The sequence below is a fragment of the Ruegeria sp. YTSC002 genome (genome assembly GCF_059609845.1).
Map to the genome: position 1 here is coordinate 113,602 of NZ_JBXWML010000010.1, position 51,088 is coordinate 164,689.

The window sequence follows — 51,088 nt, forward strand, 5'->3', positions numbered from 1 at the left end:
ATCCTCGGCGCTCTGCACCATGGGCTGCGCTGTTCCGATGGCCATTGGCCTGAAACTGGCCGAACCGGACCGCCCGGTGATCAGCTTCTCGGGCGATGCCGGGTTCCTTATGGTTGCGGGCGAGTTGTCGACAGCGGCTGAAATGGGCGGCAACCCGATCTTTCTGGTCTTCGTGGATGCCAGCCTTGCCCTGATCGAATTGAAACAGCGCCAGCGGCAGATGGGCAACACGGGCGTCGATTTCGGCCATCATGACTTTGCCGCCATGGGCCGGGCCTTTGGCGGCAATGGCCATACGGTTCATAACAGGACAGAGTTGCGCACCGCACTGGAAGCTGCTGTAAAGGCTGAGACATTTACGGTGATTGCTGCAGAAGTTGAGCGTGGAGGCTATGATGGCCGCATCTGAAGGCCCGTTGAAGGGTGTCAAGGTTCTGGACCTTAGCCGGATTCTGGCAGGCCCCACCTGCACGCAACTGCTGGGCGATCTGGGTGCAAGCGTCATCAAGATCGAAAACCCGGCAACCGGGGGCGATGACACGCGGCAATGGGGGCCGCCCTACGTGAGCGATGCCGAGGGCAACCGCTCGGACCTGAGCGCCTATTTCATGTCGGCCAACCGCAACAAGAAATCCGTCGCGCTGAATATCTCCTCGACCGAGGGTCAGGCGGAAATCAGACGGTTGGCGTCACACGCGGACATTCTGATCGAGAACTTCAAACCGGGCGGCTTGGCCAAGTATGGGCTGGACTACGCCACCCTGTCGCAAGAGTTTCCAAGCCTCGTGTACTGTTCAATCTCGGGCTACGGTCAAACCGGGCCGAATGCCAGCAAGCCCGGCTATGACCTGATGGCGCAAGGCTATGGCGGGATCATGTCGCTGACCGGAGACCCCGAGGGCGCCCCCATGAAAGTGGGTGTTGGCATCGCCGACGTGATGTGCGGGATGTATGCGACTGTTGGAATCCTGGCCGCGCTGCGCCACCGCGACCTGACCGGCGAAGGCCAACAGATCGATCTGGCGCTGGTGGATTCTCAGATTGCCTGGCTGATCAATGAAGGCGTCAACTATCTGACGTCAGGCGATGTTCCGCAAAGACGCGGCAACGGGCACCCGAATATCGTCCCTTATGACGTCTACGAAACCGCTGATGGGCACGTGATTCTCGCGGTTGGAAATGACGGCCAGTTCAGAAAGCTCTGCGACTTCATCAATGCTCCTGAACTGGCAGTCGATCCGAGATTCGCGACCAACCCGGCCCGTCTGGAACATCGTGATGCACTGAATTCCATCCTTCGCCCCGCAGTGAAGGCGCTGGACACCCAGACCGTCATTTCCGGCCTCGAAGCTGTCAAAGTGCCCGTCGGCCCGGTTCAGACGCTGGATCAGGTGTTCAACACGGAACAGGTGGCCGCAAGACGAATGCAGATTGCCATGCAGGCCCAGCCGGGTCAGGTCAACCTGATAGGGAATCCTCTGAACCTGTCTCGCACACCTGTAACATATCGAAACGCTCCACCGGTCTGTGGAGCCGATACCGAGGCCGTTCTGAGCGCAAAAAACCCGTTCGAGGATTGAAATACTTGCACATTTAGGCGGCAAGTTGCTGAAACATGCCCTTGAATCGGCGGTTTTTTTCGTCTTTTTCGCACACGTCATTTCACCAATTCGAGAGCAGCGTCGATACTGTTACGCCGCTCTTGCACACTCTGTTACATCGAACAGTGTCAAATATCGCAATCAGATTGGACCCAAGCATGAAACAAGACGTTTTCGGACAGATGAACACCCTGACCCAGCCGGCGGCCGTCGAAGCGTGGAATGGTGTTCTGCTTGGGTTCATGGCTCATGCCGCTGTCACGCCTCAGCATTTGGGCAAAGTGCTTGAACTCGAGCCCGACTTCGCGCTGGGTCATGCGATCAAAGGTCTGTTCATGGCGCTGCTTGGGCGGCGCGAGATGATGGCCGTTGCCGTCGAAGCGCTGGCTGCTGCCCACGCGGCGATAGAACGCCAGCCCATCACCACGCGTGAGCGTCTTTATGTGGAGTCGCTTGCCCTCTATCTGGCGGGGCAACAGACGCAGGCGGTTCAGAAATTCGAAACGATTCTGCGCGATCACCCGCAGGACACGCTGGCGATGAAACTAAGCCACGCAACCCGCTTTGTCCTGGGCGACGCCAAAGGGATGCGCCGCTCGATCGAGCGGGTGTTGCCCGCTTATGAACCCGATCATCCGGGGCGCGGCTATCTGCTGGGCTGTCATTCCTTCGCACTGGAAGAAACAGGCGCTTACGAAAAGGCCGAAATCGCGGGCCGTCAGGCGCTGTGGATGGTGTCCGATGATGCCTGGGGCCTGCACGCGGTGGCCCATGTCCATGAGATGACGGGCAATGCGCAGCTGGGCCTTGACTGGCTGGCCGGGCGCGAGGCGGCCTGGTCCCACTGCAACAATTTCCGTTACCACGTGTGGTGGCACAAGGCGCTGATGCATCTGGATCTGGGTCAGGTCGATCAGGTGATGGAACTGTATGACGCCCATATTCGCAAGGACAAAACCGACGATTACCGGGACATCTCGAACGCAACTTCACTTCTGTCTCGGCTTGAGCTCGAAGGCATAGATGTTGGCAACCGCTGGGAAGAACTGGCTGATCTGAGTGCTGCGCGGACTGAAGACGGCTGCCTGATATTCGCGGATCTACACTATATGCTGGCGCTGACCGGCGATAACCGCGCCGCCGCCACGGCCAAGATGCTGAGCCGCATGAACAAGGATGCAGCGCGCGCCAATGACGACATGACCCGCCGAATGGCTGACCCCGGTGTTGCCGCTGCCATGGGCCTCGAGGCCTTTGGTGACGGTCATTACGCCACGGCCTTTGATCATCTTTTGACGGCACGCGATTCCATGCAACTGGCCGGTGGCAGCCACGCTCAACGCGATGTATTTGAACGCATTACCATCGATTCCGGTCTTCGGGCCGGGCGCCTCGATACAGTCGAGCGTATTCTAGATGATCGCCGCGCAAAGCGCGCCGGAGGTGAAGACAATTATGCCATCGCGCGCCGCGCCCTGATCGACGCGGCCCGTGACAGTGGTGACGCACAAAGCGTTCCCGCAGAATAACAAAAAGACCAAGAAGGACAGAAAACGTATGGCGACCATATCGCCCGCTTCTGATTTTGTACCCGCTGCGGCCCCGGCCGCTGCCTCTGCCAGCACGCGCGATCCGCGGCTGGATTTCTACCGCGGCATTGCGATGTTCATCATCCTGATCGCCCATATTCCAAACGATCCCTGGGCCAAATGGATTCCCGCGCGGTTTGGCTATTCCGATGCAACCGAGATCTTTGTGTTCTGTTCGGGCATGGCCTCGGCCATCGCCTTTGGAGGTGCATTTCTGCGCAAAGGCTGGTGGATGGGCACCGCCCGAGTGGCCTACCGCATCTGGCAGGTCTATTGGGCGCATATTGCCCTGTTCTTCTTTGTTGCCATGACGATGGCCGCGCTGGATCAGACTGGCGCGTTCGAGAAAACCTATGTCTCGTCGCTGAACCTACAGCATTTCTTCAATGATCCAGCGCCGCAAATGGTCGGGATTTTCACTCTGACCTATGTTCCGAACTACTTCGATATCCTGCCGATGTATCTGGTCGTACTGGCGCTGATGCCGCTTTACATGGCGCTCCATCGCGTCAGTTTCTGGCTGATGGCGGCAGTTTGCTTGGCCATCTGGTTCATCGCACAAACCGGCGCGCTGGCCCTTCCCGCTGAACCCTGGTCCGAGCGCCAGTGGTTCTTCAACCCTTTCGGCTGGCAATTGCTGTTCTTCACCGGCTTTGCCTTCATGCGCGGTTGGATTCCGGCCCCGCCCGTGTCGAAGTCTTTGATCTGGGTGGCAATTGCCTTTGTCGTCCTGTCAGCCCCGTTCGGGTCTTGGAAGGTCTTTACCTGGATCAATACGGCTGCGCCCGAGCTAGGCGCAGTGATCCGCAAGGGCTGGCCCCTGACCGAAGAGCTGCGCGGCAAAACCGAGTTCGGCCTTCTGCGATATGTCCACTTTCTGTCGCTGGCCTATCTGGGATGGGTCGCAGCGGGCGAGCACGGCCACCGTCTGATCGCGACAGGCCATGGTGTGGGCGCACGTATCTGGCAATTCCTGCTGGCCGTTGTCACCAAGGTCGGCCAGCAATCCCTTGCCGTCTTTGTGTTTTCCATGGCCGCGGCCCGGCTGATCGGCGTCGCGCTGGATCAGGCTGGGCGGGATGTCGCCACTGTCTTTGTCGCCAACATGATTGGGTTTGCGATGATCATCGGCGTTGCCTATCTGGCAGCTTGGTTCAAGTCACAACCCTGGAAGTCGAAGAAATGAAATTCACCCGCCGCGCATTCCTCGTCTCGACGACTGCTTTGGCCTTTGCCCCGACCGCGTATGCGACGGGCGGTGAGACGCCTTTTGACCGCGACTACGTAATTGAAATGGCCCGCGATCTGGCCAGCCGCCCCTATGTGGAACGCGAGATGGTACCGCAGGAATGGCAGGACCTGACCTATCAGCAATACCGCTCCATCCGGTTCCGGCTTGATCGGGCACTGTGGTATGAAACCGAGACGCCATTCAATGTCGATTTCTTCACCCCCGGCCTGTATTTCCCCCGCACCGTAAAGGTGGAGACGGTCGAGAACGGCATGACCAAGCCGGTCGCCTTCGATCTGGAAATGTTCGACAAGTCCGAAGACGTGCCGCAACTGCCGATCGATGACACGCTGGGCTTCTCGGGCCTGCGCCTGCGCACTGAAATGCACCGCCCCGGCAAGACAGATGAATTCTGCGTCTGGCAGGGGGCCAGCTATTTCCGCGCCATCGGTCTGCACGAGGTTTACGGACTGTCCGCGCGGGGTCTGGCGTTGAAAACCGGCGACCCGGATGGCGAGGAATTTCCCGAATTCATCCGGTTCTGGCTGGAGCGTCCCGAACCGGGCCAACGCAACATGGTCGTGCATGCATTGCTGGACAGCCCCAGCGTGACCGGCGCCTATCGTTTCAACGTCACGGCGGGCGCGGATTGCATCATGGATATCGAAGCAACGCTGTTCCCGCGCGAAGACCTGTCCCATGTGGGCATCGCTCCGGGAACTTCGATGTTCCTGTTCGACCAGACCAACCACAGCCGGTTCGACGATTTCCGCCCTGCTGTGCACGACAGCGACGGGTTGCTGATCCGCAATGGCGCAGGCGAAGTGCTGTGGCGTCCGTTGGCCAACCCGACCCGATTGCAGGTTTCATCCTTCGTCGACACAAACCCGCGCGGGTTTGGTCTGATGCAGCGCAAACGAGAGTTTTCGGACTATGCCGATCTTGAAGCCAATTATCACAAACGCCCGGGCCTGTGGGTCGAGCCCCGTGAAGACTGGGGCAAAGGCTCGGTCACGCTGGTCGAGATCCCGGCAGATCAGGAAATCTATGACAACATCGTTGCCTATTGGCGGCCCGCTGAACCCTATGCGGCAGGCAGTCAGGTCGACCTGTCCTATCGCCTGATCTGGGGGGAAGAACCCCAGCGCACACCGATGCCACGCGTGATCAACACCGCGATGGGCGAAAACACTTTTGGCGAAGGCCGGTTGGCCGTCATCGACTTTGAAGAAAGCGATTTGTTCGCGGATATAGACGCGATCACGATTTTCGTGGATTCCCCCCATGCGGAAACCTCGGAAGGCGTCTTGCAACGCAACCCGGATACCGGTGGCCTGCGTCTGGCGTTCTCATTCCAGCCCGGCGAGCGTAACCATGTGGAATTGCGGGCGCAGTTGCTGAAAGACAAACAGCCTGCCTCCGAGGTCTGGCTATACCGTTGGACCACATGAGCAGCGATCTGCATATCATGCCGCCCGAAGCGCCCCTGGCGATGCCTGCGCAGAACTTCAGCGCACGGTTCCGGGATGCGGACGCACCTTCCGGTCAGTACAAATCATCTGCCGGATTCTGGCGCGCACTGGCCTTTTCGCCTGCAATGGCCGCCACTCTGGCCTTGCTATGGGTCATGAGCGATTGGTTCGGTGCGGAAGGCATCAACGTGATTGAAGGCATCCTTTTGACATTGATTTCGTTCAACTTCTTCTGGATTTCCTTCACCGTCTGCACCGTTTTGCTGGGCATGGTGTCGCTGGCAAAACAGGAACGTCCCGAGCGCCTGACCGCAGCGCAACCCCTGCGGGTGGCCCTGCTGACCCCGGTCTACAACGAGGTCCCCTGGAACGTACTGGGCAATGCCCGCACCATGTTGGAGGATCTTCAGGCACGCGGCGGGAAACATCATTATGCCATGTTCATTCTGTCGGACACGCGCGACCCCGAGATTGCGGCGCAGGAACAGGCCAGCGTCGAGGCGCTGCGCACCACGCTGGCACCTGGGCTTGAGCTGTACTATCGCCGCCGCGAACAGAATACCGATCGCAAAGTGGGCAACATTGCCGACTGGGTCAGCCGCTGGGGCGCGGATTGGGATGCCATGCTGGTGCTGGATGCCGACAGCCTGATGACCGGGCGCGCGATCCATCGCCTGACTGATGCACTGGCATGCGATCCGGGTGCGGGCTTGATTCAAAGCTATCCGCAGCTGATTGGCGCGCAGTCGGTCTTTGCCCGGATGCAGCAATTCGCAAATGGCGTCTACGGCATCGCCTTTGCCGAAGGTCTGGCCCGCTGGTGCGGGCAGGAAGGCAACTATTGGGGCCACAACGCCATCATCCGCACCAGGGCTTTTGCCACCAGCGCCGGACTGCCCAAGCTGCGTTCGTTCAGCGGTCAGGACAAGCTGATCATGAGCCACGATTTCGTCGAGGCCGGCCTGCTGCGCCGCGCCGGATGGGCCGTGCGCTTCCTGCCTCGTATTCGCGGGTCATATGAAGAAACACCGCCCACCCTCATCGATCACGCCATGAGGGACCGCCGCTGGTGCCAGGGCAACCTGCAACACCTGAAACTGCTGGGTTCTTCCGGATTCCGTGCCGTATCGCGGTTCCACATGTTCCATGGCGCAGTCGGCTATCTGATGTCCCCATTGTGGTTTGCGCTATTGTTGATGTGGGCGCTGATCGGTCAGGGTCAGGATGCCTCTGTCCTGCATTATTTCAGCCCCGACAATCCTCTGTTCCCGCAATGGCCCGAGATGTCGGAAACCCGTCACGTGCTGATCATTCTGGTCATGTACGCGATGCTTTTGGCCCCCAAGGTTCTGGGCGTTCTGGCCCTGCCGCTGAGCGGTGTACGCTATGCGGATTTCGGTGGCGGGCGCAAATTCCTCGGCTCTTTCCTGGCCGAGGTTTTGTTGTCGATCCTTTACGCTCCGATCCTGATGGTGCAACAGATGATCGCTGTTTTCCGTACGGCTTTTGGCATTCAGCGCGGCTGGTCGCCACAGGCCCGCGACGGTGGCACCTATGGTCTGCGAACGCTGATCCTGTGCCACGCGCTTGAAACCGTAAGCGGAGTGGCGCTGAGCGTCGGTATCCTGTCCGGTCTGGTGTCGATCTGGCTGGCCCCGATCGCCATCAGCCTGGCACTGGCTATCCCGTTGTCTGCGCTCAGCGGTGTCTCGGCAGGTGCCGCCCGCAAGATGGTCGGAATGCGAGAGGATTTCAGCGAACCCGCCATTACCCGGTCAGCGCGCCGCTATCGCGATGAACTGAAGCGACTGGTCGAAGGCAAAGGCAACATGACCCCGGCCGAGTGATCAGCTGCCGGGAAGCCCTTCATACCAATCGACCATCATGTCGGCCCAGCCTGCGGGAACGGTATGCCCTCCGGGAAACAAAGCAAATTCCAGCGCGCTGCCTTCGGCACAATTGGTCCAGCGGCGGCGCATGAATTCACCCGTCGTGCTGAACCCGGCCGGTTTGTGATCGACACAACCGTTGGCATCACGCCAGATTTCCAGGCCCGCGTAGATATCCCCCTGCTGAAAGCGCCCTCCGCCCAGCAAGCGCCCTTCCAGCGGCACCACATTGTCGGTCCAGCCATGCGTATGGAACATGCGGATCGGACCTTTGCAGGTTTCGGGGTGCGGGCGCCAGAAACCACCGGACACCGGAACATAGGCCGAGAACGCATCGGGGGCCTCGCAAGCCAGATAGTTGACCATGAAAGCGCCAGCGGAAAACCCGCCCAGCAAGACACGGTCGGCGTCGATACCAAACCGCCTTGCCGCGTCTTGCACCACTTCGGTCAGAAAGGCGGTTTCGTCCCGATCCCCAAAGCCTGGATAGAAATTCCAGCTTTTGGTTCCGCCCCGGTTGGGCCGTTCCAGTCCCTCAGGGGCCATCACCGCATACCCGCGTTTCAACAGTGGTTCGACCATCCCGCGATTGCGCATCGTACCCGACCCGCTGCCGCCATACCCATGCAGGAACACCACCATGGGCGCATCGTCCGCATCGGGCAGTTCGATGTGGTAGGCTCCCATGGGAGTCTCACAGGTATCCTCTTGGCCGGCACACCCCGCGAAAGCGCTCTGCCCGGTCACTGACAAGGCCAAAGCCAGGCTGAACTGCCGGATCATCCTGCATCCTCATCATATTTACGCACCGGCAATCCGGCCCGAACCCATCCCGGCCCTGCGGCCGAACCCAGCATACCCTCTGGCACGTCGATCACATTGGTGAATCCAGCCTCGATCAGGCGGTTGCTCAGGCGTGCTGAACGCACACCGCGCGCGCAGATCAGCGCCACCGGCGCTGCCTGATTGCCGCCGGTCAATTCCGTCAGTGCATTGACGAAATCTTCTCGCCGCATGTCCAGCGGCACAGCACCCTCGCCAATTCCGGATGCCCGCCATTCGCGCGGCGTGCGGATATCGACCAGCAGAATGCGCCCGTCTGATGCCTGTTCATGAGCAACGGCTACGCTGATCCGGCCGCCGCCATGATCTTCGGGGATCAAACGGTATTCCCTGATCGCAAACCCGCCTGCGATCGCAGCACAAACGCCGATCAACATCCATCTTCGGGCTCGGTTCACTTTCTCGGCCAAGATTCAGCCTCCTGTTCGCTGAGATTTGTTCTATCACAGATGGTCTGAAACGGGGGCGTTGAAAAACCCCGGCCCGCATCAAGATCGCGTCATTTTTTCGCAACGTGGCAGAATTCCTGACCGGGCCATTAGGACTCTGTAAAAAAGTTACAATATCTGGACAGTCGGGAAAATATCCTTACAAAATTGGCTTCACACTGACCGCCCAGATCGGAGTATCGCACTTGTCCCTATTCCTTATCGCGGCCCTTCCCTTCCTTGGCGCTGTTTTTCCCGCCCTGTTGATCCGGGCAGGCCGGAACGCAGCCGCCTCCGCTGCCGGGTTGACCACATTCCTGGCCCTGATGGGCTTGTTGATTCATATCCCGTCAGTGATGCGCGGAGAGGTGGTGACCGCCCGGTTCGATTGGATACCGGGGCTGGGTCTGAACGCAAATTTCATGCTGGACGGATTGGGCTTTTTGTTTGCGTTGCTGATCCTGGGCATAGGGTTGCTGATCATCCTTTATGCAAGGTTCTATCTGTCGCGCGAAGACCCGATGGGGCAGTTCTTTACCTATCTTTTGCTGTTTCAGGGCGCGATGGTCGGGATTGTCCTGTCCGACAATATCCTGCTTCTGCTTATTTTCTGGGAACTTACATCGCTCAGCTCATTCCTGCTGATCGGCTATTGGAAGCACCTGCCCGAAGGTCGTCAGGGGGCGCGCATGGCCTTGGCTGTCACTGGCTCTGGCGGCTTGGCGATGATTGCAGGGATGCTGATCCTCGGCAATATCGTGGGGTCCTACGACCTCAGCGTCATTTTGCAGAACAAAGAACTGATCCAGGCTTCACCCTACTACATGCCTGCGCTGATCCTTATCCTGCTGGGCTGTTTCACCAAGTCGGCGCAGTTCCCGTTTCATTTCTGGCTGCCGCACGCCATGGCCGCGCCGACACCGGTTTCGGCCTATCTGCACTCTGCCACCATGGTGAAAGCCGGCTTGTTTTTGATGGCACGGATGTGGCCGGTTCTGGCCGGTACGGATGCGTGGTTCTATATCGTGGCCACCACGGGTCTGGTTACCATGCTGATCGGCGCGTCTATCGCGTTGTTCAAGGACGATCTGAAGGCATTGCTGGCGTTTTCGACCGTTTCGCATCTGGGCCTGATCACCATGCTGCTGGGCTTTGGCACAAAGATTGCAGCCGTCGCTGCCGTGTTCCACATCATCAACCACGCGACGTTCAAAGCCGCCTTGTTCATGACCGCCGGGATCGTGGATCACGAGACCGGCACGCGCGACATCAAAAGGCTGGGCGGCTTGCGCCACCTGATGCCGATCACCTTCACCATTGGCACGATTGCCGCCCTTTCGATGGCCGGGCTGCCACCCTTGAACGGCTTCCTGTCCAAAGAGATGATGCTTGAGGAGACCGTGCATACCACATGGCTTCACTCTCATTACCTGGTGCCGGGGCTGGCGCTGTTGGCTGCGTTGTTCTCGGCCGCCTATTCCTTCCGCTTTGTGAGTTACGTTTTCCTTGGTCCACAGAGGGAAGACTATCCGGCTCATCCGCATGACCCGCCCGTTGGGTTGTGGATCGCGCCTGCATTCCTGGTCGTACTTGTTATCCTGATCGGCCTCTATTCCGCTGCCATTGTCGGACCTCTGGTTGCAGTGGTGTCAAGCGCAGTGATTGGCGGCGAGAAGCTTCCGTATTACTCGCTGAAACTCTGGCATGGCTTCACACCGGCCCTTTACATGTCGGTCGTGGCGACTCTGGGCGGTCTGTTCCTACTGGCGCTGCACAAACGGGGTGAGCAGATCTGGAACGCCCTGCCCCGCCCCGAAGCCAAGCAGATCTTCGAAGCAATCATAGAAGCACTGACCAGGTTGAGCCGCTGGATCACGGATGAATTGCACAACGGGGTCCTCAGCCGCTATGCCATCATCTTTGTCGCCTTTACCGTTGGCCTGGGTTATTACGCGTATTCGACCGGGACAATTGGTATTGAAACCCGCGTTCCGCTGCCGGCTCAGATCATTCCGATCATTGGCTGGATCTGCCTTGTGGGTGCGACGCTGGGCATCATGTGGTTCCACCGGAATCGTCTTCTGTCGCTGGTATTGATCGGTGTCGTCGGCCTGATCGTTTCGATTGCCTTCAACTATCTCTCGGCCCCTGACCTTGCTTTGACGCAAATCTCGGTCGAGGTGGTGACAATGATCCTTTTGTTGCTGTCGCTGAACTTTCTGCCGACCGAAACGCCCTGGGACAGTTCGGCGGCGCGGCGCTGGCGGGACGCGGCGATTTCCGTGGTCGCGGGCCTTGGTACCGGTGCGCTGATCTACGCGATGATGATGCGCGATTTCGCTTTCCCGACGATTTCAGAGTTCCATCTGGCCAATTCCTACAAAGGCGGCGGCGGCACCAATGTGGTCAACGTGATCCTTGTCGACTTCCGGGGTTTTGACACCTTTGGCGAGATCATCGTTCTGGGCATTGCTGCACTGATCATCTTTGCGCTGACTGAATCCGTGCTCAGCACCAACGTCCGCAGCTATCTGCTGAACCGCAAACCGCACTGGCCTCAATCCGGCGACTCTCATCCCTTGATGATGGTTGTGGTTACCCGCGTGATGATGCCGATCGCACTTATGGTCGGGGCTTACATCTTCTTCCGCGGGCACAACCAGCCCGGCGGTGGCTTTATCGCCGGCCTGATCGTCGCCATCGCTTACCTGATGCAGTACATGGCCAGCGGTTATACCTGGGCCATCGAGCGGCAGAGGTTCTATTACCACGGCACCATCGGCTGGGGCGTTCTGATCGCCGCAGCAACCGGACTGGGCGCTTGGTTCAACGATCGTCCTTTCCTGACCAGCGATTTCGGCTACATCAACTGGCCTCCACTGGAGGAGTTCGAATGGGCCACCGCCATGCTGTTTGATACAGGCGTATTCCTGGCGGTTCTGGGTGCGGTCATGCTTGCATTGGACAGCCTGTCCCGCTTTGCGTGGCAGCCGGGAATGGCCCAGGAATTCCCGATGGATATCAACCCACTGCGGGATGATCTTCTGGAAGAAAAACAAGAGAAGGAGCAGTCCTGATGGAAGCGCTCGTAGCCTCCGCCGTTGGCATCATGACTGCCGCCGGGATCTTCCTGATCCTGCGCCGCCGGACGTTTCCGGTCATTCTGGGCCTGTCTCTGATCACATACGCGGTGAACGTCTTCCTGTTCGCGACTGGACGACTTGCGCTGAACGCGCCAGCGGTTCTGAACAAGTACAAGGACGTGCCCTATACCGACCCTCTGCCACAGGCGCTGGTCCTGACGGCTATCGTGATCTCGTTCGGGATGACCGCCGTGATCGTGATGATCTCACTCAGCGCATACCTGTCCGCCAAAGACGACCATATCGACATGACCGCCCAGGACAGTGTTGACGCGCCGGGAGATGACGCATGAACCACTGGATCGTTGCGCCGATCGTCCTGCCCGCGATTCTGGCCCCTTTCATCATCATGGTTTTGCGATACCATCTGGACCTGCAACGTATCTTCTCGGTCGCGGGTGTCGTGGCTTTGCTTGGGATTGCGCTGACGATCACGGCTCAGGCCTCGGGCGGGGACATTCAGGTTTACGAGCTGGGCGACTGGCCCGCCCCCTTTGGCATTGTCATGGTGCTGGACCGCATGTCCGCAATGATGGTTCTGCTGACCGCCCTGCTGGCCCTGCCGATCGTGCTGTATGCCATTGCGTCGGGCTGGGATGACCGGGGCAAGCATTTCCACGCGCTGTTCCATTTCCAACTCATGGGCGTCTGCGGGGCCTTCCTGACCGGCGACGCCTTCAACCTTTTCGTGTTCTTCGAGGTTCTGCTGATCGCCTCTTACGGCCTGATGACACATGGCGGTGGCGCGGTGCGGTTGAAAGCGGGTGTGCAGTATGTGGCGTATAACCTGTTGGGGTCGACCCTGTTTCTGTTTGCCCTCGGTACGATCTATGGCGTGACCGGAACGCTGAACATGGCGGACATCGCCGTGCGCGTTGCAGAAATTCCGGCCGAAGATACCGCATTGCTACGGGTTGGCGCGGTGCTGTTGCTGCTGGTCTTCTGCATCAAGGCTGCCGTTCTGCCGCTGCATTTCTGGCTGCCCGCCAGCTATGCCAACGCTCCGCTGCCTGTTGCGGCCCTGTTTGCAATCATGACCAAGGTCGGGGCCTATTCGATCCTGCGAATGTACACGCTGGCCTTCGGCCCCGACGTCGAAGTCACGCAGGGTCTGGTTGGCGAGTGGCTGCAACCTGCGGCGCTGCTGACGCTTGCGGTCGGTGCCGTCGGCATTCTGGGATCGCAGCATATTGCCCGCATGGTTGCCTTCTGCGCCATTGCGTCCATGGGTACTTTGCTGATCGCGATTTCGCAATTCACGCCCGGCGCGACGGCAGCCGCCCTTTATTACGTGTTTCATTCGACACTTGCGACCGCGTTGCTGTTTCTCATTGCTGACCTGATCATGGAACGGCAGGGAGGTGCCATAGCCCCCAAGCCACCGATGCCGCAAAGCGGGTTGATAGCTGCATTGTTCTTTGTCGGCGCCATCGCGATGGCTGGAATGCCGCCGCTGTCCGGCTTTGTAGGCAAGCTTTTGGTTCTGGACGCTTCGCGCGATGCATCCGATGCCACCACGGTCTGGGCGGTTATCCTGATTGGATCATTCGTCACCATCGTCGGGCTCGCCCGCGCCGGGACGCTGATTTTCTGGAAAAGCTACGACGCTGAGGTTGTCACAGCCGATGAAACCGCCGAAGGCGATGAGGCGCCTGCCCCCGCCGCCCCCGAACCGCAACCCGGCCTTGCCTTTACGGCTGTGTTCGGGGCCGTGGCAGGTCTGATCCTGCTGACCCTGTTCGCAGGTCCGGCTCTGGAGTACACGAGCAAAACCGCAGAGCAGTTGTTTACGCCTGAAAACTACATCTCTGCCGTATTGGGAAGGGAAGAGTGATGAAACTGCTGCGCCGGATTTTCCCGCACCCACACCTGACGATTTTGCTGACGCTGGTCTGGATTCTGCTGGCGAACAAGCCTTCGCTGAACTCTCTGGTCTTTGGCCTGATCCTCGGGATCATCATTCCTTTCATCACACAGCCATACTGGCCGGATCGTCCCAAAGTGCGCAACTGGCCAATGGTTGTGGAATACATGCTGGTGGTGCTTTGGGATATCGTGGTTGCAAACGTAACAGTGGCCCGGATCATCCTGTTCAAGCGCAATGATGACCGCCAGCCCAACTGGGTCTGTGTCCCGCTTGAGCTGCGCACCCCCGAAGCAATCACCTTTCTGGCCGGGACCATCACGATGACTCCCGGCACCGTCAGTTGCGATCTGTCGGCGCAGGGGCACAACCTGCTGGTACATTGCCTCGACGCACCGAACCCTGACGAGGTGCGAGACCAGATCAAGCAGCGCTATGAACGTCGCCTGAAGGAGATTTTCGAATGATCGACTACGCGATTTATTTTGCATTTGCCTGTTTCGGTGCGGCGATCATGATGTGTCTGTGGCGGATCATCACCGCTGACGGGGTTGGCACTCGGGTTCTGGCCTTGGACACGATGGTGATCAACACCATCGCCCTGATGATCCTATATGGGCTGGATCAGGGCACCGAGATCTTCTTCGAGGCCGCCATGATCATAGCCATGCTTGGTTTTGTCTCCACCGTGGCCTACGCGCGCTTCATGTTGCGCGGCAATATTATCGAGTGAGGGCGGGATGACATTCATCGTGGAACTGCTGATCGCCTTTTTCCTGATTGTCTCGGGTATCTTCGGCTTTGTCGGGTCTTTTGGCATGATCAAGTTGAAAGACCCAATGTCCCGCCTGCACGCGCCGACCAAGGCAACGACCTTGGGGGTGGGTGGCGTGCTTTTGGCCTCGATCGCACATTCTGTTTTTCTGGAAGGAAAGCTGTCCCTGCACGAACTGCTCATCACGCTATTCCTGTTCCTGACCGCTCCGATCACGGCCCTGTTCATTGCAAAATGGCACATACACCGTCATGAAAAACCAGAAGACCTGCCGGATGCTGGCGAGGATGAGCTTTGGGCCACCCACGCCGTCGAGCAGGTCGAGGACGTCCCGGACCATAGCGCGAATTGAAACCTATGCATATTCCCCCACTGCCCCTGACCCGCGATCTGGTTCTTGTTGGCGGAGGTCACACCCACGCGCTGCTGCTGCGCAAATGGGGGATGAACCCTTTGCCCGGGGCACGGGTGACCGTGATCAACCCCGGCCCGACGGCCCCTTATTCCGGAATGTTGCCAGGTTACATCGCAGGGCATTATGACCGGTGGGAACTGGACATCGATCTTGTCAAACTGGCGCGTTTTGCAGGCGCGCGGGTCATTCTGGGCTCGGCCGACGGACTCGATACCGATCGTCAGGAAATCCATGTTCCCGGGCATCCTCCGGTTGGTTTCGACGTGGCATCGGTCAATGTTGGCATCACGTCGGACATGCCCGCAATGCCCGGCTTTGCGGAACATGCGGTACCGGCCAAACCACTGGGGCCATTCGCGGCAAAGTGGGCCGCTTATCTGGAAGGCAGCGGCCCTGCCTCGGTCGTCGTAATCGGCGGTGGAGTCGCCGGAGTTGAACTGGTCATGGCGATGGCTCACGCGCTCAGGGCCAAAGGTCGGACAGCACAGGTTACACTGATCGACAATGCCTTCGCCCTGACCGCCACCAAACCCAAGGCGGCAGCGACGATCCGGCAAGCCATGCAGAATCTTGGTGTAGAGGTGATCGAAAACGCGGCAATCAGCCGGATCGCTTCGGATCACGTCGCATTGCAGGACGGGCGCACAATTCCCGCCAATTTCGTGACAGGTGCGGCCGGAGCCCGCCCGTATGACTGGATCGAAAAGACCGGGCTGGACCTTGAGGATGGCTTCATCCGGGTGAACAGCTACCTGCAATCCAGCGATCCCGTGGTTTTTGCCGCCGGTGATTGCGCCCATCTGACGGACAATCCCAGACCCAAGGCCGGAGTTTATGCAGTGCGCGAGGCACCGGTTCTGTTCGACAATCTGCGCGCGGCGCTGGGGGCTGGGCGGATGCGCAGATATGTCCCGCAGAAAGATTACCTGAAGCTGATTTCGCTGGGCGGCAAATCAGCGCTGGGTGAGCGGTTTGGGTTGTCCTACAGCGGAGCGATGATGTGGCAATGGAAGAACCACATCGACCAGACCTTCATGAACAAGTTCCGGGACCTGCCGCAGATGAGGCCCCCTGTGCTGCCGCGCGCACGTGCCGCCGGACTTGTCGAGGCGCTGGGTGAAAAACCGATGTGTGGCGGATGCGGTGCCAAGGTCGGGCGGGGTGCATTGCAGGTTGCGCTGAAATCGCAGCCCGCCCCCATTCGCCCGGACATCACCCCCCTGCCCGGCGATGACGCGGCTCTGCTTCAGACGGGCGGAGTTCAGCAGGTCATGACATCCGATCACCTGCGGGCTTTCACCAAGGATCCTGCGCTTATGACCCGTATCGCGGCTGTTCACGCCTTAGGCGATATTTGGGCCATGGGGGCCACGCCTCAGGCAGCCACGGCAACCATCATCTTGCCGCGCATGTCTTCTGCCCTGCAAAGCCGAACCATGTCGGAAATCATGTCGATCGCAGGAGCCGTCATGCGGGACGCCGGTGCCGAGATTGTGGGCGGACACAGCTCCATGGGTGACGAGATGACGATCGGCTTCACACTGACCGGGTTGTGCGATTCCGCCCCGATCACACTGACGGGCGGGCAACCGGGGGATCGTCTGATCCTGACCAAACCCATAGGAAGCGGTGTTCTTATGGCGGCCGAGATGGCCGGCCAGGCCAATGGTGCCTGGGTCGCCGCAGCCTACCAGCAGATGGTGCAGCCGCAGGGCAAGGCGGCCCGCATATTGGCCGGGGCCCATGCGATGACCGACGTGACCGGGTTTGGTCTGGCCGGACATCTGCAAGGCATCTGTGACGCTTCCGGATGCGGGGCCATGTTGGACCTGGGTGCCGTGGACGTGATGGATGGCGCGCAGGAGCTGACGGACCGGGGTGTTCGGTCAACCCTTTTTGCAGACAACCGGTCAATAGCACCTGCCCTGCCCGCCGAGGGCAAAGCCGCCTTGATGTTCGACCCGCAGACAGCAGGCGGCCTGCTGGCCGCGGTCGCGGCAAAGGATGCCGATACCGTCCTGCAAGACCTCAAGAACGCTGGGTATCCTGCCATGGCAATCGGCGAACTCACCGAAGCACCGGGGCTGCGTCTTCAAAGCTGATCCAGCAGGGTTTCGATCCGGGTCGCTGCCTCGCTCAGGCCGGCGTCGTTCAGAACGGCGATCTCAATATCGGCCAGCACCTCGACGGAACGAGACCGCCGCGACTTTGCGTATGCCGGGTCGTAATGCTGCTCCATCAGGGCCCGGGTCAGCACCTGTTTTTGACCTGCATTGATCAGCTGCACCCAACCATCAACAACCTCGTGCCCACGATGAGAACGCAGCGGCGACAGCCGTTCTCGCAACCGGTCGCTGTCAGACAGGATGTCGTCATAGGCCTGAACGAGATAGGCGGCACGCGCCTCGAGCGGAGCCGAAATGTTCACCCGCGGGGCTGCGCACAAAGCGTTCCACAGGCTGGGTGGCAGTATCAGGCTGCCGATCCTGGAAGATTCCGCTTCGATGACAACCGGGCGCGCCGTATCCATCGCACAAAGCGCCCCAGCCAGAGCCGATTCAAAAGCTTTCTGGCTGGGCTGCCCACCCGGTCTTTCCCCCAGCAGGGACCCTCGGTGATTGGCCAGTGCTTCGAGGTCCAGAACCTGCACCCCGCGTGACTGCAAAAGTGCCAGCAATTCTGTCTTGGCCGTTCCGGTATAGCCATCCAGCGCCACCAACCGATGTGGCAACGGATCATCGTACAGATACGCATTCACCAGCCTGCGGTAGGTGCGATAGCCGCCCTCGATCACATCCGCACGCCAGCCGATCTGTTGCAGCATCCATGTGAACGACCCGGAACGCTGTCCGCCGCGCCAGCAATAGACCAGAGGGCGCCAGCTGCCTTCATAGTGGCTTAGATGTTGCTCGATGTGGTTGGCCGCATTGCGGAACACCAGAGCGGCCCCGAGTTTACGCGCCAGAAACGGGCTCTCCTGTACATACATGGTCCCGACACGGGCGCGTTCCTCGTTGTTAAGAACCGGCAGGTTGATCGCGCCAGGCAGATGATCTTCAGCGAACTCTGCCGGGCTGCGCACATCGATGACTGTGTCAAAACCATGGGCATAAAGCTGTGTCAGATCAGGAAAGTTCAGAGCCATGCCGAAGGTCTAGCTTGCCGCGTTTGCAAAGGAAAGGCCGCACGCCCTCACACGTGCAAAGGCTCGATCAGATCAGGCCCGCTGGCCCGGTTCGAGTTCACGACCGGATCAACGCGATGAAACGTCAGCACATCCTCTGCCCCCGGCTGCATCAGACGAGCAGCCCCCTTTCCCGCTTCACCCAGCCACAATGACCAGTGCTCGGGTTCAAGGATCAGCGGCATCCGATGATGGATGGTGCCAAGGTTTTCGTTGGCCGCCGTTGTCACGATGGCACAGGTGCCCTGACGGTTTTCATCCACCCCCCAGTCCTGCCAGATCCCTGCAAAAGCAATCGGGGCGCCATCCCTGCGATGGATGTACCAGGGCAAGCGCGTTCCCTCGTCCGTCTTGGTCCATTCGTAAAACCCTGTTGCGACAATCAGACAGCGGCGTGATCGGCAGGCATCGCGAAAGGCGGGCTTTTCCGCCAAAGTCTCGGCACGTGCGTTGATCAGCAACGGGCCGGCAGTTTCCGTCTTGTACCAATGTGGCAAAAACCCCCAGCGCAGCGCATCCAGATGACGGCCTGATTCACCACCCCGCACCACATGCACCTGATTTGTCGGACACACGTTGAAATTCGGGACGGTTGGCAACGCATTAGCCGGGCGCGCGGAAAACAGCTGCGCGATCGCGTCATTGGGAAGAGTTATTGCAAACCGTCCGCACATGGTAATGGACCACCGTTACAATCCTGGTTCTGACACAGGACCTTACTGGATTGCATGGAAAACCAGAAAACGCGATCCCACAAGAGCAAAGCGGTGGCCTTTTGGGAGGCTGACAAGCGTCCACAGGTACTGAAAAGACCCCGCGGGGACTCAAAAAGTTCCCGAAGAACTCGGACTATCAAGCCTTTTCCGGCTTCGTTTTGACCGGGGTGAAGCTGTAAGGAAAGCCCTGCTCACATTTCACTGAAGCCTCGTGGACAAAGCCCGATGATCCGCAGTTTGCCGAGAAATTGGCGAACGCGCTGATACACACGGATCAGGTAACGCGTGCCTTGGCTGATACCCGAAAAGGAAATACCATTCCCAGACCAGCGGAACCTTGTGCGGGTCATGGACGAGAGTAGGCGTGAGGGGGAAACTGGAGGTCAATTGCCCGGTTCACCACCCGCAAACTGGCCTCAAACTCCGACAACCCGGAAGTGCCTGCAAAAACGCGTGCAAGCTTGCCAGCCGCCAGGGGTTCGTCCAAGTCAATCAGGGGCTGGCGCGAGGTCGCGGATCAGATCAAACCGATGCTTGACGGCCTGGGCTCGGAACTCTGGCCGGAATACGATTTCAGTTGATCCGCAGAAGCAAAAAAGCCGCATCATGATGACGCGGCTTTTGTCCTTTTGTCCTTTTCGAAAACAGAGTCACTTCTGCTTGATGCGCCCATCAACATAAGGCTGATACGGAGCATTTGCCGCCAGGTATTCCGCGGTTACATCCGCAAGATCCGGACCGAAATCATAGGCGTTCTTGTCATCGCCCTCGAACATCGAATACCCATCGCCACCATTGCGGACGTAATTGTTGGTTACGACCAGGTAGGTTTTGTTCGGGTCGATCGGAACAAACCCATCGCCTTCGGCGACCATCACATCAATGATACGCCCTTCGTTCGGCGCTACACTGGGATCCCAGGTAAAGCGCAGGCCAGCGACCTGAGGAAAACGCCCCTTCACGTCTTCCACCTGACTGACGCCATTTTCCAGCGCGTCAATAACGGTCTGCCCGTTGATCTCAAAAGTGGACAGCGTGTTCTGGAACGGCAGCACGGTCAGCACTTCACCCATGGTCACGTCTCCGGGGTCGATAGACGCCCGCAAACCACCCGAGTTCGCGATGGCAATCTGTACACCCTGATCGGCAACCCGCGCCAGCATCGCATCAGCAACAAGATTACCCATCTGGCATTCCTGTACACGACATACAGAGCGGTCCCCCTCGATGGCCTCGGCCGCGCTGGCGACAACCTTGTTTCGGATTTCATCCAGAGGCTGAGCAAGTTCGGCGATCCGATCCAATGCGGCCTGATCCTCGGTCACGGTGTTGTCCATGATCAAGGGTTCACCAACGGCTTCGACCACATTGCCGTCGTCATCAAACGTGACGTTCAGTTCGCCCAGAAACTTGCCGTAGGCATAGGCTTGAACGATCTGCACACCGTTGACCACCGTGGGATACGGGCCCACGGCCTTGTCCGATGCATTCGAAAGATAGGTGTTCGAATGCCCACCAACGATCACGTCGACCCCGCTTGTCTCTGCCGCGACACGCTGGTCAACGCCATAGCCCGAATGGCTGAGCACGATGATCTTGTTGACGCCTTCGCCCGTCAGCTTGTCGACCTCGGCCTGAACAGCCGGTACCGGGTCTGAAAAGGTCACGTTGGGACCAGGCGACGCAAGTTCATGCGTATCGATCGGCGTCAGCCCGATCAGGCCAATCTGTTCGCCACCCACCTCGATCACAGTAGATTTCTTGATGTGGTCGGTCAGAAGCTCTTCGTCGCGAATATCGGCATTGGACATCAGGACCGGGAAATCGACCGAGTCGATAAAGCCACGCAGCACTTCCGGGCCGTCGTCAAACTCGTGGTTGCCCACGGTCATGGCGTCATAGCCCAGCTTGTTCATGAACTCGGCAGCGACCTTGCCCTTGTAATACGTGTAGAAAAGAGACCCCTGAAACTGATCGCCGCCATCCACCAGAATCGAATTGTCGGCACGATCACGTGCGTCTTTCACGGCAGTGACTAGGCGCGCCGATCCACCAAAGCACTTTCCTTCGGCATTGTCTTCCGCGTCGCATCCGCTGTCGTATTTGTTGATCGGCTCGAAACGAGAATGAAAATCGTTGGTGTGCAAAATTGTCAACTTGTAGTCGGCTGCCGCAACTCCGGCGGTCAGGCCCAGAACCGCGACTGAAGTCAAAATTCGGGTCTGCATCATGGTACTCCCAGTTGTTATTTGTGGTGATCGTGCGCGCATGACGGCAGAGAGTCAAAGAAGAAATCCGACTTGATTCCATCTTCGGCGCGGGGCATCAGGTCCGTATGCTGATTTACAAGATTTTCCGAGCCGAAGAGTGGGCCGCCTTGCAGAACCAGGGTGCCTCGGACGGCGCACCGATTGATGTCGCTGACGGGTTTGTCCACTTTTCCACCGCTGAACAAGCCGCTGAAACCGCAGCCAAACATTTTGCCGGTGTCGATGGTCTGGTTTTGCTGGCCTGTGACGCAGACGCGATGGGCGACGACCTGAAATGGGAGGTCTCGCGCGGGGGTGCCCTGTTCCCGCACCTTTATCGCCAGATCCGGATGAGCGATGTCGTCTGGTCACGCCCTCTGCCCTTTGACGGCACGACGCACCAGTTTCCCGAGGACATGACATGACATCTTACATCGACCCGGACCGCGACCAGTTCGAGGCCTTCAAGGCATTGGATCGGGACATGCCGATCGAAATGCTCAATCTGGTGAAGTTTCGGGCCAAGGCGCAGTACCCAACCGCGCATGAGCTGGCAAATGCAGGGCTGACCGGAGCGCGAGCCTATGAGAACTACGGGGCTGAAACCGCTCCGATCATTGAACGCATCGGGGCGCGCATCCTCTGGCGTGGGGTGTTTGAAGCAACCCTGATTGGACCGGCGGACGAGGCATGGGATGTCGTTTTCATTGCCCGCTATCCGACGGCACATGCATTTCTGGAAATGGTCACTGACCCGGTCTATCGGGCGGCGGTGATCCACCGTCAGGCGGCGGTGGAAACGTCGCGCCTGATCCGATGCGGTTCAGGTGAAGCCGGGGCGACATTCGGATGAAACTGTTGGAGAAACTGGGCCTTGCCGCCCTGCACCGCATGGACCCCGAGACCGCCCACGGGATGTCGATCAAGGCGTTGAAGTCCGGGCTTGCACCCGCACCGGGGCCGGTAACGACGCCGCGCCTGAAAACCGTCGTTGCCGGGCTGAACCTGCCGAACCCGGTCGGGCTGGCCGCAGGGTTCGACAAAAACGGCGAGGTTCTGACCCCGCTGTCCCGCGCCGGGTTCGGTTTTGTCGAAGTCGGGGCGGTTACGCCGCGTCCGCAGCCGGGGAACCCCAAACCCCGCCTGTTTCGCCTGACCGAGGACAGGGCAGCCATCAACCGCTTTGGCTTCAACAACGAAGGCATGGAGGTGATGGCCAAACGGCTGGCACACCGCCCCAAAGACGCGGTTATCGGCCTGAATCTGGGGGCGAACAAGGACAGCGAAGACCGCGCCGGCGACTTTGTCAAAGTGCTGGCCCATTGTGCCGAGTATCTGGATTTTGCGACCGTCAACGTGTCATCCCCGAACACGGAAAAGTTGCGGGATTTGCAGGGCAAAGCCGCACTCACCGCGCTTTTGAGCGGTGTGATCGAGACGCGCGATGCGCTGCCGCGCCCGTTGCCGATCTTCCTGAAAATCGCACCGGATCTCACCGAGGCGGAGTTGCAGGACATCGCCGAGGTCGCCCGCGAAACCCGGGTGGACGCTGTGATCGCCACCAACACCACCCTGTCCCGCGACGGTTTGCGCAGCGTACACAAAGACGAAACCGGTGGTTTGTCGGGCGCCCCATTGTTTGAAAAGTCCACCCGTGTACTGGCGCGGCTGAGCAAACTGACGGACGGGGATATCCCCCTGATAGGCGTGGGCGGCATCAGCAATGCCGAGCAGGCCTATGCCAAGATCTGTGCCGGGGCATCGGCTGTGCAGTTCTATACCGCGATGGTGTATGGCGGCATTTCCCTGGCGTCCGACATCGCCGAAGGGCTGGATGACTTGCTGGCGCGTGACGGTTTTGACACCGTATCGCAAGCTGTCGGCAGCAAACGAGAGGATTGGCTGTGATCGAATACTGGCACAACCCCCGCTGTTCCAAATCCCGCGCCGGTCTGGCGCTTTTGGAAGAAAACGGTGCGCAGATCTCTGTACGAAAATACCTGGAAGACACGCCGTCAATAGATGAGTTGCGCGCTGCGCAATCCGCCCTTGGGCTGTCGCCCATCGAAATGATGCGGACAGGCGAAAAACGGTTCAAGGAATTGGGGCTGGCCAAAACCTCGCCCGACGAAGACCTGATCCGTGCCATGGCCGAAAACCCGATCCTGATCGAGCGGCCTTTGGCAATTGCCGGAGACAAAGCCGCCATCGGGCGTCCGCCGGAAAACCTGTTGACGCTGCTCTAGGCGACCTGTGCCTCAAGCTTGGGATAGCGCCAGCCCATTGTCACCCCACGTGCGATGTTGAGAACCATCAACGCGGCCCACAGGCCGTGATTGCCGAAACTCGGCACCAGTATGAAAAGTGCGACCACATAGATCGCCACTGACTGAATCATCGCGTTGCGCATGGCGCGGGTCCAGGTGGCACCGATGTAGATACCGTCGAACATCCAGCTTGCCACTCCGATCACCGGGGCGATTGCAGCCCAGAACAGGTATTCGCGTCCGGCCTCACGCACTTGCGGTGAAGTTGACATCAGGTCGATCAGCGCCGGGCCGGCCAAGAAGAAAACCGTTCCCAGCAACAGCGCCCCCCCAACGCCCCATTGCGAGGCCATGACCGAGGCGCGACGCACCTGATACCTGTCTCTGGCCCCGACTGCGCCTCCGACCAGCGCTTCGGCGGAAAAGGCAAACCCATCAAGCGCAAAGGCGGTGATTTCAAGAAATTGAAGCAAGACCTGATTGGCGGCCAGATTCACGTCACCCAGATCCGAGCCAACAAAAAGGAATGTCGTGAACGATCCGGTCAACAGAACCGAACGCAGCATGATATCACCGTTGACCTGCAACATGCGCCGCAGCCGGGCAGCATCGAACACCCGCGCCCAATCGCGCCAGATTCCGTCTGCGAACCCATCCCGGCAAAGCCATAACCCCAATGCCAATCCTGTCCATTCTGCAATCAGGGTGGCAATGGCAACTCCCTCGACCCCCCAGCCAAGCCCAAGAACGAACCACAGGTCGAGAACGATATTCAACCCGTTCATCCAGACCTGAAGGACGAACACGCCGCGCGTACGCTCGACGGCAATCAGCCAGCCGGTAACGGCATATAACGCGATGGTGGCAGGTGCCCCCCAGATGCGAATCTCCAGGTAGGACCGGGTCAGGGCTTCGACTTCGGGGCTTGCCGGGGAAAGCGCGAACGCACCCGCAAACACGGCCACTTGCGCAAGGATAAAGAACAGCCCTGCCGCGCCTCCCAGGATCAGGCCGCGCATCAGCAGCGCCCGGGTTTCAACGATATCGCCTGCCCCGCGTGCCTGCGCCGCCATCCCGGTGGTTCCCATCCGCAGGAAACCGAAAATCCAATAGACTGTGGACAGGATCACAGCGCCGATGCCGACCGCCCCGATTGGGGCCGCCTCGCCCATCTGCCCGACCACGCCCGTATCCACCGCACCCAGAATGGGCACGGTGGCATTCGACAGGACAATCGGCACCGCGATCTTCAACACCCGCCTGTGCGTAATGGGCGCCGAGGCGTCCCGCACGGTCAGCTCTTGTCTCTGGGGGGTTGCGGCATCAGGAAATGTCCGGAAGCCTGCGCAAACAGTTTCGCATGATTGTCCTGCCAGGCTTCGACCCGGACCGAGGCATACCGCCGCCCGGATCTGCTGATAAAGGCACGCGCATATGCATCCCGTGGAAGGCCCGAACGCAGGTAGTCGACGGTAAAGTCGATGGTTTTGGGAAAGCGGATATTCGGGTCGGTCACAATGGCCTCTCCGTCGATCTCGCCACTTTCGATGCGCGGGAACAAATGCTCCCAACTAAGGGTAATGACAGCGGTCACTTCGAGGAATGCCGCGGTTACACCGCCGTGAATCGCAGGCAGGAACGGGTTGCCAATCAACTTGTCATCGAAGTTCAGAACACCGGTCAGTTCATCCCCGCGCCGGTCGAAGCTAATATTGAGAAAGCGGATGTAAGGCACACCGTCAACTAGCGCACGCAACGCTGCATCGCGTCGCTGCTTGACCACCTGCATTGGTTCGGGACGAGGTCTTGCCATGTTATTTCCCCTCAACCGTAAAAGACCCCGAGGCCGTGGCCACCGGCAGGTCCTTGTCGTCGTCCATAGCCGTCGCTCGTACAAAAGCCACGTTCCGCGTGATGTGATAGCAGACGGCGTGCGCCGTAACCGTCTGACCCGGTGTCGCCGCGCGCATGTAGTCAATTCGCAGGTCGATCGTGGCTGTCCCGCCGGGGGCCGAGGGGTGGCTCATCACAGCAGCACCGCAGCAAGTGTCCAGAATTGTGGAAATCGCCCCACCGTGAATCACCCCTGTGCGCGGATCACCGATCAGATCCTCATTGTAGGGCAACGTGATCTCTGCCTCGCCCTCGCCGATCTGCGTAAGCTTGAGGTTCAATGCCCGCGCGTGGGGGATCGCCTCGATAAACTGGCGGGCTAAAACTGTCTTGTCGACCATAGGTTTGCGTCCTGTTCTCTGCCCGTCCTTTATGAGCCGCTGTTTCCGCAAAGGGCAAGCCCACCTGTTGCGCTTGGGATCGGGACCGCCTAGGTTGCTGACAAGGAGATCGGGAATGTCCAACAACCGTTTGTCATTCAAAGAGATGTGCGCCGAGTTCGACGTGACCCCGCGCACTCTGCGCTATTACGAATACATCGAGCTTTTGCAACCGGACCGTGAAGGTCGGTCCCGGTTTTACGGCCCGCGTGAATGCGCGCGGATGAAACTGATCATGCGCGGCCGCAAGTTCGGATTCCCCCTGGAAGAGATTCGCCAATGGCTTTTGATCTACGAAGATCAGGGCAATGAGGCGCAGATGGCTACGTTCGTCGAGATGGCGGATCGCCAGATGAACGAGCTTCAGCAGCAGCGCCAGCAACTGGATGAAGCCATGGACGAACTCAAGCGTCTGCGCGACCAGACGGCCAAGTCGTTGGGATAGCCGCGCCTTCCGAGTCCGAAAAACCAAATTGATCACCCTGAATCCGCGCAAACAAATGCGCAGTGTTTCCGCAATTGCGACAGCTTTGGCGGGAAAAACTGCATGACGTGACGGAAAGAAAATTGCGTCAGACCATGCTTACGTGACCGGATGTTACGTCAACTTTGAAATGACGCAGCGTCTGGATTACGTAAACGTCACTCTCGTGTTGTAAAGCGCGTATCAACTGCGCAACTCATATCTCATGACGCCAGTGACGAGAGTATGACGAATGACCGAAGATGTGATGACCATCCGCGAGATGTGCGAGACCTATGATGTCACACCACGCACCTTGCGGTTCTATGAGGCCAAGGAACTTCTGTTCCCGATCCGTGAAGGCCAGAAACGTCTGTTCACCAAGCGTGATCGGGCGCGGCTCAAACTGATCCTGCGCGGCAAACGATTTGGTTTCAGCTTGGAAGAAATTCGGCAACTGCTGGATTTGTACCATGTCGGCGACCAGCAGGTCACGCAGATGACCCGCACCTATGAAATCGCGTGCGAGCGTCTGGAGGACATGGAATCGCGCCGCGAAGAGCTGACGCAGGCCATCGACGATCTGAAAGAGCAGTTGCGCTGGGGCGAGAAAGTCATCGCCTCGATGAAACAGGAAAAGAAGGCAGCCGAGTAACCTCGACCTGTCATCCGGACATATGAATTAAGGGAGCTTCACATGCCCGTTTACAACGCGCCAACCAAAGACATGCAGTTCATCCTGCACGACGTACTGAATGTCTCGCAGTCGGACATACCCGGCTACAACGAACTGGAAGCCGAGTTTACCGGCGCGGTTCTGGAAGAAGCCGGCAAGGTTGCCACCAATGTTCTGCATCCGCTGAACGTTGTCGGCGACACCGAAGGATGCCGGTTGGAAAACGGCATTGTGTACACCCCGACCGGGTTCAAGGACGCCTTCGAGCAGATGAAGGAAGGTGGCTGGACTGGCCTCGACATGCCGGAAGAGTATGGCGGTCAGAACATGCCCTATGTGCTAGGCACCGCCGTGGGCGAGATGTTCTCGGGTTCCAACCAGGCTTTCACAATGTACCAGGGCCTGACGCACGGTGCTGCATCGGCGATTCTGGCGCATGGAACGGACGAACAGAAGAACAAGTACCTGCCCAAAATGGTCAGCTGTGAATGGACCGGCACCATGAACCTGACGGAACCGCATTGCGGCACCGATCTGGGCCTGATGCGCACCAAAGCGGAACCGCAGGGTGACGGAAGCTATAAAATCTCGGGCCAGAAGATCTTTATCTCGGCTGGCGATCACGACATGGCCGACAACATCATCCATCTGGTGTTGGCGAAAATCCCCGGCGGCCCCGAGGGTATCAAGGGTGTCTCGCTGTTCATCGTTCCCAAGTTCATCGTCAACGAAGACGGCTCTTTGGGCGAACGCAACGGCGTATCGGTCGGCAAGATCGAAGAGAAAATGGGCATCCACGGCAACTCGACCTGCGTCATGAACTATGACGAGGCCACCGGCTGGCTGCTGGGCCAAGAGCACAAAGGCATGCGCGCCATGTTCACCATGATGAACGAAGCGCGTCTGGGTGTGGGCATGCAAGGCCTGTCTCAGGCCGAAGCTGCGTATCAAAATGCTGTCGAATACGCCAAGGATCGCCTGCAAGGCCGTGATGTTACTGGCACAAAGAACCCGGACGGCCCGGCCGATCCGCTGATTGTTCACCCTGACATCCGACGAAACCTGATGGACCAGAAAAGCTTCACCGAAGGTGCACGCGCATTCATTCTGTGGGGTGCCACGATGATCGACAAGGCGCACAGGTCGGGCGACAAGGACGCAGACGGCCTGATCTCACTGTTGACCCCGGTCATCAAGGGCTTCCTGACGGATGAAGGTTACGACATGACCGTTCAGGCGCAGCAGGTCTATGGCGGCCATGGCTACATCGAGGAATGGGGCATGTCGCAATATACCCGCGATGCCCGGATCGCCATGATCTATGAAGGCGCCAACGGCGTACAGGCGTTGGACCTTGTTGGCCGCAAACTGGCGCAGGATGGCGGCAAGCATGTCATGGCCTTCTTCGACATGGTCAAAACCTTCTGCAAGGAAAACGCGGGCCAGAACGAGGCGTATGACAAAGCCTTCATCGAACCGCTGAAGGCTGCGTCCAAGGATCTGCAGGCTGCCGGCATGTATTTCATGCAGGAAGGCATGAAGAATCCGAACAACGCGCTGTCCGGTTCCTACGATTTCATGCACATGTTTGGCCATGTCTGCCTGGGCCTGATGTGGGCGCGTATGGCCAAGGCCGCGCAAGAAGCGCTGGACAATGGCACGTCAGACAAAGAGTTCTACGAGACCAAGATCAACACCGGCCGCTTCTACATGGCCCGGCGCCTCCCCGCCACGGCGTTGCACCTGTCGCGCATTCAAACCGGTGCGGACACGGTCATGGCGCTGGACGCGGCAAGCTTCTGATCTCAATCTGGGTCCGGGCAACATTGACCGGACCCAGCTTACCGGAGGAACAACATGCCAAAACGTTTCCGCCTGACCCGCCGCTTTCCCGTGGCAATGACCGAGGACGGGTATCGCAAGCTCAAAGCGTTCGCGCGCGAAGCCGGTCTGGACGAGGGAGAGGCGCTGTCGTTTCTGTTCGAAAACTTCAACAGCGTAATCAACGAGGACAACCTGACCCATCGCCTGCGAATTTTTAATTCCGAACTGGAAGCCCGGAAAAAGTGAATGCCAGCAGCGATTTATTACGAAACCGCTAACTTGGATGCCGGGTGCCTCCGGCGGGAGTATTTATGAAAAGATGAAGCTGCGACGCGTCCCTGCCACCGGGCGCACTCGCCATCAGGACAGGGACGACTTCACCTTTTGCGGTCATCGGCTCTCCAGCCTGTACCGCGCGACCATTGAATAGGAAGATGGTTGATCAAAGGTTACCGACTGACCTTCATCTTTTCAAAAATACTCAATTCCGGCTTAGCCACGTGCGCCACGGGAGGGGCGATTGCATGAGCATAAAACTGCACTGTTTCGGAGAAAGCGGCAATTCCTACAAGGCCGCTCTGGCGCTGGAAATGTCCGGTCTCGATTGGGAGCCTGTCTTTGTCGACTTCTTCAAGGGTGTCACCCGCAGCCCCGAGTTCCGTTCACAACTCAACGTGATGGGCGAAGCACCCTTCATGGTCGATGGTGATTTCCAAACCTCCCAATCTGGTGCCATTCAGGCCTATGTGACTGAAAAATCCGGCAAGTTCGGCGGCAAAAACCGGGAAGAGAACTATGACATCCTGCGCTGGGTGCTTTGGGACAATCACAAGCTCAGCTCGATGGCGGGCCTGACCCGGTTCCTGATCAATTTTCTGCCCGAACAGCATCGCAACCCGGATGTGATCGCCTTTAACCAGGGCCGCCTGAAGGCTGCCTATCAGGTGCTGAACACGCATCTGGAAGGCCGCGACTGGATCGTCGGCGACGGCGTAACCAACGCTGATCTCAGCTGCTGCGGCTACCTTTACTACCCCGAACCATTCGGCTTTGACCGTGCCGACTGGCCCAATATCGACGCCTGGCTGACTCGCCTGTCCGAGCAGCCCGGCTGGAAACACCCCTATGACCTGATGCCCGGCAACCCGTCGGATCGAGCTTGAGGAGAAGACCCATGACCGAAGCTTATATTTATGACGCTCTGCGCACACCGCGCGGCAAGGGCCGCAAGGATGGCAGCCTGCACGAGGTAACCTCGGTGCGCCTGTCCGCCCTGACCCTGAACGCGATGAAAGAACGCAACAACCTGGAAGGCCACGCCGTCGAAGACGTGATCTGGGGCAACGTCACGCAGGTGATGGAACAAGGCGGCTGTCTGGCGCGCTCGGCTGTTCTGGCCTCGGACCTGGACCAGTCGATCCCCGGCCTGGCGATCAACCGTTTCTGCGCGAGCGGAATGGAAGCCGTGAACCTGGCCGCAAACCAGGTCAAGGGCGGCGCGGGCGACGCTTACATCGCAGGTGGCGTTGAGATGATGGGCCGTGTTCCCATGGGCAGCGACGGCGCGGCGATTGCCGTTGACCCCTCTCTGGCGATGGAGACCTACTTTGTGCCGCAGGGCATCTCGGCCGATATCATTGCAACGGAATACGGATTCAGCCGCGATGACGCGGACGCTCTGGCGGTTGAATCGCAAAAGCGCGCGGCGGAAGCCTGGGCCGACAACCGGTTCGAAAAGTCGGTCATCACCATCAAGGACCAGAACGGCCTGCCCATTCTGGACCGTGACGAATACATGCGCCCCGGCACCGACATGCAAAGCCTTGGCGCACTGAACCCGTCCTTCCAGATGATGGGCGAACAGATGCCCGGCTTCGACAAGGTAGCAATGTTGAAATACCCGCATCTAGAGCGGATCAATCACATCCACCATGCCGGTAACAGCTCGGGCATCGTGGATGGGGCTGCGGCCGTCCTGATCGGCAACAAGGAATTTGGCGAGAAATACGGCCTGAAGCCGCGCGCCCGCATCAAGGCGACCGCCAAGATCGGCACCGACCCGACCATCATGCTGACCGGCCCGGTTCCGGTGACCGAGAAGATCCTGGCCGACAACGGCTTGAAGATCAGCGATCTGGACCTGTTCGAAGTCAACGAAGCCTTTGCCTCGGTCGTGCTGCGGTTCCAGCAGGCGTTTGACGTCGATCCGGCCCTGGTCAATGTCAACGGCGGCTCGATCGCGATGGGACACCCGTTGGGCGCAACCGGTGCGATCATCATCGGCACCTTGCTGGACGAACTGGAGCGCCAGGACAAGGAAATCGGTCTGGCCACGCTCTGCATTGCGTCCGGCATGGGTGCGGCAACGATTATCGAGCGGGTCTGATGCCCAAGCTGGATCTCTCTCAGATCCCGTTCAAGGGGGGCTCGTCCTATCCGGGCAAGCTGGCCGAGGCGACCGATGGTCGTTTCGTGCAGCGCGTCGGGGATGCGGGCGGGCTGACCCAGTACGGGGTCAACATCGTGCGGCTGGAGCCCCAGGGCCTTTCGTCGCTGCGCCACTACCATATGGAGCAGGACGAATTTGCCATCATGCTCAGCGGCAAATGCGTGCTGATCGATGACGATGGTGAGCATGAGATGCTGCCCGGTGACTGCGCCGCTTGGCCCGCTGGTGAGGCCAACGGCCACCACCTTGTGAACAAAACCGATGCGCCCGCGACCTTTTTGGTGGTGGGCACACGGACCCCGACCGAGACCGGCTATTACAGCGACATAGACATGATGGTGAAGGATGATGAGAACGGATTCTCTTTCACCCGGAAAGACGGCAGCCCGCTGACGGCTGACCAGATTGGAGATGACAATGACTGATTTCACTCTGACCAAAGACGCGGACGGCGTCGCTTTCGTTACCTGGGACGCCCAGGGGAAATCCATGAACGTGCTGACCCGCGAAGCTTTTCAGGAAGTCAGCCAACTGATTGATCAGGCCCTGAGCGACGACGAGATCAAAGGTATTGTCATCACCTCGGGCAAGGAAGGCTCTTTTGCCGGTGGCATGGACCTGAACACACTGGCGACTATCCGTCAGGAAGCGGGTGACGAACCCGCACAGGCGTTGTTTGATTTCGTCATGGGCGGGCATCACATCCTGCGCAAGCTGGAATTGGCGGGCATGGACCCCAAGACCAAGAAAGGCGGCAAACCCATCGCCTGCGCGATCAACGGAACCTGCGCCGGGATCGGGACCGAGATCGCACTGGCGTGTCATCACCGTGTTATGACCAGCAATCCAAAGTCCAAGATCGGTCTGCCCGAAATCCTGTTGGGCATCTTCCCCGGCGGCGGCGGCACTATCCGTTACAGCCGCATGGTTGGCGCCATGGCGGCGGCCCCCGTACTGCTTGAAGGCAAGATGATGGACCCGGCCAAGGCCAAGGGCGCGCAGTTGATCGACGCGGTTGCCGACGATCCGGTTGCCGCGGCCAAGGAATGGGTTCTGAATGCCAAGGACGCTGATCTGGTGAAACCCTGGGACGCGAAGGGCTACAAGATGCCCGGTGGCGCGCCTTACCACCCTGCCGGTTTCATGACCTTCGTGGGCGCGAGCGCCATGGTTCACGGAAAAACGCAAGGTGCGTTTCCTGCGGCCAAAGCCCTTCTGAGCGCGATCTATGAGGGCGCGTTGGTTGATTTTGACACCGCTTTGAAAATTGAAGCCCGCTGGTTCACCAACGTTCTGATGAACCCGTCCTCGTCGGCGATGATCCGGACACTGTTCCTCAACAAGGAAGCGCTTGAAAAAGGCGCGGTCCGTCCGAAAGGTGTGCCCGATCAACGCGTCAAGAAAATCGGCGTTCTGGGCGCTGGCATGATGGGGGCCGGTATCGCACTGGTTTCTGCCCAAGCTGGCATGGAGGTCGTTCTGATCGACCGTGATCAGGAGGCGGCCGACAAAGGCAAAGCTTATACCGAAACCTATCTGGACAAGGGTATCAAGCGCGGCAAGGTCACGGCTGAAAAGAAAGAGGCCATGCTGGCGCGCATCACGGCGACACCGGATCTGGACCATCTGAAAGGGTGTGACCTGATCATCGAAGCCGTGTTTGAAGACATGGACGTAAAGGCCGAGATGACCAAAAAGGTCGAGGCGATCATCCCGGAAGACTGCATCTTTGCCTCGAACACGTCGACCCTGCCGATTTCAGATCTGGCCAAGGCAAGCGTGCGTCCGGACCAATTCATCGGCATCCACTTCTTCTCGCCGGTCGAGAAGATGTTGCTGGTCGAGATCATCAAGGGCAAGGAAACCGGTGATCGCGCCGTTGCCAAGGCGCTCGACTATGTGCGCCAGATCCGCAAGACGCCGATCGTGGTCAACGATGCGCGCTTCTTCTACGCCAACCGCTGCATCATTCCGTACATCAACGAAGGTGCACGGATGATCACCGAAGGCGTAAGCCCCGTGCTGATCGACAACGCGGCGCGTCAGCTGGGCTTCCCGGTGGGGCCGATTCAGCTGACCGACGAAACCTCGATTGATCTGGGGGCCAAAATCGCCCGTGCGACCAAGGCAGCCATGGGCGATGCCTATCCGGAAAGCCCCTCGGACGATCTGATCTTCTGGATGGAAGAACAGGGCCGTTTGGGGCGCAAGGCAAACGCCGGCTTCTTCGTCTATGACGAAAAGGGCAAACGCGTCGAATACTGGAAGGGTCTTCAAGAGAAGTATCCACTTGCCAAAGACCAGCCCGACCTGATCGAAGTACAGGAGCGCCTGATGTTCGCGCAGGTTCTGGAAGCGGTTCGGGCGCTGGAAGAAGGTGTGCTGGAAGACATCCGTGAAGGCGACGTAGGCGCCATTCTGGGCTGGGGCTTTGCGCCTTGGTCCGGTGGTCCGCTCAGCTGGCTCGACATCATCGGCACGCCCTACGCAGCCGAACGATGCGATCAGCTGGCCGAGAAATATGGCGAACGCTTTGCCTGCCCGCCGCTGCTGCGTGAGATGGCCGAGAAGGGGCAAACCTTCTACGGGCGCTTCAACCCCGAAGCAAAAGCTGCCTGAAACAGTGATGCAGGCGCGTGAGTTCACGCGCCTGCATCGTTTTTGTCAGTGTTTGGTTAGATCTGCCATTCGGGCCGCAAAAACAGCACCGGTGCGTTTGGACGCCCCGGTCGACCCGGCCGCCTGACCCCAGAGGGCGGACGGATCGGAAAAATCGGTTCCTGCGGAATGGGTGCAGGCAGGGCACCCAATGGATTGGCAAGGGCCGACATATCGCCCCTGCTTGCAATCTGGTTGACCAGTTCTGTGCCGGTCTCTTCATCGGCGACATCGTAACCAGCCCCGCTGGCTGTGCCGCGCATGTTGAACAGGCCGGAAGGGCAGTACGCTTGCAGGCCGCCCTCGACAAAGATCACCTGATCTTCGTCGAAAAACAGGGAACGGACCTCAAACGACGATCCCGGTGCCTGCGACATAAACCGACCCACGCCATTCAGCAATCGTGCGGAGACAACGGAACACCCGCTGACACTGGCATCTATCTGCGACAGGTTCAGAGCGATGCCCTGCTCGGGCATCAGCCAGACGGGGCGCCCGTTATATGCGGCGCGTGCAGGTACGAAAACCGGCAAATACTCGGAACGGCGCTCTTCGGCAGGAATGACCACGACGCTGGTCGAGATGCGGCGCACCTCTTTGAACCCGTGATCCAGAGTTCGGACCAGATCGCCGACGGCAATGCGTTCAACCGGTTTCCACCCGCTGGTTGTCGCAACCTTCGTGCCGTTCAAAAATCCGCCACGGCGCGCATTCACGGCGTGGTTCAAACCGGATGGATCAGTTTCGGACGACTGATCAAGATATACAGAAATACTCGTAACTTCAGACACGTGCCTAACCCCCTTTGGCACAAACTCACTATGCCAAACAGCTAACATCAAAAATCGGGGCTGTCTTATTTCGGACATATTTATGCCCAATTTAAGCCGTCTCAGCGCGTTCTCAGGGCGATTTAGTAAACACTCACAAGGCTTAAACAGGCTTTTGTGCAATTTTCGAAACGGTCAGCATGCATGGAACTTACGAATCCATCTGCACCTGATCCGTTGAAATGAACCCGCTTGTTGAGGTTGCAGCCGCAAAATCCGTTGGCAGTGCGCTGTTGTACGTTTCAGGCAAGTTCCTGCTGGGTGGATGACCGCCTGGCCCGCCAGCCCAGCAAAACCCCTGCCGCCGCGATCAGGACAATCCCGGACACTTGCATCAAATCAAGGGCCTGACCCAGTGCGACGAATGCAAAGAGCGGCCCGAAGATCATCACCGAATACTCGAACACGGCCACGTAAGAGGTCTCGCCTACCTGATAGGCCTTGATGAGCATGAAGACGGCAATCGTTGACCCGACGGCCTGAACAACAATCCATTGCAGCGCGGGCCCCACTTCCCAGACCCAACCCCGTGTAACAAAGCCGTCCGGCCCGTCCAGCGTGGCAACGGGTGCAACTGTGAACAAGGCGGCACCCACGGCACCTGACAGCCCAAGGGTAATGACCATGGCTGCCAGCATCGCTACCGTGCTTTCACGCGCGCAATATGTCCGCGTCATGATCGAACTCAAGGCATAGAAAAAACCAGCGGCAACCGGGAAAACCGAACGCATGTCAAATGCAACCGGGTTTGGCTGCAAAACCAGAAGAGTGCCCGAAAAACCAACCAGAACGGCCAGAATGCGCCACGGCCCGATCTTTTGCCCGAGCGCTATGGACGAAATCAACAGCACGAAAATCGGCGAGGTGAACAACCCTGCCAGGGCTTGCGCAATCGGCATCATCGACAGCGACGCAAAATAGAAAAACATGGCCGTCGTGATCAGAAGACTGCGCAAGGTGACCGCTCCCCACCGATGGGGCCTCAGCCCGCCCAGCCCCATAAGGGACAGGCCGACAATCAGCGGCAGCATCAGCAATGCACGCATGAAATGGAATTGCCACAGCCCGACCGTCTCGGCCAGCAGGATCACAACATTGTCGATCACACCGATAATTGCCATTGCAGCCACCATAAGGACCGAAGCCAGCACCGGAGAGGTGGTCGTGTCTTGCTGCATGTCCGCGCCTTTGTTGCGATCAAATTTTTCCTGACGGGTATCCAGCACAAATCGGAATACCTGCGCAACAGGTTTGCGCCCGGCGATTTCACCATGCTAAGCTGTGGCAAAACAATTTCGAGCAGACCCCAACCAGATGACGGCCCTGAAACAGTACCAGCGGATCGAAGCCACCGGTCTGTGGCGCCCTTCGCCCGATGAACAGCGGCGCGAAGTTGTGGTGTCGATTGGCAAGGCCACCCTGACCATTTCCGATTTCAATGACAGGGCTTTGACGCATTGGTCTTTGGCAGCGCTTGAACGGCAGAACCCCGGTGTCTTTCCGGCTGTTTTTTGCCCCGACGGCGATCCGGATGAGACACTGGAACTGGGAGAATCCGAAACCACGATGCTTGAAGCGATCGACCGGCTGCAACGTGCCATCGAACGCTCTCGTCCTCATCCCGGTCGTTTGCGCTGGATGAGCGTCGGAGGCGTTGTGGCCGCGGTTCTGGCGGTATTGTTGTTTTGGCTGCCCGGTGCGTTGCAAAACCATGTTGTCTCGGTCGTGCCCGAAATCAAACGACAGGAGATCGGAGACACGATCCTGCGGCGGATCGAGCGCGTCTCGGGCCCGGCCTGCACGTCTGTGGATGCGCAGGCTTCACTGGATCGGTTGGCCAGTCGTACGGGCGTCCGGCAGATCGTTATTCTGCCCGCGGGCGTTCAGGACAGCCTCAGCCTGCCGGGTGGCACCGTTCTATTGAATCGTGCCCTGGTAGAAGACCACGAAGACCCTGCGGTCGCAGCAGGTTATGTTATCGCAGAGCGCGCGCGGACGGCGCTCAAGGACCCGCTGGATGATCTGCTGGACAGAACCGGGGCATCCTCGGCCTTTCGGTTGTTGACGACCGGGGAACTGACACCTGAGATCATTGACACGTATACCGAACAGGTCCTCTCGCAGCCCCGACCATCCCTTCCGGACGACGACTTGCTGGCGATGTTCTCGCAAAGCGCCCTGCCCTCTACCCCTTACGCCTATGCTCAGGACATTACCGGTGAATCAGTACTGGGTCTGATCGAGGCTGATCCCATGGCTGGCCGTACCCTGGAACAGGTGTTGCCGGACCGCGATTGGGTCCGGCTGCAAAACATATGCGGCGAATAATCCGGGTTACTTGGTTCCAAACATCCGGTCGCCCGCATCGCCCAGACCCGGCATGATATAGCCTTTCGAATTCAGTTCGCGGTCCAGTGCGGCGGTGACGATGTGCACATCCGGGTGCGCCTCTTTCATGCGCGCCACACCTTCCGGCGCGGCCAACAGACAGAGAAAGCGGATATCCGTCGCCCCCGCCTCTTTCAGCAGGTCAATCGCCGCAGCCGAACTGTTGCCGGTGGCCAGCATCGGATCCACCGCGATAACCAAACGGTCCTTAAGGCTCTCGGGTGCTTTGAAGTAATACTGCACGGGCTTCAGCGTTTCTTCGTCGCGATACAGGCCGACAAAACCGACGCGCGCGGAAGGAACCAGCTCCAGCACCCCATCCAGCATCCCGTTTCCAGCGCGCAGGATCGACACCAGCGCCATTTTCTTGCCCGCCAGAATGGGGGCGTCCATTTCTTCCATCGGTGTTTCGATATGGCGCGTGGTCAACGGTATTTCGCGCGTGACCTCATAGGCCAGCAGCAGCGTAATTTCGCGCAGCAACTGCCGGAACACGGCGGTCGAGGTCCCCTTGTCCCGCATGAGCGTCAGTTTGTGTTGCACCAGCGGGTGATCGACGATGGTCAGATGTTCGCTCATGTTTTCTCCAGTCTTTTCTTGACCCGCGCACGGGTAGCGTCATCGCAAAAGGCCGCTTCCAGGGCGGTTTCGTTCAGGGCCGCAAAATCTTCGGCCTCCCAGCCGAAAGCTGCGTTCAGCATTTCATATTCCCGCCGCATGGTCGTGTGAAAAAATGGCGGGTCATCCGTTGAGACGGTGACTTTCACGCCCGCATCACGCAAGGCCGCGATTGGATGTGTCGCAAAATCCGGGAAAAGCCCCAGAACCACATTCGATCCCGGACAGACCTCAAGAGTGATGTCCCGGTCGACCAGTTCGCGAACAAGGTCCGGATCCTCGATGGCGCGAACACCGTGCCCGATGCGCTCGACCCCCAGATCACGGACGGCATCGCGCACGCTTTGAGGGCCTCCGAACTCACCGGCATGTGTCGTCAGCCGCAACCCGGCCTCGCGCGCGCAATCGAACGCCCATTTGAAATCGCCCTGAGTGCCAACGGATTCATTGCCACCCATGCCAAAACCGGTGATCCAGTCGCCCGCAGTCTCTGCCGCGCAATAGGCGCTGCGCTTGGCTTGATCGGGGCCGAAATGGCGCACACAGGTAATGACGCCGCGCAGGGTGATGTCAAACTTGCGCTCGGCCTCGTCCGCCGCGTCCTGAATGGCGTTCAGATAGTCCCGCCAGGCGTGCAGGTCGCCGCCGCCACAAAAATCGGGGCTCAGAAAAGTCTCAGAATAGACGACACCGTTTTCGGCGCTTTCTTCGAGAATGGCCAATGTCAGCCGCCGGAAGTCTTCGGGCGTCTTCAGAACTTCGCAAGCAGCTTCATACACATTTAGGAAATGCGCGAAATCGCGGAAATCATAGGATCCGTCCGGCTTGAAGATACCGCTCAGGTCTACCCGTTTTTCATGCGCAAGCTGACGTATGAATGCCGGTGGCGCGGCGCCTTCGTGATGCAGGTGCAGTTCTATTTTCGGCAGATCGGCGACGCTCATAGAAAGTTCCTTCCCGGCCCTTGCGCCGGAATGTTCAGGTGATGGGCGATGCTGGCGGCAATGTCGGCAAAGTCCACCTGGCCGATCTGCCCCGTGCCTGATCCGGAAATCAGAACCGGTACTTGTTCACGTGTGTGATCTGTCCCGGTCCAGCTGGGATCATTGCCATGATCGGCGGTCAACACCAACAGGTCGCCGGGGCGGAGCCGGGGCAGAATCTCGCCGATCTCGTGGTCGAACCATTCCAATGCTCGGGCATAACCACTGATATCGCGGCGGTGGCCATAAAGACTGTCGAATTCAACAAAATTGGCGAAAGTCAGGCTGCCCTCTTCGGCGTCATCCACCAGATCTGAAAGGTGTTGCATGAGTTCAGCGTCCGACCCTTTGCGCAGCGTGTCGATACCCTGCATGGAAAAGATGTCGCCGATCTTGCCCACTGCGTGCACTTTCCGCCCGGCATCCTGCGCCCAATTGGTCAGAACCGGAGCGGGCGGCTGAATGGCGAAATCCTTGCGGTTGGTTGTCCGTTTGAATCCCGCCTCTGGCGTGCCGACAAAGGGGCGCGCAATGACACGACCCACTTTCATCTCGTGCAAGCGCGGGGCAAGCGCGCGGCACATACCCAGCAAACGGTCCAGCCCGAAACTCTCTTCATGGGCTGCGATCTGAAACACACTGTCGGCTGAGGTGTAACAGATCGGCCAGCCGGTTCGCATATGCTCGGCACCCAGTTCAGCGATGATCGCCGTGCCCGAGGCATGGCAATCGCCAAGGATGCCTTCGGTCCCGGCGGCTTGGGCCGCTGCGCGGCTCAGGTCCGCTGGAAAAGCTGGAACCGTATCCGGGAAATAGTGCCAATCCCACGGCACCGGCAGACCTGCCAGTTCCCAGTGGCCCGAGGGCGTGTCTTTGCCGGGCGAATGCTCGCGCGCGCAGCCCCACAGCCCATTGGGTTCGGCGTTCAATCCGGGGGTTGCGTCCCCAGACGCCAGTCGCGCAGCCGCACCCAACCCCAGCGCGTCGAGGTTCGGCAGGTTCAAAGGACCCGAGCGACCGTCTTCGGCCCGCCCTTCGGCACAGGCCTGCGCGATATGAGCCAGCGTGTTTGCCCCACTATCCGGGACGTCGCCATTGAAAAAACGATCGGCATCAGGCGCACCGCCTATTCCGACGGAATCCATGACGACGAGAAAAGCACGGCTCATACGCGAACCCTTTCGTGGATCAGATCTGGAAGCGTCGGAGCCGTATCGCTGATCTCAATCGCGCTCAGCACGGTTTCTGCGGCTCGGCGCGCGGCATCTTCCCGCGCAGCATGGATCACGGCAATCGGCGTGCCTTTGGACACGCGATCGCCAAGCCGAAGAATACTGGATATCCCGACGGCGGGGTCGATCTCGTCACTTTCGATCTGACGGCCACCGCCCAGCGCAACCACGGCAAGACCCAGAGCTTCGCCATCGACGGCCGAGATGAAGCCGTCCTGCGGGGCCGGAACCTCTTGGATGACATTCGCCTCAGGCAGGAACCGAGCCCAGGTCTCGACGAACTGAACGGGGCCACCAACAGCTGCCATCATGCGACCAAATCGCTCTGCGGCGCGTCCGTCTCGGATGATTTCAAAGATTTTATCACGCCCCTCCTCGACCGAACCGCACATTCCTGCATCGGTCAGCAAGACGCCCCCCAACTCGGCAGAAATGTCTGCCAAAGGTGACATATCCGACGTGGTTAGCACTTTCATCACCTCAGCGATCTCCAAAGCATTCCCCAACGCCGGGGCCAATGGTTGATTCATGTCAGTGATCACCGCCGACGTGCGACACCCTGCTGCGTTGGCGGTCTCGGTCAATGCGGTGGCCAATTTGCGGGCATCTTCCATCGTTTTCATGAAAGCGCCGCTGCCGACCTTGACGTCAAGAACCAGCGCGTCCGGGCTGGCGGCCAGCTTTTTAGACAGGATCGACGCTGTGATCAGGTCTAGGCTCTCAACCGTCGCGGTCACATCCCGCACCGCATAAAGACGCTTGTCTGCGGGCGCGATCTGGCCCGTCGCCCCGACGATGGCCGCGCCGGTATCGCGCAGAATCTGCGCAAGACGGTCCTGCCCTATCTGAGTGCTGACCCCCGGGATGGCCTCAAGCTTGTCAAGCGTTCCACCGGTGTGCCCCAGGCCCCGGCCCGAGATCATTGGGACATACGCCCCACATTCCGCAAGCGCCGGGGCAAGAACCAGGCTGACACTGTCCCCGACACCACCGGTCGAGTGCTTGTCGACCACCGGTCCGTCCACATCCCAGGTCAGTACGTCACCGCTGTCGCGCATCGCGATCGTCAAATCCGCACGTCCCCGAGGGCCCAAACCGCCCATGCAGACAGCCATGGCAAAAGCCCCGGCCTGCGCGTCGCTGACGCTTCCGTCCGCAAGCCCCTGCGCAAACCAGATCAGCTCCTCGCGACCGGGCACCTCCTGCCTGCGCAGTTTTGCTATGATCGAGCGGGCATCCATGCGTTCAGACATCCTCCATGTGTGACGCGTCGAATGCGCCCGGCAACAGATCCCCGATGGTTGTCTCGAATTCGGCACCGTCCACGGTTGCCAGAGTAACTTTCACATCGCGCTTGCCAAACTCGGCGAGTTTCTGGCGGCACCCACCGCAGGGCGGCACAGGCTGAGGGCTGGAGGCAACCACGTAGACCTCGGTCAGTTCCTGCTCGCCCGCAGCAACCATCGCGGCGATTGCACTGGCCTCGGCACAAGTGCCTTCGGGATATGCCACATTCTCAACGTTGCACCCGGAATAGACCTGACCCGAGGAGGATCGAAGCGCTGCGCCAACCTTGAAATTCGAATAAGGCGCATAGGCGTTTTCGCGGACTGACAAGGCAGCGTCTTTGAGCGACATGGCGATTCCCCGTTTTTTTGATCATCTGGTCAGAAATTTGGACCGTTAAGTAAAAAGGCAGAGGAATTGAAGCCCCCAGCCAATGTTTTTCAGTCAGCCCAGTGTTGTCGTGAACGTACCGGGCAAGGTGACTTCCAGCAACTCGATGTTGTCCGAGGGCGAGGACAAGCGCGTGCGCATCCCGGGCGGGATGACAAAGGCGTCTCCCTGCTCCAGCCGATAGGGCTCGCGTCCTTCGCCTTCCAGTGTGACCGCTCCGTCCATCACGAAGGTAAAGTGAATGTCCGTATCGTGGCTGGCCCATTCGGTATCGCCCTGCCCTTTGCGAACGACCTGAACGCCTGCGACCCCTTTGGTGTTCTCGGCAATTGTCGTGTCGCGGCAGATGTAACCCGGAAGGCGGAACGGTGCCCATTCGGCGTCCTTGGCCCGGTTGTAGACAAAGCGTTGTCCCTGCCATTCGCGGTCCGGGCGAAAATGCGGCGTGGGAAGCTGCATGTCATGGTCGATTTCCGTGACATGTTCCGCTGGCACACCTATCTCGATGACCTGAACATTGTCCGACGCCTCAAGCACGCGATGACGAATTTCCGGCGGCTGGATAAAGCAATCCCCTGCGGTCAGGCGCATTCTCTCTCCCTGATCCTCATAGACGACATCCACCCAGCCATGAATGCAGAATATCAGTTGGAACCCGACTTTGTGAAAATGCACCATATCGGGCACCGGGCCCCCGTCCGGAATGCGGATATGGCTGGCGATGATCGATCCGCCCAGACGATCCGGCACCAGATCGCGATAGTGCATCCCCGCTCGACCGATGATCCAAGGCGCCTGATCCTTGAGCCTGCGCACCACGAAGGAATGAACTGTTTCAGGCATCACCAGCGGCGGATTTCGCTCTTCGATTTCGATCCGGGTCCCATTCGGCGCGACAAGAACGCGTTGGCCATCTGCAAAGCGTTCCGGGTCATCTGTCAGGATGCGCAATGTTCCCGGACACTCGGGCGCGTCTTTTTCGATCCGCAACCGCAGACCGTGCCCTGAAAACACTGCGACGCGCGGATCGTCTGCGGGATAGATCATGTCCATCTGCATCCCCAACACCTTGGTATAAAAGGGGATGTCGTTTCGAATTTCCTGGGTTGGCAAACGAAATTCAGCTTGGGTCTGCGAAGGCTCGGCTGTCTTTGTCATGAGATGTCTCGTCAGATTTCGATTTTGGCCATCCGATCAGAACGGAGGCCAAAATGCCAATCGAAAAGAACATCTCGAGCGTTTCTTCCATGACGAAAAGTCGCGTTTTCATAACTGTCGACAAAGCGTCGCTGTGCAGCCCGGTATATTCCTCAAGAAGCTGAGCGATGACGGCAAGACAGCCGGCCGCCATGAACGCGATCATAAAGGGAGCGCGCCGTTTGACAGCACGCCATCCCGTCGGGGCCCCATGCCAGATGACGCCGCCCAGGATAACGCAGGCCAGCAAGACCCTGACCACATTGACGTCCAGCACGACATCCAGACCGTCAAGGATCAGGAACGGCAAACTGCCTTCAGGGTAAACGCCTGCTTCCAGCTCACGCTCGGCCAACAATAGGAATGTCAGCCCGATATACAGCCGGGTGACACCCGGGTATCGCCACAACGCCACCAGCCCCGCAACAAACAAACAAACCGCGGAAACCGTTTCGAACAATCCGCCTTCCTGGTTGAAGAACGCTGCCTGTTCCGGCCAGATGACAATCGCACCGAGAAGCATAACTCCCGTCACCGCCGCAAACCATATGGTCAGCCGCCCAAGTCCAGTGCCGGCCCCAGGACCGTTGGACAGGCCGTGGGCCTGATCATCTGTCTTGTATGTCATTGCTGCTTCGTCTTGCCTGAGTGTTTGTGCGTTTCGCAAAGTTACCTAGATGTAAAAAAAATGTGTCAAAATTCAACCCATGTCCGGCTCGCAACTGCGACACGTCGGCATTGTTACGCAACGTAGCCAAGCTCGGACGAATAGTTTAATGTTAAATCAAATTCTCAGAGGGAACTGAATCTCCAATGTCTGACACCCCCAGCCTGCGACAGGCCGCGCTTGACTATCACGCCCATCCGAAACCTGGAAAACTCGAGATCAAGGCCACAAAACCGATGGCCAATGGTCGCGATCTGGCGCGCGCCTATTCGCCCGGCGTTGCCGAGGCCAGCCTTGAAATCAAAGCCGACGCCGCAAACGCGGAAAAGTATACGGCGCGCGGCAACCTTGTCGCCGTGGTGTCCAACGGCACTGCGGTTCTTGGTTTAGGCAATATCGGGGCGCTGGCCTCGAAACCGGTGATGGAAGGCAAAGCCGTTCTGTTCAAAAAGTTCGCAGGCATTGACTGTTTTGATATCGAAGTCGATCAGCCCGATCCGGAAAAGCTGGCGGATATCGTCTGCGCGCTGGAGCCGACATTCGGGGCCATCAACCTGGAAGACATCAAGGCGCCGGATTGTTTCATAGTCGAAAAGCTGTGCCGCGAGCGCATGAACATTCCCGTTTTCCACGATGACCAGCACGGAACCGCCATTGTCGTGGGGGCCGCTGCGAAGAATGCTCTGCATGTAGCCGGCAAGACATTTGCAGACATCAAGGTCGTATCAACCGGCGGCGGGGCCGCGGGGATTGCCTGCCTGAACATGCTGGTGAAACTGGGTGTGAAACAGGAAAACATCTGGCTGTGCGATATTCACGGGCTCGTCTACGAGGGGCGTGCCGAGGATATGAACCCGCACAAGTCGCAGTTCGCGCAGAAAACGGACTTGCGGACTCTGGATGATGTCATCGGCGATGCGGATCTGTTTCTGGGCCTGAGCGGCCCGAATGTCCTGAAGCCTGAAATGGTTCAGAAAATGGCCGATCGTCCGATCATCTTCGCACTGGCCAACCCGACGCCTGAAATCTTGCCACAAGCCGCGCGTGAGGTAGCCCCGGACGCGATCATCGCCACGGGGCGCAGCGATTTTCCCAATCAGGTCAACAACGTATTGTGTTTCCCGTTCATCTTCCGGGGCGCTCTGGATGTGGGCGCGACCGAGATCAATGACGCGATGCAGATCGCCTGCGTTGACGGCATTGCGGAAATGGCCCGCGCGACGACAAGCGCCGAGGCGGCTGCCGCCTACAAGGGCGAGCAACTGACCTTTGGGCCGGATTATCTGATTCCGAAACCTTTTGATCCGCGTTTGGTGGGCGTCGTCTCATCTTCCGTTGCCAAGGCAGCCATGGAAAGCGGCGTCGCAAAGCGCCCCATCAAGGATCTTGAGGTCTACAAGGAAAAACTCAACCAGTCTGTTTTCAAGTCGGCGCTTTTGATGCGCCCCGTATTCGAGGCCGCGGCCGTCGCATCCCGTCGCATCGTATTTGCCGAAGGCGAAGATGAAAGGGTGCTGCGGGCTGCACAGGCCATTCTTGAGGAAACAACGGAAACACCGATCCTGATCGGACGCCCCGAAGTCATCGAATCCCGGTGCGAAAAACTGGGCCTGACCATTCGCCCGGGCACGGACTGCCAGATCGTGAACCCGGAAAACGATCCGCGTTATTACGATTACTGGAGCTCGTATCATCAGATCATGCAGCGCCGAGGTGTGACCCCGGATCTGGCCAAAGCGATCATGCGCACAAATACAACCGCCATTGGCGCGATCATGGTGCATCGGGGCGAGGCTGACAGTATGATCTGCGGCACGTTCGGCGAATATCGCTGGCATCTGAACTATGTTGAACAGGTGCTGGCTGACGGCGACCTGCGCCCGCACGGCGCGTTGTCGCTGATGATATTGGAAGACGGCCCCCTGTTCATCGCCGATACGCATGTCCGGCAATTGCCGACACCGGAGGAGTTGGCCGAATCGACCATTGGCGCCGCGCGGCATGTTCGCCGATTCGGGATCGAACCCAAGATCGCGTTCTGCTCGCAGTCGCAATTCGGCAATCAGGCGGAAGGATCGGGAAAACGCCTGCGCGCCGCATTGGACATCCTGGACCAGAAACCGCGCGACTTTGTCTATGAAGGCGAAATGAACCTGGATGCGGCCCTTGATGCGGATCTTCGGGCGCGGATTTTTCCGGGTTCACGCCTGCAGGGCGCGGCAAATGTGCTGATCTTTGCCCATGCGGATGCGGCCAGCGGCGTGCGCAATATCCTGAAAATGAAAGCGGACGGGATCGAAGTCGGCCCCATTCTGATGGGAATGGGCAACAAGGCGCATATCGTCACCCCATCCATTACCGCACGCGGATTGTTGAACATGGCTGCCATCGCGGGGACGCCGGTGGCGCATTACGGGTAAGCCGGCCGCCCGACACCCTGAACCACATCCCCCGCGGGGGTGCGGTTAACACAATTCTCACACTTTGACGGCTATATGTCGTGGCATCTCCGTGGGAACCCTGGGGCACGCGGAAGAATGGCGAATTGGCATTATGCCGACTCGCCTCGGACGTGATCTTTTGCATGGTCGAGTTTGCAAGTTTGCAAAATGGCCTCTTCGGCGCAGAAAATCCAATGGTGAGAAAGAAGTTTGCAAAAATTTGCAAGCCGTTGCGCGAATTACTGCAAATATTTTGCGATAAACTGACGCGTCGTCATTTGACGCGCTTGCCCGATAGTTTTCTGGGTCCTAACACAAAGACCAAGTCGTTGTGAGGAGGACGAGATGGCGTATCAGGACGTTTATGACAGTTGGAAGAAAGACCCCGAGGCGTTCTGGATGGACGCAGCCAAGGGGATCGATTGGGTCAAAGAACCCAGCAAAGCTCTGTTCGACGACAACGCGCCCTTGTACGAATGGTTCAGCGACGCACGGGTCAATACCTGCTGGAACGCCGTGGACCGCCACGTGGAAAACGGGCGCGGCGAGCAGACCGCCATCATCTATGACAGCCCGATCACCCATACTAAGCGCGAGATTTCATATGTCGAGCTGCGCAACCGTGTGGCCAATCTTGCCGGCGCGCTGCGGGCGAAAGGCATCGAGAAAGGTGACCGCGTCATCATCTACATGCCGATGATCCCCGAGGCGCTTGAGGCGATGCTGGCCTGCGCACGTCTGGGCGCTGTGCATTCCGTAGTGTTCGGCGGATTTGCCAGCAATGAACTGGCGGTCCGCATCGACGACGCCAAACCCAAAGCCGTCATTGCGGCGTCCTGCGGTATGGAACCTGGCCGGGTCGTGCACTACAAGCCGCTTCTGGACGGCGCCATCGAACTTGCCGAGCACAAGCCGGATTTCTGCGTCATCTTTCAGCGCGAACAAGAAGTTGCTCAGCTGATCGAAGGGCGAGACTACAACTGGCACGGGTTCCAGTACGGTGTCGAACCGGCGGAATGTGTTCCCGTCGACGGAGACGATCCGGCGTACATCCTGTACACTTCGGGCACCACAGGGGCACCCAAGGGCGTCGTGCGCCCCACTGCCGGGCATCTGGTGGCGTTGAACTGGACCATGAAGAACATCTATAACGTCGATCCGGGTGATGTATTCTGGGCGGCATCCGATGTGGGTTGGGTCGTTGGACATTCCTACATCTGCTACGCACCCCTGATCCACGGGAACACGACGATCGTGTTCGAAGGCAAACCGGTCGGCACCCCTGATGCGGGAACCTTCTGGCGTGTAATCTCGGAACATAAAGTCAAAAGCTTCTTCACCGCCCCTACGGCGATCCGTGCCGTCAAACGTGAAGATCCAAAGGGCGAATTGATCGCCAAATACGATCTGTCTCATCTGCGGGCGCTGTATCTGGCGGGCGAACGCGCTGACCCCGACACTATCATCTGGGCACAGGATGCGCTGAAGGTTCCAGTGATCGACCATTGGTGGCAGACCGAAACCGGTTGGGCCATTGCCGGAAACCCGCTGGGCATCGAAGAGCTTCCGATCAAGCTGGGTTCGCCCGCGAAACCGATGCCCGGCTATGACGTGCAAATTCTCGACGAAGGTGGCCACCCGATGAAAGCCGGCGAACTGGGGGCCATCGCGGTCAAGCTGCCGCTGCCTCCGGGCACCCTGCCAACCCTGTGGAACGCCGAGGAGCGGTTCAGGAAATCCTACCTGGAGCACTTCCCCGGGTATTATGAAACCGGCGACGCCGGAATGATCGACGAGGGCGGATATCTTTATATCATGGCCCGCACCGATGATGTCATCAACGTCGCGGGCCACCGCCTGTCGACCGGGGCGATGGAAGAAGTGCTTGCCGCTCACCCGGACGTAGCCGAATGCGCGGTGATCGGTGTATCGGATCAGCTAAAGGGTCAGATGCCCGTTGGGTTCCTGTGCCTGAATGCCGGCGCTGATCGGGATCATGGCGACGTGGTTCAGGAAGTCGTCAAGATGGTGCGGGAAAAGATCGGCCCGGTGGCGGCCTTCAAACTGGCCGTCGTCGTCGACAGGTTGCCCAAGACACGCTCGGGTAAAATCCTGCGGGGTACGATGGTGTCGATTGCAGACGGTCAGGACTATAAAATGCCTGCAACGATCGATGATCCAGCCATTCTTGACGAGATCAAAGAGGCCTTGCAGACAATCGGTTACGCCAAGTAACCCGAGGGCGGCGCAAGCCGCCCTTTATCGTGTCTTCTCTTGCAACCGGAAGCAGCCTCCCTACTGTCACGTTAAGACAGTGAGGACCCATGACACAGACCGATATCTGGCGTCTCAGCGCCACAGACCTGACCACCCTGACAAGACGCGGCGACCTGAGTGCGACCGAGGCGGTTCAGGCCTCGATCGAGCGAATGGATGAGGTCAACCCGGATTTGAATGCGGTGGTGGAAGACCTTCGCGAGCAGGCGTTGGAACGCGCCAGAGCGCTGGACAATGCGCGGGCTGGCGGCAAACCCACGGGCCCGCTGCATGGCGTGCCGGTCACGATCAAGGTGAATGTTGACCAAAAAGGCCACGCCACAACCAACGGTGTCGTCGCATTGAAGGATGTGATTGCACCAGATGACGCCCCGGTTGTGAGCAATCTGCTAAAGGCCGGGGCTGTTGTTATCGGGCGGACCAACACGCCCGAGTTCTCTTTCCGCGCCGACACGGACAATCCGCTGTATGGCCGTACGCACAACCCCTGGGGGCGGCATATCTCACCCGGCGGCTCTTCCGGCGGGGCTGGCGCTGCGGTCATGGCCGGAATCGGCGCGCTGGCCCACGGCAACGATATCGGCGGCAGCCTGCGCTTTCCCGCGGCGGCCAACGGAGCCGTGACGGTGAAGCCCGGGCTGGGGCGTGTCCCTGCATGGAACCCAAGCCAGAAGGTCGAGCGCGGTTTGCTGGCGCAGTCGATGTCAGTTCAGGGCCTGATAACCCGGTCGGCCGCTGACCTGCATCTGTCCATGCCCAGCCTGATCGCCGCCGACGCGCGTGATCCGTTTCACGTGCCGATGCCCTGGCGTGACCCTGACCCCGACGCGCCCGTCAAGGTGGCCTTTACCAAGAACACATTCGGCTATGCCTTGCACCCCGAGGTCGAGAAAGCACTCGACACGGCACGGGACGCACTGACCGATGCGGGATATGTGGTGCAAGAGATTGACCCGCCTGACGTTTTTGAATGCGGTCGAATCGGTTATCGTACGCTGATGGGCGAAGTGCTGACGCTTATGAAATCAGATATCGAAGCCGCTGGTTCGAAAACGATTCAGAATATCTTTGCGGTGTATTTTCAGGAATTCCCGCCAATTGTCGAAACCGAGATGGTTCGGATGCTGGCCAAACGAAGCCACTATGCGCGCGAATGGTCCCTGTTTTTGCAGGAGTACCCTTTGGTGCTGTCGCCTTTCCTGCCACAACCGTTCTTCAAACCCGACCGGGACACCGAAGGCGCTGAGGGTGTGCACGAGGTTTTGGGGTGCGCCGTATATTCTTATGCGATGAACTTTCTGGGCCTGCCTGCGGCATGTGTCCCGGCCCGGCTGGCTGAATTGCCGAAGGGTCCTCAGCCGATCAGTGTTCAGATTGCCGCTCAGCGCTGGCGCGAAGATCTGGCGGTGGATGCGGCCGCGGCCATCGAGGCACGCGTGGGGCAAATGTGCCTGCCGCTTTGGGAAAAGACAGAGTTGAAGGGTGGCTGCAAAAAATAGACCCCGGGACATTGTACCCGGGGCCCGACTGCTAAAATAAGCCCGGATTTCTGATGACGAGCGTAGCACCACCCACCCTCGCCAGCGCAAAATCTGCGCAATCATTCGAATACGCCGTTCAGGTGGCCACTCACTCCCACCTTGGCGTGTTCTCCGGGCAGTTTCACATTAGCCAATCGCCAGAAGATTCCCTGTGAACTGCTTCACACAGTTTCAAAAAATCCTCGCAGCGACACAAATTTATGTGAATTGTTCGGAAATCAGTCGTTCTTCCAAACCGTGCCCGGGGTCAAAAAGAATGCGGTGTGAAATCGTGGGATCGGATCGGATCTCGACCCAGTCAATGTCTGGGAAAGCTACGGAATCAGCGGCAACGATTACGGGTCGCTTGTCCGCATCCAGCACATCGAACCGTACCTTCGCGATTTTCGGCAGCAATGCACCACGCCATCGGCGTGGGCGGAATGCGGCGATTGGGGTCAACGCGAGAACGTCCGAGCCAATCGGCAGAATAGGCCCGTGTGCCGAGTAATTATACGCCGTCGACCCCGCCGCAGTGGACAGTAGCGCTCCATCGCAGACAAGTTCATCCATGCGCTCGCGGCCATCAACACTGATCTTCAAACGAGCCGCCTGTGGCCCAGCGCGCAACAGCGATACTTCGTTGATTGCCAACGCCTCGTGCAGCTTTCCGGACTGATCCATCGCCCGCATCGCCAGCGGATTGATGACCTCTTCCTCGGCATCTTCCAGGCGGGCCATCAGGTCGTCTTCGTGATACTCGTTCATCAGGAACCCGATCGTGCCACGGTTCATCCCGTATACCGGTGTATCAAGGTGCTGCATGTTGTGCAGGGTATGCAACATGAAGCCATCCCCCCCAAGAGCAACCACAACATCTGCGTCGCGGGGCGCCGCATTTCCGTGTTTGGACACCAGAATATCCCGGGCCGTTTGCGCCACTTTGACCTCACTGGCAAGAAAGGCGATTCTTTTTTTCATGTTTTCCGGTTTCCGGTGCTGCACATTTGGTTCCGAAACAAACATACCTTTCCCCGATAGGCCAGTCTTGACGCCGCAGCGGGCCAAATCGTCGCTTTAAGCCTTTTGCAAATGTGGCGTTTCCGATAGGAAATCCGCAAGATTTTTACCCAGCCATGTGGAGCGCCCATGAACGCCAATCTTCGTGACACCGGATTTTTCACCCAGTCCCTTGCTGATCGTGATCCCGAGCTTTTTGGCTCGATCACGTCGGAACTGGGTCGTCAGC

47 protein-coding genes (1 of these 47 cut by a window edge) are annotated in these 51,088 nt (G+C 59.0%); 29 read left to right on the top strand and 18 right to left on the bottom strand.

Features of this window, described 5'->3' with window-relative positions:
* The 6 genes from AC2FFD_RS17485 to mdoH form a co-directional block, all read left to right on the top strand.
* Positions 1-409: the 3' portion of a thiamine pyrophosphate-binding protein gene (locus tag AC2FFD_RS17485; protein ID WP_480684712.1), read on the top strand. The gene continues 1,211 nt to the left of window position 1, outside the view; only the last 409 of its 1,620 coding nucleotides appear in the window; the start codon falls outside the window, past its left edge; the stop codon is at positions 407-409.
* Positions 396-1,580 carry a CaiB/BaiF CoA transferase family protein gene (locus AC2FFD_RS17490; RefSeq protein WP_496873692.1) on the top strand — a complete coding sequence of 395 codons (1,185 nt, stop codon included), beginning with the start codon at positions 396-398 and terminating at the stop codon, positions 1,578-1,580. Before AC2FFD_RS17485 ends, AC2FFD_RS17490 begins: the two co-directional genes overlap by 14 nt.
* Positions 1,581-1,759: 179 nt before the next feature.
* Positions 1,760-3,130, top strand: coding sequence for a tetratricopeptide repeat protein (locus AC2FFD_RS17495; protein ID WP_496873693.1), 1,371 nt, complete (start codon positions 1,760-1,762; stop codon positions 3,128-3,130).
* Positions 3,131-3,158: 28 nt separating this feature from the next.
* On the top strand, positions 3,159-4,376 hold the full coding sequence (locus tag AC2FFD_RS17500) for an OpgC family protein (protein ID WP_496873694.1): 1,218 nt from the start codon (positions 3,159-3,161) through the stop codon (positions 4,374-4,376).
* A complete protein-coding gene (locus tag AC2FFD_RS17505; protein ID WP_480684715.1) occupies positions 4,373-5,872 on the top strand; it encodes an OpgD/OpgG family glucan biosynthesis protein in 1,500 nt (499 codons plus the stop codon). Before AC2FFD_RS17500 ends, AC2FFD_RS17505 begins: the two co-directional genes overlap by 4 nt.
* A complete protein-coding gene (gene mdoH, locus AC2FFD_RS17510) occupies positions 5,869-7,740 on the top strand; it encodes a glucans biosynthesis glucosyltransferase MdoH (RefSeq protein WP_496873695.1) in 1,872 nt (623 codons plus the stop codon). The genes AC2FFD_RS17505 and mdoH overlap by 4 nt, the downstream gene beginning before the upstream one ends.
* Here the strand turns inward: mdoH and AC2FFD_RS17515 are convergent, their stop codons facing one another.
* Both AC2FFD_RS17515 and AC2FFD_RS17520 read right to left on the bottom strand, forming a co-directional pair.
* Positions 7,741-8,565, bottom strand: coding sequence for a CE1 family esterase (locus tag AC2FFD_RS17515; RefSeq protein WP_496873696.1), 825 nt, complete (start codon positions 8,563-8,565; stop codon positions 7,741-7,743). It abuts the gene before it with no gap.
* Positions 8,562-9,002 carry a rhodanese-like domain-containing protein gene (locus AC2FFD_RS17520; RefSeq protein WP_170347252.1) on the bottom strand — a complete coding sequence of 147 codons (441 nt, stop codon included), beginning with the start codon at positions 9,000-9,002 and terminating at the stop codon, positions 8,562-8,564. Before AC2FFD_RS17520 ends, AC2FFD_RS17515 begins: the two co-directional genes overlap by 4 nt.
* 257 nt (positions 9,003-9,259) lie before the next feature.
* Between AC2FFD_RS17520 and AC2FFD_RS17525 the strand changes: the two genes are divergently transcribed.
* Genes AC2FFD_RS17525 through selD form a run of 7 tightly spaced genes read left to right on the top strand, consistent with a single transcriptional unit; the run spans position 9,260 to position 17,352 of the window.
* The gene (locus AC2FFD_RS17525) at positions 9,260-12,130 is read left to right on the top strand and encodes a monovalent cation/H+ antiporter subunit A (RefSeq protein WP_496873697.1); all 2,871 of its coding nucleotides are present in this window, start codon (positions 9,260-9,262) and stop codon (positions 12,128-12,130) included.
* A complete protein-coding gene (locus tag AC2FFD_RS17530) occupies positions 12,130-12,489 on the top strand; it encodes a Na+/H+ antiporter subunit C (RefSeq protein WP_117869526.1) in 360 nt (119 codons plus the stop codon). The genes AC2FFD_RS17525 and AC2FFD_RS17530 overlap by 1 nt, the downstream gene beginning before the upstream one ends.
* Complete coding sequence (locus tag AC2FFD_RS17535; RefSeq protein ID WP_496873698.1) at positions 12,486-14,030, top strand: monovalent cation/H+ antiporter subunit D; 1,545 nt, start codon at positions 12,486-12,488, stop codon at positions 14,028-14,030. Before AC2FFD_RS17530 ends, AC2FFD_RS17535 begins: the two co-directional genes overlap by 4 nt.
* Positions 14,030-14,527, top strand: a complete 498-nt coding sequence (locus AC2FFD_RS17540; protein ID WP_170347218.1) for a Na+/H+ antiporter subunit E — start codon at positions 14,030-14,032, stop codon at positions 14,525-14,527. The genes AC2FFD_RS17535 and AC2FFD_RS17540 overlap by 1 nt, the downstream gene beginning before the upstream one ends.
* Entirely contained in the window at positions 14,524-14,793 is a 270-nt protein-coding gene (locus AC2FFD_RS17545; RefSeq protein ID WP_152457439.1) for a K+/H+ antiporter subunit F, read from the top strand. Before AC2FFD_RS17540 ends, AC2FFD_RS17545 begins: the two co-directional genes overlap by 4 nt.
* 7 nt (positions 14,794-14,800) lie before the next feature.
* Positions 14,801-15,187, top strand: coding sequence for a Na+/H+ antiporter subunit G (locus AC2FFD_RS17550; protein WP_170347219.1), 387 nt, complete (start codon positions 14,801-14,803; stop codon positions 15,185-15,187).
* 5 nt (positions 15,188-15,192) lie between these two features.
* On the top strand, positions 15,193-17,352 hold the full coding sequence (gene selD, locus AC2FFD_RS17555; protein ID WP_496873699.1) for a selenide, water dikinase SelD: 2,160 nt from the start codon (positions 15,193-15,195) through the stop codon (positions 17,350-17,352).
* On the opposite strand, the gene mnmH is transcribed toward selD, so the two are convergent.
* The 3 genes from mnmH to AC2FFD_RS17570 form a co-directional block, all read right to left on the bottom strand.
* Positions 17,343-18,395 carry a tRNA 2-selenouridine(34) synthase MnmH gene (mnmH, locus tag AC2FFD_RS17560; protein ID WP_496873700.1) on the bottom strand — a complete coding sequence of 351 codons (1,053 nt, stop codon included), beginning with the start codon at positions 18,393-18,395 and terminating at the stop codon, positions 17,343-17,345. The two genes, selD and mnmH, sit on opposite strands and share 10 nt — an antisense overlap.
* Before the next feature lie 47 nt (positions 18,396-18,442).
* Positions 18,443-19,108 carry an SOS response-associated peptidase gene (locus tag AC2FFD_RS17565; protein ID WP_496873701.1) on the bottom strand — a complete coding sequence of 222 codons (666 nt, stop codon included), beginning with the start codon at positions 19,106-19,108 and terminating at the stop codon, positions 18,443-18,445.
* A gap of 692 nt (positions 19,109-19,800) precedes the next feature.
* Positions 19,801-21,378, bottom strand: coding sequence for a bifunctional metallophosphatase/5'-nucleotidase (locus AC2FFD_RS17570; RefSeq protein ID WP_170347223.1), 1,578 nt, complete (start codon positions 21,376-21,378; stop codon positions 19,801-19,803).
* 107 nt (positions 21,379-21,485) lie between these two features.
* On the opposite strand from AC2FFD_RS17570, the gene AC2FFD_RS17575 reads away from it, so the two are divergent.
* Genes AC2FFD_RS17575 through arsC form a run of 4 tightly spaced genes read left to right on the top strand, consistent with a single transcriptional unit; the run spans position 21,486 to position 23,645 of the window.
* Complete coding sequence (locus AC2FFD_RS17575; protein ID WP_171726536.1) at positions 21,486-21,824, top strand: DUF952 domain-containing protein; 339 nt, start codon at positions 21,486-21,488, stop codon at positions 21,822-21,824.
* Positions 21,821-22,252: a DUF1330 domain-containing protein gene (locus AC2FFD_RS17580; RefSeq protein ID WP_496873702.1), complete on the top strand. Its 432-nt coding sequence runs from the start codon at positions 21,821-21,823 to the stop codon at positions 22,250-22,252. Before AC2FFD_RS17575 ends, AC2FFD_RS17580 begins: the two co-directional genes overlap by 4 nt.
* On the top strand, positions 22,249-23,307 hold the full coding sequence (locus tag AC2FFD_RS17585; RefSeq protein ID WP_496873703.1) for a quinone-dependent dihydroorotate dehydrogenase: 1,059 nt from the start codon (positions 22,249-22,251) through the stop codon (positions 23,305-23,307). Before AC2FFD_RS17580 ends, AC2FFD_RS17585 begins: the two co-directional genes overlap by 4 nt.
* On the top strand, positions 23,304-23,645 hold the full coding sequence (gene arsC, locus AC2FFD_RS17590; protein ID WP_480684727.1) for an arsenate reductase (glutaredoxin): 342 nt from the start codon (positions 23,304-23,306) through the stop codon (positions 23,643-23,645). Before AC2FFD_RS17585 ends, arsC begins: the two co-directional genes overlap by 4 nt.
* Here the strand turns inward: arsC and AC2FFD_RS17595 are convergent.
* From AC2FFD_RS17595 to AC2FFD_RS17605, 3 genes are read right to left on the bottom strand one after another with little or no spacing between them, the layout of a single operon-like run.
* Positions 23,642-24,958, bottom strand: coding sequence for an MATE family efflux transporter (locus AC2FFD_RS17595; RefSeq protein WP_496873704.1), 1,317 nt, complete (start codon positions 24,956-24,958; stop codon positions 23,642-23,644). The two genes, arsC and AC2FFD_RS17595, sit on opposite strands and share 4 nt — an antisense overlap.
* A gap of 2 nt (positions 24,959-24,960) precedes the next feature.
* Positions 24,961-25,479, bottom strand: a complete 519-nt coding sequence (locus AC2FFD_RS17600) for a PaaI family thioesterase (protein ID WP_496873705.1) — start codon at positions 25,477-25,479, stop codon at positions 24,961-24,963.
* A gap of 1 nt (position 25,480) precedes the next feature.
* On the bottom strand, positions 25,481-25,900 hold the full coding sequence (locus AC2FFD_RS17605; protein WP_170347230.1) for a PaaI family thioesterase: 420 nt from the start codon (positions 25,898-25,900) through the stop codon (positions 25,481-25,483).
* A gap of 115 nt (positions 25,901-26,015) precedes the next feature.
* Between AC2FFD_RS17605 and AC2FFD_RS17610 the strand changes: the two genes are divergently transcribed.
* The 8 genes from AC2FFD_RS17610 (at position 26,016) to AC2FFD_RS17645 (ending at position 33,970) form a co-directional block, all read left to right on the top strand.
* Positions 26,016-26,384, top strand: coding sequence for a MerR family transcriptional regulator (locus tag AC2FFD_RS17610; RefSeq protein WP_152457425.1), 369 nt, complete (start codon positions 26,016-26,018; stop codon positions 26,382-26,384).
* Positions 26,385-26,655: 271 nt separating this feature from the next.
* A complete protein-coding gene (locus AC2FFD_RS17615; RefSeq protein ID WP_117869542.1) occupies positions 26,656-27,057 on the top strand; it encodes a MerR family transcriptional regulator in 402 nt (133 codons plus the stop codon).
* Between the two features lie 42 nt (positions 27,058-27,099).
* Positions 27,100-28,881 carry an acyl-CoA dehydrogenase C-terminal domain-containing protein gene (locus AC2FFD_RS17620; RefSeq protein WP_425077935.1) on the top strand — a complete coding sequence of 594 codons (1,782 nt, stop codon included), beginning with the start codon at positions 27,100-27,102 and terminating at the stop codon, positions 28,879-28,881.
* A 54-nt stretch (positions 28,882-28,935) separates the two neighbouring features.
* Entirely contained in the window at positions 28,936-29,148 is a 213-nt protein-coding gene (locus AC2FFD_RS17625; RefSeq protein ID WP_257600301.1) for a hypothetical protein, read from the top strand.
* Positions 29,149-29,426: 278 nt separating this feature from the next.
* A complete protein-coding gene (locus tag AC2FFD_RS17630) occupies positions 29,427-30,065 on the top strand; it encodes a glutathione S-transferase family protein (protein ID WP_170347233.1) in 639 nt (212 codons plus the stop codon).
* A gap of 11 nt (positions 30,066-30,076) precedes the next feature.
* On the top strand, positions 30,077-31,288 hold the full coding sequence (locus AC2FFD_RS17635) for an acetyl-CoA C-acetyltransferase (RefSeq protein WP_496873706.1): 1,212 nt from the start codon (positions 30,077-30,079) through the stop codon (positions 31,286-31,288).
* Positions 31,288-31,776, top strand: a complete 489-nt coding sequence (locus tag AC2FFD_RS17640) for a cupin domain-containing protein (RefSeq protein WP_496873707.1) — start codon at positions 31,288-31,290, stop codon at positions 31,774-31,776. Before AC2FFD_RS17635 ends, AC2FFD_RS17640 begins: the two co-directional genes overlap by 1 nt.
* Entirely contained in the window at positions 31,769-33,970 is a 2,202-nt protein-coding gene (locus AC2FFD_RS17645) for a 3-hydroxyacyl-CoA dehydrogenase NAD-binding domain-containing protein (RefSeq protein WP_496873708.1), read from the top strand. Before AC2FFD_RS17640 ends, AC2FFD_RS17645 begins: the two co-directional genes overlap by 8 nt.
* Before the next feature lie 56 nt (positions 33,971-34,026).
* Here AC2FFD_RS17645 and AC2FFD_RS17650 read toward each other — a convergent pair whose 3' ends face one another.
* Entirely contained in the window at positions 34,027-34,800 is a 774-nt protein-coding gene (locus AC2FFD_RS17650; RefSeq protein WP_496873709.1) for a Hint domain-containing protein, read from the bottom strand.
* 281 nt (positions 34,801-35,081) lie between these two features.
* Entirely contained in the window at positions 35,082-36,017 is a 936-nt protein-coding gene (locus AC2FFD_RS17655; protein WP_257600298.1) for a DMT family transporter, read from the bottom strand.
* 136 nt (positions 36,018-36,153) lie between these two features.
* On the opposite strand from AC2FFD_RS17655, the gene AC2FFD_RS17660 reads away from it, so the two are divergent.
* Positions 36,154-37,167: a hypothetical protein gene (locus AC2FFD_RS17660; RefSeq protein ID WP_170347239.1), complete on the top strand. Its 1,014-nt coding sequence runs from the start codon at positions 36,154-36,156 to the stop codon at positions 37,165-37,167.
* Positions 37,168-37,173: 6 nt separating this feature from the next.
* On the opposite strand, the gene upp is transcribed toward AC2FFD_RS17660, so the two are convergent.
* The 7 genes from upp to AC2FFD_RS17695 form a co-directional block, all read right to left on the bottom strand.
* Positions 37,174-37,806: a uracil phosphoribosyltransferase gene (gene upp, locus AC2FFD_RS17665; RefSeq protein WP_152457415.1), complete on the bottom strand. Its 633-nt coding sequence runs from the start codon at positions 37,804-37,806 to the stop codon at positions 37,174-37,176.
* Positions 37,803-38,789 carry an adenosine deaminase gene (locus AC2FFD_RS17670; RefSeq protein ID WP_480684732.1) on the bottom strand — a complete coding sequence of 329 codons (987 nt, stop codon included), beginning with the start codon at positions 38,787-38,789 and terminating at the stop codon, positions 37,803-37,805. Before AC2FFD_RS17670 ends, upp begins: the two co-directional genes overlap by 4 nt.
* Positions 38,786-39,997, bottom strand: a complete 1,212-nt coding sequence (locus AC2FFD_RS17675) for a phosphopentomutase (RefSeq protein ID WP_496873710.1) — start codon at positions 39,995-39,997, stop codon at positions 38,786-38,788. Before AC2FFD_RS17675 ends, AC2FFD_RS17670 begins: the two co-directional genes overlap by 4 nt.
* Complete coding sequence (locus AC2FFD_RS17680) at positions 39,994-41,301, bottom strand: thymidine phosphorylase (protein WP_496873718.1); 1,308 nt, start codon at positions 41,299-41,301, stop codon at positions 39,994-39,996. The genes AC2FFD_RS17675 and AC2FFD_RS17680 overlap by 4 nt, the downstream gene beginning before the upstream one ends.
* A gap of 4 nt (positions 41,302-41,305) precedes the next feature.
* Entirely contained in the window at positions 41,306-41,698 is a 393-nt protein-coding gene (locus AC2FFD_RS17685; protein ID WP_496873711.1) for a cytidine deaminase, read from the bottom strand.
* A 93-nt stretch (positions 41,699-41,791) separates the two neighbouring features.
* Positions 41,792-42,895 carry a cupin domain-containing protein gene (locus AC2FFD_RS17690; protein ID WP_496873712.1) on the bottom strand — a complete coding sequence of 368 codons (1,104 nt, stop codon included), beginning with the start codon at positions 42,893-42,895 and terminating at the stop codon, positions 41,792-41,794.
* Positions 42,858-43,562: a hypothetical protein gene (locus AC2FFD_RS17695; protein WP_425077929.1), complete on the bottom strand. Its 705-nt coding sequence runs from the start codon at positions 43,560-43,562 to the stop codon at positions 42,858-42,860. The genes AC2FFD_RS17690 and AC2FFD_RS17695 overlap by 38 nt, the downstream gene beginning before the upstream one ends.
* Positions 43,563-43,747: 185 nt before the next feature.
* Here AC2FFD_RS17695 and AC2FFD_RS17700 point away from each other — a divergent pair, with 185 nt between their 5' ends.
* The 3 genes from AC2FFD_RS17700 (at position 43,748) to AC2FFD_RS17710 (ending at position 49,818) form a co-directional block, all read left to right on the top strand.
* Positions 43,748-46,021 (top strand): NADP-dependent malic enzyme, encoded by a 2,274-nt coding sequence (locus AC2FFD_RS17700; RefSeq protein ID WP_257600291.1) that lies wholly within the window; start codon positions 43,748-43,750, stop codon positions 46,019-46,021.
* A gap of 366 nt (positions 46,022-46,387) precedes the next feature.
* A complete protein-coding gene (prpE, locus tag AC2FFD_RS17705; RefSeq protein ID WP_496873713.1) occupies positions 46,388-48,277 on the top strand; it encodes a propionate-CoA ligase PrpE in 1,890 nt (629 codons plus the stop codon).
* Between the two features lie 89 nt (positions 48,278-48,366).
* Positions 48,367-49,818, top strand: coding sequence for an amidase family protein (locus AC2FFD_RS17710; RefSeq protein ID WP_496873714.1), 1,452 nt, complete (start codon positions 48,367-48,369; stop codon positions 49,816-49,818).
* A 240-nt stretch (positions 49,819-50,058) separates the two neighbouring features.
* Here AC2FFD_RS17710 and AC2FFD_RS17715 read toward each other — a convergent pair whose 3' ends face one another.
* Entirely contained in the window at positions 50,059-50,820 is a 762-nt protein-coding gene (locus tag AC2FFD_RS17715) for an NAD kinase (protein ID WP_254440103.1), read from the bottom strand.
* Positions 50,821-51,088: the final 268 nt, after the last annotated feature.

Excerpts from the sequence above, each read along its gene's own strand:
- AC2FFD_RS17690 (WP_496873712.1), bottom strand. The coding sequence starts at position 42,895 with ATGACAAAGACAGCCGAGCCTTCGCAGACCCAAGCTGAATTTCGTTTG.
- AC2FFD_RS17700 (WP_257600291.1), top strand. The coding sequence starts at position 43,748 with ATGTCTGACACCCCCAGCCTGCGACAGGCCGCGCTTGACTATCACGCC.
- AC2FFD_RS17655 (WP_257600298.1), bottom strand. The coding sequence starts at position 36,017 with ATGCAGCAAGACACGACCACCTCTCCGGTGCTGGCTTCGGTCCTTATG.
- AC2FFD_RS17600 (WP_496873705.1), bottom strand. The coding sequence starts at position 25,479 with ATGGCAAGACCTCGTCCCGAACCAATGCAGGTGGTCAAGCAGCGACGC.
- AC2FFD_RS17695 (WP_425077929.1), bottom strand. The coding sequence starts at position 43,562 with ATGACATACAAGACAGATGATCAGGCCCACGGCCTGTCCAACGGTCCT.
- AC2FFD_RS17570 (WP_170347223.1), bottom strand. The coding sequence starts at position 21,378 with ATGCAGACCCGAATTTTGACTTCAGTCGCGGTTCTGGGCCTGACCGCC.
- AC2FFD_RS17685 (WP_496873711.1), bottom strand. The coding sequence starts at position 41,698 with ATGTCGCTCAAAGACGCTGCCTTGTCAGTCCGCGAAAACGCCTATGCG.
- AC2FFD_RS17495 (WP_496873693.1), top strand. The coding sequence starts at position 1,760 with ATGAAACAAGACGTTTTCGGACAGATGAACACCCTGACCCAGCCGGCG.
- selD (WP_496873699.1), top strand. The coding sequence starts at position 15,193 with ATGCATATTCCCCCACTGCCCCTGACCCGCGATCTGGTTCTTGTTGGC.
- upp (WP_152457415.1), bottom strand. The coding sequence starts at position 37,806 with ATGAGCGAACATCTGACCATCGTCGATCACCCGCTGGTGCAACACAAA.
- AC2FFD_RS17635 (WP_496873706.1), top strand. The coding sequence starts at position 30,077 with ATGACCGAAGCTTATATTTATGACGCTCTGCGCACACCGCGCGGCAAG.
- AC2FFD_RS17645 (WP_496873708.1), top strand. The coding sequence starts at position 31,769 with ATGACTGATTTCACTCTGACCAAAGACGCGGACGGCGTCGCTTTCGTT.
- AC2FFD_RS17640 (WP_496873707.1), top strand. The coding sequence starts at position 31,288 with ATGCCCAAGCTGGATCTCTCTCAGATCCCGTTCAAGGGGGGCTCGTCC.
- AC2FFD_RS17550 (WP_170347219.1), top strand. The coding sequence starts at position 14,801 with ATGACATTCATCGTGGAACTGCTGATCGCCTTTTTCCTGATTGTCTCG.
- AC2FFD_RS17515 (WP_496873696.1), bottom strand. The coding sequence starts at position 8,565 with ATGATCCGGCAGTTCAGCCTGGCTTTGGCCTTGTCAGTGACCGGGCAG.
- mnmH (WP_496873700.1), bottom strand. The coding sequence starts at position 18,395 with ATGGCTCTGAACTTTCCTGATCTGACACAGCTTTATGCCCATGGTTTT.
- mdoH (WP_496873695.1), top strand. The coding sequence starts at position 5,869 with ATGAGCAGCGATCTGCATATCATGCCGCCCGAAGCGCCCCTGGCGATG.
- AC2FFD_RS17605 (WP_170347230.1), bottom strand. The coding sequence starts at position 25,900 with ATGGTCGACAAGACAGTTTTAGCCCGCCAGTTTATCGAGGCGATCCCC.
- AC2FFD_RS17545 (WP_152457439.1), top strand. The coding sequence starts at position 14,524 with ATGATCGACTACGCGATTTATTTTGCATTTGCCTGTTTCGGTGCGGCG.
- AC2FFD_RS17715 (WP_254440103.1), bottom strand. The coding sequence starts at position 50,820 with ATGAAAAAAAGAATCGCCTTTCTTGCCAGTGAGGTCAAAGTGGCGCAA.
- AC2FFD_RS17540 (WP_170347218.1), top strand. The coding sequence starts at position 14,030 with ATGAAACTGCTGCGCCGGATTTTCCCGCACCCACACCTGACGATTTTG.
- AC2FFD_RS17520 (WP_170347252.1), bottom strand. The coding sequence starts at position 9,002 with ATGTTGATCGGCGTTTGTGCTGCGATCGCAGGCGGGTTTGCGATCAGG.
- prpE (WP_496873713.1), top strand. The coding sequence starts at position 46,388 with ATGGCGTATCAGGACGTTTATGACAGTTGGAAGAAAGACCCCGAGGCG.
- AC2FFD_RS17630 (WP_170347233.1), top strand. The coding sequence starts at position 29,427 with ATGAGCATAAAACTGCACTGTTTCGGAGAAAGCGGCAATTCCTACAAG.
- AC2FFD_RS17675 (WP_496873710.1), bottom strand. The coding sequence starts at position 39,997 with ATGAGCCGTGCTTTTCTCGTCGTCATGGATTCCGTCGGAATAGGCGGT.
- AC2FFD_RS17615 (WP_117869542.1), top strand. The coding sequence starts at position 26,656 with ATGACCGAAGATGTGATGACCATCCGCGAGATGTGCGAGACCTATGAT.
- AC2FFD_RS17580 (WP_496873702.1), top strand. The coding sequence starts at position 21,821 with ATGACATCTTACATCGACCCGGACCGCGACCAGTTCGAGGCCTTCAAG.
- AC2FFD_RS17585 (WP_496873703.1), top strand. The coding sequence starts at position 22,249 with ATGAAACTGTTGGAGAAACTGGGCCTTGCCGCCCTGCACCGCATGGAC.
- AC2FFD_RS17505 (WP_480684715.1), top strand. The coding sequence starts at position 4,373 with ATGAAATTCACCCGCCGCGCATTCCTCGTCTCGACGACTGCTTTGGCC.
- AC2FFD_RS17535 (WP_496873698.1), top strand. The coding sequence starts at position 12,486 with ATGAACCACTGGATCGTTGCGCCGATCGTCCTGCCCGCGATTCTGGCC.
- AC2FFD_RS17610 (WP_152457425.1), top strand. The coding sequence starts at position 26,016 with ATGTCCAACAACCGTTTGTCATTCAAAGAGATGTGCGCCGAGTTCGAC.
- AC2FFD_RS17680 (WP_496873718.1), bottom strand. The coding sequence starts at position 41,301 with ATGGATGCCCGCTCGATCATAGCAAAACTGCGCAGGCAGGAGGTGCCC.
- AC2FFD_RS17565 (WP_496873701.1), bottom strand. The coding sequence starts at position 19,108 with ATGTGCGGACGGTTTGCAATAACTCTTCCCAATGACGCGATCGCGCAG.
- AC2FFD_RS17490 (WP_496873692.1), top strand. The coding sequence starts at position 396 with ATGGCCGCATCTGAAGGCCCGTTGAAGGGTGTCAAGGTTCTGGACCTT.
- AC2FFD_RS17625 (WP_257600301.1), top strand. The coding sequence starts at position 28,936 with ATGCCAAAACGTTTCCGCCTGACCCGCCGCTTTCCCGTGGCAATGACC.
- AC2FFD_RS17500 (WP_496873694.1), top strand. The coding sequence starts at position 3,159 with ATGGCGACCATATCGCCCGCTTCTGATTTTGTACCCGCTGCGGCCCCG.
- AC2FFD_RS17670 (WP_480684732.1), bottom strand. The coding sequence starts at position 38,789 with ATGAGCGTCGCCGATCTGCCGAAAATAGAACTGCACCTGCATCACGAA.
- AC2FFD_RS17575 (WP_171726536.1), top strand. The coding sequence starts at position 21,486 with ATGCTGATTTACAAGATTTTCCGAGCCGAAGAGTGGGCCGCCTTGCAG.
- AC2FFD_RS17660 (WP_170347239.1), top strand. The coding sequence starts at position 36,154 with ATGACGGCCCTGAAACAGTACCAGCGGATCGAAGCCACCGGTCTGTGG.
- AC2FFD_RS17710 (WP_496873714.1), top strand. The coding sequence starts at position 48,367 with ATGACACAGACCGATATCTGGCGTCTCAGCGCCACAGACCTGACCACC.
- AC2FFD_RS17620 (WP_425077935.1), top strand. The coding sequence starts at position 27,100 with ATGCCCGTTTACAACGCGCCAACCAAAGACATGCAGTTCATCCTGCAC.
- AC2FFD_RS17530 (WP_117869526.1), top strand. The coding sequence starts at position 12,130 with ATGGAAGCGCTCGTAGCCTCCGCCGTTGGCATCATGACTGCCGCCGGG.